49 protein-coding genes are annotated in these 57,671 nt (G+C 70.0%); 22 read left to right on the forward strand and 27 right to left on the reverse strand.

Annotated features, from left to right (window positions below):
* Window positions 1–458: 458 nt before the first annotated feature.
* From AB0K08_RS15240 to rpsI, 3 genes are all read left to right on the forward strand, one after another.
* Window positions 459–2,228, forward strand: a complete 1,770-nt coding sequence (locus AB0K08_RS15240) for an S-layer homology domain-containing protein (RefSeq protein ID WP_363355882.1) — start codon at window positions 459–461, stop codon at window positions 2,226–2,228.
* Between the two features lie 378 nt (window positions 2,229–2,606).
* Window positions 2,607–3,050: a 50S ribosomal protein L13 gene (gene rplM, locus AB0K08_RS15245; RefSeq protein WP_363355884.1), complete on the forward strand. Its 444-nt coding sequence runs from the start codon at window positions 2,607–2,609 to the stop codon at window positions 3,048–3,050.
* 34 nt (window positions 3,051–3,084) lie between these two features.
* Window positions 3,085–3,582: a 30S ribosomal protein S9 gene (rpsI, locus tag AB0K08_RS15250; protein ID WP_363355886.1), complete on the forward strand. Its 498-nt coding sequence runs from the start codon at window positions 3,085–3,087 to the stop codon at window positions 3,580–3,582.
* 184 nt (window positions 3,583–3,766) lie between these two features.
* Here rpsI and AB0K08_RS15255 read toward each other — a convergent pair whose 3' ends face one another.
* Complete coding sequence (locus AB0K08_RS15255; RefSeq protein WP_363355888.1) at window positions 3,767–4,975, reverse strand: N-acetylmuramoyl-L-alanine amidase; 1,209 nt, start codon at window positions 4,973–4,975, stop codon at window positions 3,767–3,769.
* Window positions 4,976–5,291: 316 nt separating this feature from the next.
* Between AB0K08_RS15255 and AB0K08_RS15260 the strand changes: the two genes are divergently transcribed.
* The gene (locus AB0K08_RS15260) at window positions 5,292–7,148 is read left to right on the forward strand and encodes an ABC transporter ATP-binding protein (RefSeq protein WP_363355890.1); all 1,857 of its coding nucleotides are present in this window, start codon (window positions 5,292–5,294) and stop codon (window positions 7,146–7,148) included.
* A complete protein-coding gene (locus AB0K08_RS15265) occupies window positions 7,145–8,968 on the forward strand; it encodes an ABC transporter ATP-binding protein (RefSeq protein WP_363355892.1) in 1,824 nt (607 codons plus the stop codon). The genes AB0K08_RS15260 and AB0K08_RS15265 overlap by 4 nt, the downstream gene beginning before the upstream one ends.
* Before the next feature lie 173 nt (window positions 8,969–9,141).
* Here the strand turns inward: AB0K08_RS15265 and AB0K08_RS15270 are convergent, their stop codons facing one another.
* The 6 genes from AB0K08_RS15270 to AB0K08_RS15295 form a co-directional block, all read right to left on the reverse strand.
* Window positions 9,142–10,143 (reverse strand): DUF559 domain-containing protein, encoded by a 1,002-nt coding sequence (locus tag AB0K08_RS15270; protein ID WP_363355894.1) that lies wholly within the window; start codon window positions 10,141–10,143, stop codon window positions 9,142–9,144.
* 258 nt (window positions 10,144–10,401) lie between these two features.
* Window positions 10,402–11,388: a siderophore-interacting protein gene (locus AB0K08_RS15275; protein WP_363355895.1), complete on the reverse strand. Its 987-nt coding sequence runs from the start codon at window positions 11,386–11,388 to the stop codon at window positions 10,402–10,404.
* Window positions 11,389–11,532: 144 nt separating this feature from the next.
* Window positions 11,533–12,972 (reverse strand): glycoside hydrolase family 15 protein, encoded by a 1,440-nt coding sequence (locus AB0K08_RS15280; protein WP_363355897.1) that lies wholly within the window; start codon window positions 12,970–12,972, stop codon window positions 11,533–11,535.
* Between the two features lie 30 nt (window positions 12,973–13,002).
* Complete coding sequence (locus tag AB0K08_RS15285) at window positions 13,003–14,172, reverse strand: acyltransferase family protein (RefSeq protein ID WP_363355899.1); 1,170 nt, start codon at window positions 14,170–14,172, stop codon at window positions 13,003–13,005.
* Between the two features lie 292 nt (window positions 14,173–14,464).
* Window positions 14,465–15,202 carry an amino acid ABC transporter ATP-binding protein gene (locus AB0K08_RS15290; RefSeq protein WP_363356012.1) on the reverse strand — a complete coding sequence of 246 codons (738 nt, stop codon included), beginning with the start codon at window positions 15,200–15,202 and terminating at the stop codon, window positions 14,465–14,467.
* Between the two features lie 101 nt (window positions 15,203–15,303).
* On the reverse strand, window positions 15,304–16,752 hold the full coding sequence (locus tag AB0K08_RS15295; RefSeq protein ID WP_363355901.1) for an ABC transporter substrate-binding protein/permease: 1,449 nt from the start codon (window positions 16,750–16,752) through the stop codon (window positions 15,304–15,306).
* A gap of 246 nt (window positions 16,753–16,998) precedes the next feature.
* On the opposite strand from AB0K08_RS15295, the gene AB0K08_RS15300 reads away from it, so the two are divergent.
* From AB0K08_RS15300 to AB0K08_RS15325, 6 genes are all read left to right on the forward strand, one after another.
* On the forward strand, window positions 16,999–18,321 hold the full coding sequence (locus AB0K08_RS15300) for a type III polyketide synthase (RefSeq protein WP_363355903.1): 1,323 nt from the start codon (window positions 16,999–17,001) through the stop codon (window positions 18,319–18,321).
* Between the two features lie 73 nt (window positions 18,322–18,394).
* Window positions 18,395–19,213, forward strand: a complete 819-nt coding sequence (locus AB0K08_RS15305) for a class I SAM-dependent methyltransferase (RefSeq protein WP_363355905.1) — start codon at window positions 18,395–18,397, stop codon at window positions 19,211–19,213.
* Window positions 19,203–20,567, forward strand: a complete 1,365-nt coding sequence (locus AB0K08_RS15310; protein WP_363355908.1) for an NAD(P)/FAD-dependent oxidoreductase — start codon at window positions 19,203–19,205, stop codon at window positions 20,565–20,567. Before AB0K08_RS15305 ends, AB0K08_RS15310 begins: the two co-directional genes overlap by 11 nt.
* Window positions 20,564–21,313: a sulfite exporter TauE/SafE family protein gene (locus AB0K08_RS15315; RefSeq protein ID WP_363355910.1), complete on the forward strand. Its 750-nt coding sequence runs from the start codon at window positions 20,564–20,566 to the stop codon at window positions 21,311–21,313. The genes AB0K08_RS15310 and AB0K08_RS15315 overlap by 4 nt, the downstream gene beginning before the upstream one ends.
* 87 nt (window positions 21,314–21,400) lie before the next feature.
* The gene (gene glmM / locus AB0K08_RS15320) at window positions 21,401–22,759 is read left to right on the forward strand and encodes a phosphoglucosamine mutase (protein WP_363355912.1); all 1,359 of its coding nucleotides are present in this window, start codon (window positions 21,401–21,403) and stop codon (window positions 22,757–22,759) included.
* A gap of 7 nt (window positions 22,760–22,766) precedes the next feature.
* Window positions 22,767–22,994: a hypothetical protein gene (locus tag AB0K08_RS15325; RefSeq protein WP_363355914.1), complete on the forward strand. Its 228-nt coding sequence runs from the start codon at window positions 22,767–22,769 to the stop codon at window positions 22,992–22,994.
* Between the two features lie 86 nt (window positions 22,995–23,080).
* Here AB0K08_RS15325 and AB0K08_RS15330 read toward each other — a convergent pair whose 3' ends face one another.
* Entirely contained in the window at window positions 23,081–24,007 is a 927-nt protein-coding gene (locus AB0K08_RS15330; RefSeq protein ID WP_363355916.1) for a transporter substrate-binding domain-containing protein, read from the reverse strand.
* Between the two features lie 145 nt (window positions 24,008–24,152).
* Here AB0K08_RS15330 and AB0K08_RS15335 point away from each other — a divergent pair, with 145 nt between their 5' ends.
* Both AB0K08_RS15335 and AB0K08_RS15340 read left to right on the forward strand, forming a co-directional pair.
* On the forward strand, window positions 24,153–25,382 hold the full coding sequence (locus AB0K08_RS15335) for an MFS transporter (RefSeq protein WP_363355917.1): 1,230 nt from the start codon (window positions 24,153–24,155) through the stop codon (window positions 25,380–25,382).
* Window positions 25,383–25,496: 114 nt separating this feature from the next.
* A complete protein-coding gene (locus AB0K08_RS15340) occupies window positions 25,497–26,270 on the forward strand; it encodes an IclR family transcriptional regulator (RefSeq protein WP_363355919.1) in 774 nt (257 codons plus the stop codon).
* A 113-nt stretch (window positions 26,271–26,383) separates the two neighbouring features.
* On the opposite strand, the gene AB0K08_RS15345 is transcribed toward AB0K08_RS15340, so the two are convergent.
* The 10 genes from AB0K08_RS15345 to AB0K08_RS15390 form a co-directional block, all read right to left on the reverse strand.
* Window positions 26,384–27,181, reverse strand: a complete 798-nt coding sequence (locus tag AB0K08_RS15345; protein ID WP_363355921.1) for an enoyl-CoA hydratase-related protein — start codon at window positions 27,179–27,181, stop codon at window positions 26,384–26,386.
* Window positions 27,178–28,482: a CaiB/BaiF CoA-transferase family protein gene (locus tag AB0K08_RS15350; protein WP_363355923.1), complete on the reverse strand. Its 1,305-nt coding sequence runs from the start codon at window positions 28,480–28,482 to the stop codon at window positions 27,178–27,180. The genes AB0K08_RS15345 and AB0K08_RS15350 overlap by 4 nt, the downstream gene beginning before the upstream one ends.
* Window positions 28,469–29,653: a citramalate synthase gene (locus tag AB0K08_RS15355; protein WP_363355925.1), complete on the reverse strand. Its 1,185-nt coding sequence runs from the start codon at window positions 29,651–29,653 to the stop codon at window positions 28,469–28,471. Before AB0K08_RS15355 ends, AB0K08_RS15350 begins: the two co-directional genes overlap by 14 nt.
* Window positions 29,653–31,086 (reverse strand): MmgE/PrpD family protein, encoded by a 1,434-nt coding sequence (locus AB0K08_RS15360; RefSeq protein WP_363355927.1) that lies wholly within the window; start codon window positions 31,084–31,086, stop codon window positions 29,653–29,655. Before AB0K08_RS15360 ends, AB0K08_RS15355 begins: the two co-directional genes overlap by 1 nt.
* A gap of 2 nt (window positions 31,087–31,088) precedes the next feature.
* Complete coding sequence (locus AB0K08_RS15365; RefSeq protein WP_363355929.1) at window positions 31,089–32,276, reverse strand: acyl-CoA dehydrogenase family protein; 1,188 nt, start codon at window positions 32,274–32,276, stop codon at window positions 31,089–31,091.
* Window positions 32,277–32,481: 205 nt separating this feature from the next.
* Window positions 32,482–33,387 (reverse strand): transporter substrate-binding domain-containing protein, encoded by a 906-nt coding sequence (locus AB0K08_RS15370; RefSeq protein WP_363355931.1) that lies wholly within the window; start codon window positions 33,385–33,387, stop codon window positions 32,482–32,484.
* A 54-nt stretch (window positions 33,388–33,441) separates the two neighbouring features.
* The gene (locus AB0K08_RS15375; RefSeq protein WP_363355933.1) at window positions 33,442–34,320 is read right to left on the reverse strand and encodes an amino acid ABC transporter permease; all 879 of its coding nucleotides are present in this window, start codon (window positions 34,318–34,320) and stop codon (window positions 33,442–33,444) included.
* 10 nt (window positions 34,321–34,330) lie between these two features.
* Window positions 34,331–35,125 (reverse strand): amino acid ABC transporter ATP-binding protein, encoded by a 795-nt coding sequence (locus AB0K08_RS15380; RefSeq protein ID WP_363355935.1) that lies wholly within the window; start codon window positions 35,123–35,125, stop codon window positions 34,331–34,333.
* Window positions 35,126–35,136: 11 nt separating this feature from the next.
* Complete coding sequence (locus tag AB0K08_RS15385) at window positions 35,137–36,609, reverse strand: aldehyde dehydrogenase family protein (protein WP_363355937.1); 1,473 nt, start codon at window positions 36,607–36,609, stop codon at window positions 35,137–35,139.
* A complete protein-coding gene (locus AB0K08_RS15390; RefSeq protein ID WP_363355938.1) occupies window positions 36,609–37,364 on the reverse strand; it encodes an SDR family oxidoreductase in 756 nt (251 codons plus the stop codon). Before AB0K08_RS15390 ends, AB0K08_RS15385 begins: the two co-directional genes overlap by 1 nt.
* A gap of 347 nt (window positions 37,365–37,711) precedes the next feature.
* Here AB0K08_RS15390 and AB0K08_RS15395 point away from each other — a divergent pair, with 347 nt between their 5' ends.
* The 3 genes from AB0K08_RS15395 to AB0K08_RS15405 all read left to right on the forward strand — a co-directional run bounded on the left by AB0K08_RS15395 (window position 37,712) and on the right by AB0K08_RS15405 (window position 41,435).
* Entirely contained in the window at window positions 37,712–39,334 is a 1,623-nt protein-coding gene (locus tag AB0K08_RS15395; RefSeq protein WP_363355940.1) for an arylsulfatase, read from the forward strand.
* An 8-nt stretch (window positions 39,335–39,342) separates the two neighbouring features.
* Window positions 39,343–40,344: a formylglycine-generating enzyme family protein gene (locus AB0K08_RS15400; protein WP_363355942.1), complete on the forward strand. Its 1,002-nt coding sequence runs from the start codon at window positions 39,343–39,345 to the stop codon at window positions 40,342–40,344.
* Between the two features lie 140 nt (window positions 40,345–40,484).
* On the forward strand, window positions 40,485–41,435 hold the full coding sequence (locus AB0K08_RS15405) for a hypothetical protein (protein ID WP_363355944.1): 951 nt from the start codon (window positions 40,485–40,487) through the stop codon (window positions 41,433–41,435).
* An 87-nt stretch (window positions 41,436–41,522) separates the two neighbouring features.
* Here the strand turns inward: AB0K08_RS15405 and mdlC are convergent, their stop codons facing one another.
* A complete protein-coding gene (mdlC, locus tag AB0K08_RS15410; RefSeq protein WP_363355947.1) occupies window positions 41,523–43,124 on the reverse strand; it encodes a benzoylformate decarboxylase in 1,602 nt (533 codons plus the stop codon).
* Window positions 43,125–43,223: 99 nt separating this feature from the next.
* Window positions 43,224–44,678 (reverse strand): benzaldehyde dehydrogenase, encoded by a 1,455-nt coding sequence (locus AB0K08_RS15415; protein ID WP_363355949.1) that lies wholly within the window; start codon window positions 44,676–44,678, stop codon window positions 43,224–43,226.
* 241 nt (window positions 44,679–44,919) lie between these two features.
* Here AB0K08_RS15415 and AB0K08_RS15420 point away from each other — a divergent pair, with 241 nt between their 5' ends.
* A complete protein-coding gene (locus tag AB0K08_RS15420; RefSeq protein ID WP_363355951.1) occupies window positions 44,920–45,858 on the forward strand; it encodes a transporter substrate-binding domain-containing protein in 939 nt (312 codons plus the stop codon).
* A 175-nt stretch (window positions 45,859–46,033) separates the two neighbouring features.
* Here the strand turns inward: AB0K08_RS15420 and mscL are convergent, their stop codons facing one another.
* The 5 genes from mscL to AB0K08_RS15445 all read right to left on the reverse strand — a co-directional run bounded on the left by mscL (window position 46,034) and on the right by AB0K08_RS15445 (window position 49,379).
* Window positions 46,034–46,459: a large conductance mechanosensitive channel protein MscL gene (gene mscL / locus AB0K08_RS15425; protein WP_363355953.1), complete on the reverse strand. Its 426-nt coding sequence runs from the start codon at window positions 46,457–46,459 to the stop codon at window positions 46,034–46,036.
* A 111-nt stretch (window positions 46,460–46,570) separates the two neighbouring features.
* On the reverse strand, window positions 46,571–47,128 hold the full coding sequence (locus tag AB0K08_RS15430) for a hypothetical protein (protein ID WP_363355955.1): 558 nt from the start codon (window positions 47,126–47,128) through the stop codon (window positions 46,571–46,573).
* A gap of 216 nt (window positions 47,129–47,344) precedes the next feature.
* Window positions 47,345–47,899 carry a hypothetical protein gene (locus tag AB0K08_RS15435; protein WP_363355957.1) on the reverse strand — a complete coding sequence of 185 codons (555 nt, stop codon included), beginning with the start codon at window positions 47,897–47,899 and terminating at the stop codon, window positions 47,345–47,347.
* A 237-nt stretch (window positions 47,900–48,136) separates the two neighbouring features.
* A complete protein-coding gene (locus AB0K08_RS15440; RefSeq protein WP_363355959.1) occupies window positions 48,137–48,460 on the reverse strand; it encodes a hypothetical protein in 324 nt (107 codons plus the stop codon).
* Window positions 48,461–48,701: 241 nt separating this feature from the next.
* Window positions 48,702–49,379 carry a GntR family transcriptional regulator gene (locus AB0K08_RS15445; RefSeq protein ID WP_363355961.1) on the reverse strand — a complete coding sequence of 226 codons (678 nt, stop codon included), beginning with the start codon at window positions 49,377–49,379 and terminating at the stop codon, window positions 48,702–48,704.
* Between the two features lie 177 nt (window positions 49,380–49,556).
* On the opposite strand from AB0K08_RS15445, the gene AB0K08_RS15450 reads away from it, so the two are divergent.
* From AB0K08_RS15450 to AB0K08_RS15470, 5 genes are all read left to right on the forward strand, one after another.
* Window positions 49,557–50,378 (forward strand): aldolase/citrate lyase family protein, encoded by an 822-nt coding sequence (locus tag AB0K08_RS15450; RefSeq protein ID WP_363355963.1) that lies wholly within the window; start codon window positions 49,557–49,559, stop codon window positions 50,376–50,378.
* Between the two features lie 3 nt (window positions 50,379–50,381).
* Entirely contained in the window at window positions 50,382–51,281 is a 900-nt protein-coding gene (locus AB0K08_RS15455; protein ID WP_363355965.1) for an oxaloacetate decarboxylase, read from the forward strand.
* 68 nt (window positions 51,282–51,349) lie between these two features.
* Window positions 51,350–52,732, forward strand: a complete 1,383-nt coding sequence (locus AB0K08_RS15460) for a hypothetical protein (RefSeq protein ID WP_363355967.1) — start codon at window positions 51,350–51,352, stop codon at window positions 52,730–52,732.
* 86 nt (window positions 52,733–52,818) lie between these two features.
* Window positions 52,819–54,291, forward strand: coding sequence for an MmgE/PrpD family protein (locus AB0K08_RS15465; protein WP_363355969.1), 1,473 nt, complete (start codon window positions 52,819–52,821; stop codon window positions 54,289–54,291).
* Window positions 54,291–55,631: a sodium/glutamate symporter gene (locus AB0K08_RS15470; protein ID WP_363355971.1), complete on the forward strand. Its 1,341-nt coding sequence runs from the start codon at window positions 54,291–54,293 to the stop codon at window positions 55,629–55,631. The genes AB0K08_RS15465 and AB0K08_RS15470 overlap by 1 nt, the downstream gene beginning before the upstream one ends.
* Before the next feature lie 46 nt (window positions 55,632–55,677).
* Here the strand turns inward: AB0K08_RS15470 and AB0K08_RS15475 are convergent, their stop codons facing one another.
* Window positions 55,678–56,439 carry a M15 family metallopeptidase gene (locus AB0K08_RS15475; RefSeq protein ID WP_363355973.1) on the reverse strand — a complete coding sequence of 254 codons (762 nt, stop codon included), beginning with the start codon at window positions 56,437–56,439 and terminating at the stop codon, window positions 55,678–55,680.
* Window positions 56,440–56,533: 94 nt separating this feature from the next.
* Window positions 56,534–57,511 (reverse strand): type I pantothenate kinase, encoded by a 978-nt coding sequence (gene coaA / locus AB0K08_RS15480; protein WP_363356014.1) that lies wholly within the window; start codon window positions 57,509–57,511, stop codon window positions 56,534–56,536.
* Window positions 57,512–57,671 lie beyond the last annotated feature (160 nt).

Genomic DNA, 57,671 nt, shown 5'->3' on the forward strand with positions numbered 1-57,671 from the left:
CCTCTATTCGATCATGGTCATCAGCCCGAGGGAAGGGCCTACAGGGATCTGTGGATGACACGCCAGGGATGGGTCACCTGTGGAGGAATGGACCCCCCGGTTCAGGGCCCGGGGGCGGGTCCCGGGCGGCCCGCCCACAGCCGCCGCGATCCGTTCACTACCGTTATGATCCCGTGTCCCCGCGGTCCCCGGGTGTGGGCTAGATTCAGCGATCATCACCGCACACCGGGCTCCACCGCCGGCCCCTCCCCGGGGCCCGGCCGCGACCCTGCGCGATTCCTTCGCACCGGAACAGGTGCCCGTTCAGAGGTCTCCCCATGAACCCTGCGTCGTCTCCCACGGATCTTCCCCCACCGCCTGCGCGCGGTCCCTCGTCCGATGCGGCGGGCACCTCGAAACGGCCCTGCGCGACGCCGGACGCCTCCAGAGTGCCCACGCGCCGGCTCCGCTCGGTACGGGTGACGGCTGCCGCGGTGCTGGCGGGCGCCGTCGTCGTCGGCTCGGGTGCATTCCTGCCTGCAGCCGCTGCCCCGGTCAGTGGCCCCACCGCACCCGCCGCCCCAGGGGAACTCACCAGCGTGGAGCACGGCTACCCGGGCTACTTCAGCTCCCTCACCGTGGTGGAGGACGAACTCAGTGCTGAGGCGAACCACCTCACCGTGAGGGCCGATTTCTGCCTGCACCCCGAGGCCACGGCGGATGACGGCGTGGGGTTCGACATCATGTGGGACGCCCCGATCAGCAACTGGGAGGTGCTGGTCGGGCTGGATGAGCGGTACACGTCCTCCGCCCCGGTCACCGGTGACTCCGGCGAGACCGTCATGACCGCCGACATGGTCTTCTCCGTCACCGAGCTGCCGGACGGCTGGGGGCAGGAGCTCAAGACGAGCGTCGACCTCAACCTGGCCGCCGCGGACGCCGGCGCCGGCGCCGGCGCCACCGCGGACTCCGGGGCCGCCGCGGCCGGTGCCGGCTCCTGCGGCACGCTGGAACTGCCGATCGCCGCCCCGCTGGCGCTGGCCGACGTCGTGGAATCGCAGGAGTCCGAGGGCTTCGACGAATACGAGGAGTTCGACCCGTACGCCTACACCGTGGCCTTCGTGGACCAGGACGGCCGCCACAGTTCGGACTCGGTGCGCCTGAACCCCACGGAACTGCCCGTGCGCGAGGCCTGGGTCAACGGTGAGCTGGACTTCACCGGATCCACCCACTGGGTGCTGCTGACGAAGTCGGGCCCGTCGGCCGCGTTGGAGACCTCGGTGGTCCTGCAGGACGGCACGCTCTGCCTGGAGCCCTACGACGCCCTGATCATCGACTCCAGCACCCTGATGCCCACCAACCAGGAGCCTGACCTGGACGTCAGCTGCGAGGCGGGAACCAAGACCTTCACCCTGGAGAACCGGTTGCGGGCCGACCGCCAGCTGGTCATCTCCCAGTTCGACCCCCGTCCGGGGGCCGCCGCGGTCACCCATGAGCTCACGGTGGACCTCACCACGGACGGGGTGACGGAGCGCCGGAGCGCACAGGTCGTCTCGGCTGCGCCCGCCGGCCGGCTGACCGGGGCCTGGACCGCGCCCCGGGCCTGCCCGGCTCCCTTCGCGGACAATGCAGCCGGATCTGCCGGCACCTCGAACTCCGGCTACCACCGTGACATCCGCTGGATGCAGTGCTGGTCCATCACGCAGGGCTACGCGGACGGCACGTACCGCGCGGGCCGGTCCATCAGCCGCGGCGAATCGGTCGCGTTCCTCCACCGGTACAACCAGCAGGTGGGCCCGGCCTTCCCGCTGATGGCCCCCGGCGAACGTGACTACTGGGACGAGGTTGTGGAGAGCCCGTTCTGGGACATCGGCGAGGACCACACCTTCTTCGAGCCCGTCGTCTGGGCGGTGGGCCAGGGACTGACCACCGGCTATGCGGACGGCACCTTCCGCTCGACGCGGCCGGTCACGCGCGGTGAGCTCGTGGCCTTCACCTACCGCCTGGTGGACGGGGGCTACAGCGAGGTCTTCGAAGAGTTCGAAGACGGCGAGGAACCCGGCGAGGAGTCCGGCCCGTTCGTCGACGTGCCGGCTGATCACGGGTTCGCCCGCGAGATCGCCTGGCTCGTCGAGCAGGGGGTCATCAGGGGCTACCAGGATGGCACCTTCCGTCCGGCTCAGCGGATCACCCGGGGCGAGGTCGCCCGCGTGCTGACCCAGGTCCACGAACGGCTGGTCCAGCGGTAGCCGGCCGTTCCCTGCGGGGGCACCAGAACGTCCTTGAGGTCCGACGGCGGCCGGTCACCTTCCCTGCGGAAGGCGGCCGGCCGCCGTCGTGCCCGGGTTGAATCCGGCGCTCCGCGCCACGCTTTGCCCCGACCGCACCGACACGGTAGTATTGACCTTCGTTGTGCGTGTCCATTCCCGGATTCGCTGCGCCCACGGGTGGCCTGGTTGCATGGTCGCTACAGCCCGGGGTGACGTCGGGAAGCTTTCGGACCCGGCCTCACGTCAGTCCTCACCTGGCGTACCGGCTGCGCACCGATGAACTCAGTGACCGGCCTCGCGATTTCACGACCGCGGGCCGGAGAGCTGTAACCGACACCGAACACGAAGGCAAACAACGTGCGTACGTACACCCCGAAGCCCGGCGACGCCGATCGCCAGTGGCACGTCATTGACGCCACTGATGTCGTACTGGGTCGTCTTGCCAGCCAGACCGCAACACTGCTGCGCGGAAAGCACAAGCCGACCTACGCCCCCCACATGGACATGGGCGATTTCGTCATCATCATCAACGCTGAGAAGGTCGCCCTCACCGGCGCCAAGCTCGAGAAGAAGCGTGCCTACCGTCACTCCGGTTTCCCGGGTGGCCTCTCCTCCATGTCCTACGCGGAACTGCTGGAGAAGAACCCGGTGCGCGCCGTGGAGAAGGCCGTGCGCGGCATGCTCCCGAAGAACTCCCTGGCTGCTGACCAGATGCACAAGCTGAAGGTGTTCCGCGGTGCCGAGCACCCGCACGCCGCCCAGCAGCCCAAGACATTCGAAATCGGCCAGGTCGCCCAGTAACGGGTCAGCCACCACACATCTTTCAAGGAGAACCATGACTCTCAACGAGAATGAGTCGACCGAGGAAGTGGAGCTGACCAGCTACACCTCCGAGTCCACGAATGCCCCCGAGACGGTTGCCGTCGCCGAGCGCCCGGCCCTGACCGTCGGCGGCGGAGCCGTGGGACGCCGTAAGCGCGCCATCGCCCGCGTGCGCCTGATCCCGGGCACCGGTGCCTGGACCATCAACGGCCGCACCCTCGAGGACTACTTCCCGAACAAGCTGCACCAGCAGGAGGTCAACGACCCCTTCAAGCTCCTGGAGCTCGAAGGCGCCTACGACGTCGTCGTCCGCATCACCGGCGGCGGCCCCTCCGGCCAGTCCGGTGCCGTGCGCCTCGGCGTGGCCCGTTCCCTGAACGAGATCGACCGCGAGAACAACCGCGCCGCTCTCAAGAAGGCAGGCTTCCTGACCCGCGACGCCCGTGCGGTGGAGCGCAAGAAGGCCGGCCTCAAGAAGGCCCGCAAGGCCTCGCAGTTCTCGAAGCGCTGATCCTCAGCCCTTCACCTGCACCATCTCGCACTGTGCGGGCGTCATCCCTTCCGGGGGGTGGCGCCCGCACGGGCGTTTAAGCGTGTTTCAAGAGCGGGCGCCCGGGGCACGACGGCGGCCCGGTCACCCGGGTGCCCCCGTCACCTTGGCCATGGGGCCGGGCGGCGAGGCTCGGCCCCCACCGCTACCGGCCTGACTTGAGGGCGCCCCAGGTGTTCGGGCCGGCGATCCCGTCGGCGGCCAGGCCGCGCGAGGACTGATAGGCGCGCACGGCGGACTCGGTCTGGGCGCCGAGCACCCCGTCGTCGGCCAGCCCGGTGCCGGAGGCGGCGTTGAGGCCGCGCTGCAGGTAGCGCACCTCGGTGCCGCTGGCCCCGGAGCCCACCGAGGCCCCGGCGGCATGGTGGGTGGCCAGGGCCCCCCACGTCCGCGCACCGACCACACCGTCCACCCCGGTGCCGATCGAGGACTGGTACTCGCGCACAGCCTGCTCCGTGGCCGCCCCGAAGACACCGTCGGCCGCGCCGGGCCGGTGCCCGATCCCGGCGAGGGTCACCTGGACGCGGCGGACGGCGTCGCCCTCGTCTCCACGGCGCACCGTGGGGTAGTCGCGGGAGGCTCCCGGGCCGGCGTCGAGCCCCCCGGCCAATGCCGCCTTGACCTCGCGGCGCAGGGCGGGAAGCTTCGCGTAGAAGGCATCCCCGCAGCACAGGGTCTGGGCCCCGGGCACGTCGCGGTGGGCGATGATGTCCTCCACGGCGATCCCGTACCGCTCGCAGATGAAGGCGCTGAGATGCACCAGGGAGGCCCACTGGGCGTCGGTCGGCAGGCTGCGCATGTACAGGCCGTCCACCTCGATCCCCACCGACTGGTCGTTGAACCCGTAGGCGTGGGCGCCCTCGATGAACCGGGTCCCGTCCACCACGGCCGCGAGCGAGCCCTGCCGTCCCTCGAGCATCTGGCCGCCGCGGGCGATGGTGAACTGCTGCCCCGTGTCCGCCCAGCCGTTGGTCATGTGGTTGCGCTGGATCAGCCGGGCCACCTCCTGCGCGGCCTCGTCCGAGTAGTCGGCGGAGTTCACGTGCGTGGTGTGGTGGATGACCAGGTGACCGGGGCGGCGGTCGATGGTGGGCATCGGGCGCTTCGGCGCGGACGCGCCCCAGCCCTTGGCGGAGATCACGGTCGGGCGGCTGATGGTGGCGGCGAAGGCCGGTGCCGTGGACGCGGTGACGGCGCTGCCGAACGCGAAGAGGCCGCCCAAAGCGGCGGTGCCCTGCAGCAACCGGCGGCGGGACAGGGCGGGCTGTGACTGTGCGGGCCGGGACCGTCGCGGCTGGTCCGAGCCGGCAGAAGCGGGGTGCGCGGAGTGCGGTGCGGTGAGGTGATCGTTCACGTCAGGCTCCATTCAGGACGATCCGGAACCTCGCGGGGACTGCCGGGGAAGCAGGCGAGAGTCCGGTCGCTGGTGGTGGTCGACTTGAGACGGTGCCCTCAACCTACGCGGGTGATCTGCCTCATGCACGGCAGAAACGCCGAATGGTCCACCGGGGGAGCCAAGTCAGGACCTTTGGACAGGGCCGAGGGCGGGGGAGGCGGGCGGGGAAGACAGCGCACAACCCGGGGCCCGCGCGGTCCTGTGGAACAGTGGAGTCCGCCGACATCTGCCACCCGGCAGCTGTCACCCGTCACCCGTCACGAGGAGCCCGAGCATGCCGACATCGCCTGTTCCGCCGGTCTCCCCGCCGGCCACCGGCACTCCGCCGGCAACCAGTGCCCCGCCGCCCACCGCCGGGGCACTGCTGTGGCGGTCCCTGCGCCGCCGGAAGGGCCGCGTGGCCGCGAGCCTGACGCTGATGACGCTGTGGCAGGTGTGCGAGGCCTTCGTGCCGATCGCCATCGGGATCATCGTGGACGTGGCGATCGTCCCCCTGGACGGCACCGCCATGATCCTGAGCCTCGTGGGGATCGGGCTGCTCTTCGCCGTGCTGTCCCTGGGCTACCGCTTCGGCTCCCGGTTGGCCAACACCGCCCTGCAGCAGGAGGCCCACGCCCTGCGCGTGGAGGTCGCCGAGGTGCCGCTGACCTCCGGGGCCGTGGCTGCCCGGTCGAACGCCGGCGAGGTGCTCTCGCTGTCCTCCGCCGACGCCGACGTCACCGCCCTGGTGTTCCGGCAGATCGCCGCCGGCGGTTCTGCGGTCATCGGCCTGGTGGCGGTCTCGGTGTACCTGCTGGTCACGGACGTGGCGGTCGGGCTCGTGGTGCTCGTGGGGGTGCCGCTCAGCCTGTTGCTCGTGGCCCTGCCCTCACGGTCCATCTCCCGGCACTCCACCGTGCAGCAGGAGGCGATCGGCCTGGCCAGCCGCCGGGCCGGCGACATCCTGGCGGGGCTGCGGGTGCTCAGCGCGGGAGGCGGTGAACGCTGGGCGAGCGCGCACTACCGCGAGGCCTCGCAGCGAGCCGGGCGGGCCGGCGTCGTGATGGCCGAACGCAGCGGCCGGCTCGAGGCGATCGGTGCCCTCGGCACCGCCGTGGTGCTCGCGCTGGTCCTGCTGGTGGCCGGGCAGCGGGTGCTCTCCGGGGAGCTGAGCCTCGGTGCGCTGGTCTCGGTGGTCGGCGTGGCCGTGTTCTTCCAGGAGCCGGTGCGCACCATCACCGCGATGGTCGGGACCTTCGCCCGTTCGCACGGGGCGGCCCGGCGGATCGCGGCCTTCCTCAACGCGGTCCCCGCGGAGCAGACGGGTGACCAGGTGCCGGAGTCGGCGGCCCTGCGCATCACCGGGCTGACGCTGGGTGCGTCGCCGGGTGCGCAGTCGGAGTACACGGAGTCGGAGTACACAGACGAGGAGCACGACGGCGGCGCTCGGCCCAAGCGCGACGCCCACCTCGACCTGGACGTGCCGCCGGGCCGGTTCGTGGCCCTCGTGGTGGAGGACCCAGCACACGCCGCGACCATGCTCGAGGCCGTGGACGGGCTGGGCGAGCAGGCCGGGGCGGTGCTGATCGGCGGTCATCCACGCAGCCGGCTGGTGCCCCGGCTGGCCACACACCTGGTCGTGGCGCCCCACCGGGTGGACCTGTTCTCCGGCACGGTGCGGTCGAACATCCTCCTGCACCACGGGGACCCGGAGCTGGATCGCGAGGTCGATCCGCAGGTGCTCGCGGCTGCCGGGGTCGCCGAGATCATCGGGCACTTCACGGACGGGCTGGACCACCGGGTGGACGAGGGCGGGCGCAACCTCTCCGGCGGCCAACGCCAGCGGATCGCCCTGGCCCGTGCCCTGCACGCCGATCCGGCGGTGCTCGTCCTGCACGAACCGACCAGCGCCGTGGACGCCGTCACCGAGTACCAGATCGCCCAGGGCGTGAAGTCGCTGCGGTCGTCCCAGCCCGGGGGCGGCGCCCGGGGCAACACCGTCCGCACCACCGTGGTGGTCACCTCCTCGCCGGCCTTCCTGGCCGTGGCGGACACCGTGGTGCACGTACGCCGGGACGGCACGAGCACCGCGGGAACCCATCAGTCGTTGAGTGAGGGCTCCGAGGCCTACCGGACGGCGGTGGACCGATGAGCCAATACGTCGCCGCGGAGCCCGGCCACGAACCGGGGGGTGACCCGGACGGGGAGACCGGCCACGAGGCCGGCGTCCTGCCCCTGGCCCGCCCGGCCGACTCCTTCCGGATGCTCTGGCGGCACACGAGCGGCCAGCGCGGATCCGTGACGCTCGTCGGGATCACGGGGCTGGTGGCGGCCCTCGCCGGTCTGGTGGCCCCGGTGGTGATCGGCTGGCTGGTGGACGTGCTGCTGGCCGCAGAAGTCCCCGAAGCCGGCCCCCTCGATCCGGCGGGCGCCCTCTGGTGGGCCGCGGCCGCCGTCGCCGGTGCCGGTCTGGTGGCCGCCGCCTGCGCCTGGGCCGGCCAGGCGTGGTTGGCCCGCGCCGCCGAACCCACGGTGGCCGGACTGCGGGAGGCCGTGATGGACCGCGCCCTGCGGATCGGCTCGGCGCGACTGGACGGCACTGAGACCGGTGATCTGGTGTCCCGGGTGGCCGAGGATGCGCGCGAGGTCAGCCAGGCGGCCAGCACGGTGATCCCGCTGGTGGTGCAGTCGCTGTTCACGGTGGTGGTCTCCGGGGCCGGGCTGGCCGTGGTGGACTGGCGGCTCGGTCTCGTCGGACTGCTGGCCGTCCCGATGTACTGGACCACCCTGCGCTGGTACCTGCCGCGATCCGGGCCCGTCTACCGCCAGGAACGCGCCGCCTTCGGCACCCGCGCCTCCCGGCTGCTCGGCGGCGTCACCGGGGCCCGGACGCTGCGCGCCTACGACGCCCAGGGACCCGAACTCGAGCGTATCCACGCCGCCTCCGCGCAGGCCCGCGACCTGTCCATCGGGGTGTTCGGCTTCCTCACCCGGGCATTCAGCCGGAACAACCGGGCCGAGGCCGTGGTGCTCGCGGCCCTGCTCGGCGTCGGGTACCTGCTGGTGTCCGGCGGCTACGTCACGGCAGGCGCCGTGACCACGGCCGCCCTGCTGTTCCACCGGCTGTTCAACCCGATCGGCGCCCTCGTCGGCATGTTCGACCAGGTCCAGTCCGCCGGAGCCTCACTGGCCCGGATGGCCGGGGTCATCGACCTGCCCGTGCCCGAGCGTACTGCCCGCCTGCGCGGCGGGGCGCTGGAACTGGCCGGGATCTCCCATACCTACGACGACGGCACCCCCGCCCTGCACGACGTCCACCTGACGATCGGGCCGGGAGAGGTGGTGGCCGTCGTCGGGACCACCGGGGCCGGCAAGTCCACGCTGGCGCAGATCGCGGCGGGCATGGTGGCGCCCACCGCGGGGACGGCACGGCTCGGCGGCACGGAGCTGACCGCCGCGGACCCGGTGAGCCTGCGCGAGCACGTCACCATGGTCTCCCAGGAGGTGCACGGCTTCGCGACCACCGTGGCGGAGAACCTGCGGGTGGCCCGGCCGGGGGCTACTGCTGGGGAACTGCAGGCGGCGCTGGCCGCGGTCGGGGCGGACTGGGTGGCGCAGCTGCCGCACGGCCTGGACACCGAGGTGGGGGAGGACGGACACCGGCTGGACCCCATGCAGCTGCAGATGCTGGCGCTGGCCCGGGTGGCGCTCGCCGACCCGCAGCTGGTGGTGCTGGATGAGGCGACGGCAGAGGCCAGCTCAGCCGGCGCCCGGCGACTGGACGTCGCCGCGGCCAAGGTGCTCACCGGGCGCAGCGCCCTGGTGGTGGCCCACCGCCTCAGCCAGGCCGCCGGCGCGGACCGGATCCTGGTGATGGAGGGCGGGCGGATCGTCGAGTCCGGGACCCATGAGCAGTTGCGCGCGGCCGGCGGCCGCTACGCAGAGCTCTCCCGTGCCTGGTTCGGCGCCTGAGGTGCCTGAGGTGCCGAGCCGTCAATCCGCCGAGCCGCCCGAGCCGTCAACCGTCTCGCCTCTTACACTTTCAGTCGACTTGGCGTGGGTGTTTGGATCAATCACCCACCCCAAGTCGACTGAAAGCGGGGGTAGCGGGGAAGTGGACGAAGCGGGGCCGGCGGCCCGTCGGCTCACGCGGTGGGACCGAACAGGCGGGCACGGTTCCTCACCAGGGCGATGACGCGGCGGAACCCGTCCTGGAGGTCCTCGGCGGTGGCCCGGATGACCATCCATCCGTGGGCCTGGAACCAGGCATCCCGGCGGGCATCGCGCGCCTGCTGTTCCTTGGTGCGGTGGTGCGCCCCGTCGAACTGGAGGGCGATCTTCCACTGCCGGTAGCCCAGGTCAGTCAACGGCGCCTGCCGGTCACGTGGGTCCGCGGATACCTGGAGCTGTGGTTCCGGGAGGCCGTCTTCCACCAGCGCGAGTCTGAGGAACGTCTCCGGGGGAGAATCCGATCCGGCCCGGAGAAGAGGCAAGGCGGCACGGGCCAGGCGAACTCCCTTGAATCGTCCGACCTCGGTGAGTGTCTGGCGCAGGGCCGTCACCGTCGATGTCGGCTCGTCCCGTCCGTGCGGAGTCCAGGGTGGTGTCAGGAGGAAGTCGCCCGCAGCGATCAGGTGCTGCTCCTGTCCTGGCCGGAGGAGCGAGGCCAGGTCGCACCAGGTGCGTTCGGCCGAGGTCATGCGAAGGCCGCGGATGGTGACGATGTGCGCCTCGGGCAAGGGGCGGCGGTGCGCCGTGAAGCCGGACCGGATGGAGGTGTGGACTCGGCTCGGCAGGGTCACCTCCAGTTCCACGACGCCGTCGAGCCAGTTGGGGAGGGGGATGCCATGGCAGAGTGCAGCGGACCGGTGGGACAGGACGCCGCCGACCTTCCGGAGCAGCACTGCATCCCGCACGGCTTGCCTGAACGGGTCATGCTTCTTGGGCGGCGCAGTGGCGTGGGGTTCTGCTGATGCCCCCGTGACGGATGGCTCGTCCAGGTCGTCGCCAGATCGGTAGACACCTCGGGCCACGGCCACGACGTCCGCCGCTTTGAGCCGGTTGCGGTTCACCCGATGTGAGGCGGCATCCTGTGCGGTGAAGACGGTGTCCTGGAGAGCTGACGGCAATGGCTTGGCGCGGGTCACGTCTTCGAGTATTCCCACGCGCCGACAGCATGTGGCGTTCGCGGGTCGGCATGGTGGACGGCTCGCCGCCACTGGGACGGCTGTGGAGGAGTGGCGAAGGCCCGCAGGAGCGGAGACCCACCCCCCCCCGACACCCGACCAAGCTGTGCTTTCAGTCGACTTGGGGTGGGTGATTGGGCCAAAAACCCACCCCAAGTCGACTGAAAACGGGGGAGGGGAGGGGGAGGGGGCAGAGAGGGCCGAGGAAGGAGAAGGAGGTCAGGAGCCTTCCGCGCGGCCCTGCTTCCAGTAGCCCATGAAGGACACGCACTTCTTGTCGATGCCCAGGTCCTTCACCAGGTGCCGGCGCAGCCCGGTGATCGTCCCGGCCTCGCCGGCCAGCCAGGCATACCAGTGCCCGTGCGGGCTCGTCGGCGGGACCTCCCACAGCGTCGCGTCCGGATCCTCGGCGGGGTCCGCCTCGGCACCGCTCACTCCGCGAGCACCAGCACCTCCGCCAGCACCAGCGCCGCCACCGGCCACCTCGGCCCCGAACTCGCGGCCCCAGGCCCGTACGGCCTCGCTCAGCACCTCGCCGTGCGGACGGTCGCCGCGGGGGAGCCAGTTCAGTTGCACCTTGGCCCGGGTGTCCACGGGCAGGATGTCCGAGGCGCCGGGCACCTCGAGGAACACGTGCCCCGTGAACTCCTCGGGGAGCGTCTCGAGCACGGAGCAGATGGCGGGCGCGGCGGTCTCGTCGCCCACCAGCAGCACGGTCCGAGCCGTGCCGGGATCCCATTCGATACCGCCGCTGCGGCCGCGGCCCCCGGTCTCGGAGCGCTCGTCCGGTCCCAGGATCACCAGTTCATCCCCGACGCCGGCCCCCAGGGCCCACGCGGACGCCGGCCCCTGGATGCCGTGCAGCACGAAGTCGACGTCGATCTCCCGGGCCTCCGGGCGGACGTCCCGCACGGTGTAGGTGCGCAGCGCGTTCCGCTCCTCGTCCGGAAGCTGACGCCACCGGGAGTACCACTCCATCATCGCGGGGGCGGGATCATCGAACAGCCCCACCTCGGGCAGGGTGCCGTCCGCGCGGGGCAGCATGAGCTTGATGCGCTGATCGAGGCCGCCGGTGCCGAAGTGCTGCAGGTCGTCATCGGCGAAGGTGAACCGCACGAAGTGCTCACTGAGCCGGCTGATCCGCGCCACCCTGGTGCGGTAGGCACGGGTCGTCGGATAGGTCGTGGTGGTGAGGGTCTCGGTCATGGCTGCTTTCCGTAGGGGTCGAGGCCGCCGGCCTCCGCGTGCCCTTCGATGCAAGGTAAGGCACACCTAATTAATCTACGGAGTGATGCCGTATTCCGCAACGTGTCAGCCACATCGATCGTTCGCCCTCAGGGCCGTTCACCCTCATTGACCGTTCAACGTCAGCGCCGCCACGCACCAGAAGCCGCACGCCGTGAAGGCGCCCTCTTCCGCCGGCATCCCGCTGTACCGGTACAGCAGCGGCCCGCGGCCCAGCTCCTCGCGCAGCGCGTCGATGGTGGCGGACATCCGCGGGCCGGTGTCGAAGCCGCTGATCGTGTGCAGCAGCACGGAGGCGTCCAGCTGGTCGCCCCCGCGGTACATGATGTAGGCGCCGCGTTCCTCGGACCAACCGTGTTCGTCGATCCAGGCCCGGACGCGGTCCCGTTCGTCCCGCCACCGGTCGTCCGTGCCCGGAAGGTGCCCGCCGTCAGCCAGGGTGATGGCCCGGTCCAGGGCGTCGTTGCCCGAGACCACCGGGCCGATCCCGCGCCAGCCGGGCACGTCCAGTTCCGCGGTGCCGGTCTCGGGGAGTTCACCGTTGAGCCGGTTGAGGACGTGGAGCCGGGGCGACTGCTCGCGGGCCAGCCGCAGCAGCCACGAGACGGCGGCGTGCACATCCTCCTGCTCCCCCAGCCGGAGCAGGGCATGCAGGGCATAGGTGGCGTCACGGATCCAGGCGAAACGGTAGTCGTAGTTCTTGGTGCCCTCGCGGTTCTCGGGCAGGGAGGTGGTGGCGGCCGCGGCGATGGACCCGGACGGACTGTGGCCGAGCATCTTCAGCACCAGGGCACTGCGACGCACCTCCTCGGGGTACGGTCCGTCGTACTCCAGCAGATCGGTCCACCGCCGCCACAGGTCCACGCTCAGCCCCACGTTCCGCCGGATCGCCTTCGGTTCCGGCAGCCGCAGCGGCTCCGCCGCGGTCCCGACGACGGCCAGCAGGTGCGCTGTACCCTCGCCGGTGGTGAACCGGCCCGAGATCGTCTGCGGGCCGGCGTCGTGCGCCCCGGCCTGTTCGCTGCGGACGGCGAGGGATACCCCGCCCACCCGGACCACCGGCCCCTGGCCGGTGTGCTGCACCCACGGGGAGGCGCCGTTGAGCATGGTGCCCGGCCGCACGCGCCAGGCCATGGGCACCTGCCCCTCGACGCCGTCCACGCACCGGGCCAGTTCCGTCCACGGCAGCGCCCCGGTGGAGCCCATGTTGAGCGAATCGGTGACGCGCACGGTGCCCACCGGGGTCGTGCACGTGGTGCGCAGCACGTTCGTCCCGGCCACGTACTCCCGGTGGACCTGCAGGTCGGCGGCCACGTCCACGCCCGCCGCGGCCAGGGCCTGGGGGTCCGGCTGCAACTCGATGCAGCCGCCGTGGCCGGCGTCCAGCAGGCGCGCGAACACGGGGGCGGAGTCCAGGTCCGGGACGGGGAACCAGTCCACGGAACCGTCCCGGGCGATCAGCGCCACGGTGCGCCCGTTGCCGATCGCGGCATAGGAGCGCAGGTCCACGTAGCCGTCACGGCGGTCGGACAGCTGGGCGCTCACAGGACCCCCTTCGTGGGCTGATTGCGTGGGCTACGTGCGGCCCACTGTAGGGGAGGGCGCCGGGGCGGTCCATGCTCCTGGGCCCGGCCCCGACGGCGGCGTGGAGGCCGATCCCGGGGGCAGCCAGGCCGGGGCGTCGAGCAACCAGGTGCCCCGGGCGGCGCGGCCGATGAGCAGCCCCACGCCGATCGCCAGTGCGGCCACGCCCCAGACGGTCCAGCCGGACCAGGGGCCGGTCAGCAGCGGCGAGCCCGTCAGGTAGAGCGCGCAGCACGCGGCCACCACCACCGTGGTGTGGGAGACGTACACCTCCAGGGTGTGCCGGCCCAGGTGCGCCAGGCCGCGCGCCAGCGCCGGGGCCCACTGCAGGGTCACGGCCAGGGCCACCCCGCCAATCACGCCGCAGACCTGGCCGAGGAACTCCACCCCGATCGTCTCGCGATACCCGTACAGCACGTCCAGCCAGACGAAGGCCACGAACCAGCCGACCGCCACGGCAGCCCACACGGTGCGGGGAAGGCGCGTGACGCCGTCGCGCACCAGGGAGCTGCCCCGCGCCGCGGCGAGGAAGAAGATGAAGTAGGCCGGGGCCTTGTGGAATCCGGTGCCCAGCAGGTGGCGGATCTCGCCGGGCTCCCAGCCGGCGACGCCCTGCCAGAGGAGCCCGGACCAGAGCACGGAGAGGGCGGCGGCCCCCACCAGCAGCACCGCCGTGGGGACGCGCCGCAGCAGGCGGCCGGCCAGGAAGAAGACCACCAGCGCCCAGAGGAACCACAGCTCGGCATTGGCGCGCAGCGGGGACCACGCCCACGTCTCGAGCTGTTGCGGCAGGTGCGTCTGGACCATGCCCGGCAGCAGCTGGCCGCCGATGATCCGGTAGGCGATGATCGGGATCTGCCAGAGCAGGAAGACCCAGGCCAGCAGGGCGATCTTGCCGCGCATCAGCTCCCGCCAGCCCGCGCGCAGCCACTTGGCGGCGAACAGGCCGGACATGGCGAAGAACAGCGGCATGCGCAGGTCCTCGAACGCGAGGTTCAGGGTGCTGAACGCCTCGATCCGCTCCATGTCCGCCTGGCGCAGCCACAGGCTCGTGTGCAGTAGGACCACCAGGACGATGGACAGGCCCTTGGCGGTGTCCACCCACTGCGCGCGGGCGCCGGCCAGGGCGCCGGGCAGGGTGGGGCGGGCGGTGTGGGACATGGAGACATTTCGGCTGGGGGCAGGCGGGGTCAGGCTGGGCAGGCGGGGCAGCGAGGGCAGCGAAGGCAGTCGGGTCATGATCACGGCGGCAGACGCCGGTGACACGAGCGACACCCCACCGTACCCCGGGGCTTACGTCCCGTGGTTCCGCCCCACCGGGACCACCATCGGCCGGCCGGACACCGGGTGACTACGGAAAACCGGCGCGATCGGCCCCTACCTCCCACCACGCTTTGAGGGCAATCCCTACCGGTGGGGATTGCCCTCAAAGCGTGGTGTTCAGCGGCTGCCGTCAGAGCACCTTGGAGAGGAACTCCTGCAGGCGCGGCTGCTGGGGGTTGTCGAAGATCTCGGACGGTGTCCCCGCCTCCACGATCTTCCCGCCGTCCATGAACAGCACCCGGTCCGCCACCTCGCGGGCGAAGCCCATCTCATGGGTCACGAGCACCATGGTCATGCCCTCCTCGGCGAGGTCGCGGATGACCTGCAGCACCTCGCCCACCATCTCGGGGTCCAGGGCGGAGGTGGCTTCGTCGAACAGCATGATCTGCGGGCTCATGGCCAGCGCCCGGGCAATCGCCACGCGCTGCTTCTGACCGCCGGACAACGACGCCGGCCGCGCGTCCGCCTTGTCCGCCAGACCCACGCGGTCCAACAGTTCCTCGGCACGCTGACGCGCCTCCGCCTTGGACAGGTTCCCGAGCTCGACGGGGGCCAGCATGATGTTCTCCGCCACCGTCATGTGCGGGAACAGGTTGAACTGCTGGAACACCATGCCGATGTGCCGGCGGACCTTGTTGATGTCCACCTTCGGGTCGGTCAGGTCGTAGTCGCCGATCCGCACGGTGCCGCCGGAGATCTCCTCCAGCCGGTTCAGGCAGCGCAGGAAGGTGGACTTGCCGGAGCCGGAGGGCCCGATCACGCACACCACCTGGCGTTCGCGGATCTGGCCGGTGATGCCGGTCAGGACGTGGTTGTCCCCGAATGACTTCTTCAGGTCCTGGACGTCCACCACCACGGTCTCGCCGATGGTGCGGCCGGTGCCGGGGGAGGTGCCGGGCGTGCCGGAGGTGACGGGGCCGCCGTCGTTGCCGGGGCCCGGGGTCTCCGGGGTTTCAGGGGCGGAGGCGCTCACTTGTTGACCTTCCTGTCCACGTAGTTGGCGAGCTGGGTGAGGGCGGTGATCGCGATGAAGTACAGCAGTGCGGCGATCAGCAGCACCTCGGTGACGCGGAAGTTCGCCGCGTAGATCTGCTGGGCCTGGTAGAGCAGCTCGGCGAAGCCGATGGCCAGCAGCAGAGAGGAGTCCTTGAGCATGATGACCAGCTGGTTGATCAGCGAGGGGGTCATCATCTTGAACGCCTGCGGCAGCACCACGCGCTGCATGGTCTTGCCGTGGCCCAGGCCCAGGGACCGGGAGGCCTCGGCCTGGCCCGGGTCCACGGACTGCACGGCGCCACGCACGATCTCCGCGATGTACGCCGCGCCGTTGAAGGTCAGGGTCATCACGCCGGCCACCCAGATGTTGACCGGGGTGCCGATCAGCTGGGGCAGGCCGAAGTAGAAGAAGAACGCCCAGACCAGGATCGGGGTGCCGCGGAAGATGCTGATGAAGGTGACCGCGATGCCCCGCAGCACGGGGTTGGACGCGATCTTCATGAAACCGAACGCCAGGCCCAGGATCATGGCCAGGGCGAAGGAGATGCCGGTGACGAGCAGGGTGTTGCCCAGGCCGGACAGCAGGGCCGGCAGCGCGGTGACGATCAGGCCCCAGAAGGAGCTCTTGTCCACGCCGTCGTCCTCACCGCCGAGGTAGGTGCCCACGATCTCGTCGTATTCCCCGGACTCCTGCAATTCGGCCAGGCCGGCGTCGAACTTCTGGAGCAGCTCGGCGTTCTGGCCCTTGTTGACGGCGAAGCCGTAGTCGCCGGTGGGGATCTCCTCGCCGATCGTGACCAGCCCGGAGCCCTGCTCCACGCCGTAGGCGATGATCGGGTAGTCGTCCATCAGGGCATCGGCGCTGCCGGACTTCACGGACTCCACCATGGTGGTGGTCTGGTCCAGCGAGGTGATCTCGAAGCCGTATTCCTCCTGCTGCGCCTTCGCCTCCTCCTCGGACAGCGAGCCGGTCTTGACGGCCAGGGTCTTGCCCCCGAGGTCCTCCCAGCCGGCGATCTCCTCCGCGTTGGCCTCGGTGGTGGCCAGCGTCAGCGTGCCCGTGAAGTAGGGCTCGGAGAAGTCGAAGATCTCCGCGCGTTCGTCCGTGATGCCCATGCCGGCGATCACGCCGTCGGCCTGGCCCGACTGGACGGCCTGCAGGGCGGCGTTGAAGCCGAGCGACTGCCACTCGACCTCGAACCCCTGGTCCTCGGCGATGGCCTCCATGATGTCGATGTCGATACCGGTCAGGTTGCCCGAGCTGTCCCGGAACTCGAACGGGGCGAAGGTGGTGTCCGTGGCGATCGTGTAGGTTTCGCCGGATCCGGACTCGCCCTCGGCGAGGGTGGCGGCGCTGGCCGCGGGGGCGATCCCGAGCAGCAGCACCCCCAATGCGGCCATCGCCGCGAGGAGAGTCCTCACGGCGGTTCTGAAGCGGGTCTCTCTCACGAGGGTGTCCCTTCGGATGGTGGAGTGTTGACGTGCTCGGTAGCCTACTCCGGCGGTGAGGCCGATCACCCGGTGACACAGGCCCCGGCCAACTTGGATCACGAGCGCAATAGATGTCGACTCCACCGGCGTGTTTCGACATCGACTGCGCTCGTGATGAGGGGGGATGAGGGGGTTGGGGGGTTGTCCCCGGCGGCGGCGCGCCGACACTATGGGTGGATGCCCGCTCTGCTGAGGTCACTGCACACCGCCGTCCCACCCACCGTGTTGCACCAGGAGCGGGTGCGTGATGCGCTCGCGGCCCAGCCCGGGCTCAGCCGGCTCGGCTCGCGGCTGGTGACCGCCGCCTTCAACGCCTCCGGGATCGAGCGCCGCCACACGGTGGTGCGGGAGTGGGAGGAGGGAGCGCAGGGGGAGAAGGAAGAGCAGGAACAACCAGCGCACGACGCCGGCCGGCCGGCTCCCAGCGACTGCGCCGGTGACAGCGGCGACAGTGGTGACAGCGGTGACCAGCCGGGCCTGTTCTTCGAGCCCGACACCGGCCACATCCTCAACCCGAGCACCGGGGCCCGCAACGCCGTCTACGCCGAGCACGCGGGCGACCTGTACGAACGGGCGGCCGCCGGGGCGCTGGCCGACTGCCCGGACCTGGGCACCGCGGACGTCACCCACGTCATCACGGTCTCCTGCACGGGTTTCTTCTCCCCGGGACCCGACTACCAGCTGGTCCGGCGGCTCGGCCTGCCGGACACCACGAAACGCATCCACCTCGGGTTCATGGGCTGTTACGCCGCCCTGCCGGCCCTGCGCGATGCCGCGGCGATCTGCGCGGCGGAACCGGCCGCCGTCGTGCTGGTGGTGTCCGCCGAGCTGTGCACGGTGCACGTGCGCGTGGCGAACGACCAGGACACCATCGTCGGGGCCTCCCTGTTCTCGGACGGGGCGGGGGCCGCGGTGGTGACGGGGGCCGACCGGCCGGTGCCGGCGGGCGGCAGGCCCGCGCTGCGGCTGGACGGCTTCGCCACGGTGTTGACCCCGGTGGGGGAGGACGCGATGGCGTGGAACATCGGTGACCACGGCTTCGAGATGATCCTGGGCACCTATGTCCCGCACATCATCGACGAGCACATCACCGGCGCCCTCGAGCCCCTGTTCGCCGCCGACCGCGCCGCTGACCCGGCCGGCGGGCCGCCCCTGGCCGAACGCCCCTACACCGAGCTGGAGCACTGGGCCATCCACCCCGGCGGGCGCAGCATCCTGGACAAGGTGCAGGCCCGGCTCGAGCTGAGCGACGCCCAGCTCGTGCCCGCCCGGGACACCCTGCGGGACTACGGCAACATGTCCAGCGCCACCGTGCTGTTCGTGCTGCAGCATATCCTCGCCGGTGCCGGGGGCGGTGCTGCTGACGCAGGGGGCGCGGGTGCCGGGGGAGCTGGCACCGGGGGAGCGTCCAGCGCCGACGGCGAGCGCGTCTGCGCCATGGCCTTCGGCCCCGGGCTGACGGTGGAGTCCGCCCTGATGACGGTGGTCGCCCCGGCATGACCCCCGCCTCGATCCCACTGTGGGGGCGATCCTCACCGGTAAGGATTGCCCTCAAAGCGCAGGGGCGGGTGGCATGAGGTCGCCGCTGCTGCCTCCCGACCTCTCCGTGCGCCGGCCCCAGACGCCCGAGCAGATGGACCGCCCCGACTGCGACCTGGACGCCCTGCACCGCACCTACCGCGGCTTCGCGGTGGTGAACCCGGTGGTCGCCGGCTGGCAGCTGACGTATCGCACGCTGATCCGGCCGCTTCTGTCGGAGCACGCCGGAGGCAAGGGACGCGGTAACGAGCGGGGCAGCGGGCGCGGGAGCACGCGGCCCGTCACCGTCCTGGACATCGGCTCGGGCGGCGGGGACGTGGCCCGGGCCCTGCTGCGCCGCGCCACCGCGGACGGCTTCACCGTGCACGTCACCGCCCTGGAGCCCGACGCGCGGGCCCACGCCTGGGTGGCCGGCCGCCAACGGGTGCCGGGGCTGGAGAGCCGGCGGGGCACCAGCGGTGACCTGGTCCGCGAGGGCCGGCGCTTCGACGTCGTGCTCTCCAACCACCTGCTGCACCACCTGGATCCCGACGAGCTGGAGGCCGTGCTGGCCGACTCCGAGGCGCTCGCGATGCGGCGGGCGATCCACTCGGACATCCGCCGCAGCCCGGTGGCCTACGCCCTGTTCTCCGCCGGCGCCGGCCTGGGGGCCCCGCTGTTCCCGGGCTCCTTCATCCGCGTGGACGGGCTCGCCTCGATCCGGCGCAGCTACACCCCGGACGAGCTCGCCGCCGTGGTGCGGCCCGGTTGGCGGGTGCGGGCGCAGGCCCCGTGGCGGAACCTCGCGGTGTGGGATGCGGGAGGGGATGCGGTGTCGGATGCCGCACACGGTGCGGTGCCCGATGCACGCTGACGTCCTGATCGTCGGGGGCGGGCCGGTCGGGCTGTTCCTGGCCGGACTCCTCGTGGACCGCGGCGTGGACGTGGCGGTGCTGGAACGCCGCGAGCAGCCGGCGGAGCAGTCGCGTGCCATCGGCCTGCACCCACCCGCACTGGATGCGCTCGCCGCCCTGGGACTGGACGGGACCGCCGTGGCCGAGGGCACCGTGGTGCGCCGTGGCCTCGGCTTCGGGGACGGCCGGCGGCTCGGCGAGATCACCTTCGAGCGCGCCCACCCCCGCTATCCCTTCGTCCTGACGCTGCCGCAGTCCCGGACCGAGCAGCTGCTGGCTGAACACCTCGAGCTGGTGGCCCCCGGTGCCCTGCGCCGCGGCGTCGAGGTGGTGGGGATGGAACACCCCGGGCCCGACGACGGCCGGCCCGTCCGCGTGACCGTGCGGTCCGCGGGGGCGGGGGAGGACACGGGGGAGACCAGAGCATGGACGGCCCGGGTGGTGGTGGCCGCCGACGGCGCCCACAGCACGGTGCGCCGGCTGGCCGGGATCGGCGTCGACCGGCGCGAGTGGGGCGACAGCTACCTCATGGGGGACTTTGCGGGTGGAGATTCCGCGTGCGCCCGGACCGCAGTGATCCACCTGCACCGGGACGGGGCGGTCGAGTCCTTCCCGTTGCCGGGTGGGCGACGCCGCTGGGTGGTGCACACCGGCCGGCGCCGCCGGCCCGAGAACGCCGAGGAGCTGCTGGCGGTCCTATGCGAGCGCTGGCCACCCGGCGGCAGAGGACAGGGCAGAGGACCGGACGGGGCGCAGGACGAGGCACCGGACGTGCCTGTTCCCCTTGAGGTACCGGCGCTGCCGGATCCCACCACCGCCACCATGGTCAGTGCCTTCACCGTGTACCGGCAACTGGCCCGGAGGATGGTGTCCGGCCGGACGGTGGTCATCGGCGACGCCGCGCATGCGATCAGCCCGATCGGTGGCCAGGGCATGACCGTGGGGTGGTTGGACGCCCTCGCCCTCGCGCCCCTGTTGAGCGGTCTGTTCGACGAGACCCGGGGAGAGGCGCCCGGCACAGCGCCAGGTGAGGCGCCGTCGTCGGGCTCCTGGCCGCCGTCGGGACCGTTGGGCGACCGCCCGGAATTCCTGTCCTTCGAGCGGGACCGGCTCCGCGCCGCGCGCCGTGCCGCCCGGCTCGCGGAGGCGAACATGATGCTGGGGCGCCCGTTGTGGGCGGCGGTCCGCCGCGGGCGTGACACGCTGGCGCGGGTGGCGCTGGCCGCGGGGGCCCAGCACCGGCTGGCGCGGCTCTATTCGATGGGCGGGGCGTCGACGCGCGGGGTGCCCACGGGAAGGGCGGACGGGCATTGACCACGGGCATCGTCATCGCGGCCGTGGCCGCCATCCTGGTCGGCTCCACGCTGCAACGGCTCTCCGGGACCGGGGTGGGGCTGGTGGTGGCACCCGTGCTGGCCCTGCTGATGGGACCGGCGCTCGGGGTGTTCGTGACCAACTCGACGACGGTGGTCTCCGGTCTCCTCATCATGCTGGCCGTGGTCCGGGACGTGGACTGGAAGCGGTACCTGATCTTCCTGCCCGCGGCCCTGGCGGGAGCCGTTCCGGCGGCGTTCCTGGTGCGCGAGCTGGACCCGGCGTGGCTGAACATCGTCATCGGCGCGGTGGTGCTGGTGGCCCTGGCCCTGACCTTCGGGACGCCGCGGGTGCCCCATGTCCGATCCCGCGCCCTGACCGCCGCCACCGGCATGGTGGGCGGATTCCTCAACACCAGTGCGGGCGTGGCCGCCCCGGCCATGGTGATGTACTCGAAGCTGGCTCGGTGGGACCAGCGGTCCTTCGCCGCCACCATGCAGCCCACCTTCATGACCATGGGGATCTTCTCGGTGGCCACGAAGCTGGCGGTGGGAGCCACCACGTTCGACCAGCTGCCGCCGTGGTGGTTGTTCCCGATCATCGTGGTCACGGTGGTGGTCGGCATCCGGGTGGGCGGCTGGCTCGCCGGGAAGGTCTCGCTCGGGGCGGCCCGCACGGTCGCCATCACCCTGGCCGGCCTCGGCGGGGCGGTCGCCGTGGTCCGGGGCGTGCTGATGCTGGGTTGATGTCAGCCCACGTCATCCCCAGAATGCTCGGTTCCGCACCGCGCCGTGACGCGGCAAACCGGGAATCACCGCATAGAATCCACCGTGATGAGCAGATTATTCGGAACTGACGGCGTCCGTGGCCTGGCCAATGGGATCCTGACCGTCGAACTGTCGATCCAGCTGGCCCAGTCCGCCGCCGTGGTGCTGGGGCACCAGGAGACCGCCGGGCGCCGCCCCGTGGCCGTGGTGGCCCGTGACCCCCGCATCAGCGGTGAGTTCATCATCGCCGCCGTCTCGGCGGGGCTCGCCAGTGCGGGCGTGGACGTCTACGACGCCGGCGTGCTGCCCACCCCGGCCGCCGCCTTCCTCGTGGGCGACCTGGACGCGGACTTCGGCGTGATGATCTCCGCCTCCCACAACCCGGCCCCGGACAACGGCATCAAGTTCCTGGCCCGCGGCGGCGAGAAGCTCACGGACGAGCAGGAGGACGCCATCCAGCGGCAGATGGGCATCGAGCCGCACCGCCCCACCGGCCCGGACGTGGGCCGCGTCCAGCGCTTCGCGGACGCCGAGGACCGCTACGTCCTGCACCTGCTCCAGACCCTGCCGCACCGCCTCGACGGACTGAAGGTCGTCCTCGACTGCGCCCACGGCGCCGCCGCCGGATGCTCTCCGGAGGTCTTCAAGGCCGCCGGGGCCGACGTCGTGGTCATCGGCGCGGACCCGGACGGGATCAACATCAACGACGGCTACGGCTCCACCCACCTGGAGAACCTCCAGGCCACGGTGCTGGAGACCGGCGCGGACTTCGGAATCGCCCATGACGGGGACGCGGACCGCTGCCTGGCCGTGGACGCCGCCGGCACCGTGGTGGACGGCGACCAGATCATGGGCATCCTGGCCGTGGCCCTGAAGGACTCCGGCCGGCTCAAGGATGACACGCTGGTGGTCACCGTGATGAGCAACCTGGGCCTGAAGCTGGCCATGCAGCGCGAGGGCGTGCGCCTGGTGGAGACCAAGGTCGGCGACCGTTACGTGCTGGCCGGCATGAAGCACGGCGGCTACTCCCTCGGCGGCGAGCAGTCCGGCCACGTCATCTTCTCCGAGCACGCCACCACCGGCGACGGCGTGCTCACCGGGCTGCAGCTCGGCGCCCGGATGGCCGCCAGCGGGCAGTCCCTGGCCGAGCTGGCCGCCGTGATGGACCGCCTGCCGCAGGTGCTGATCAACGTCAAGGACGTGGACCGGGACCGAGCCGGCGAGGATGCTGAGGTCCAGGCCGCGGTCGCGGACGCGGAGGCACGGCTGGGCAAGACCGGCCGCGTGCTGCTGCGCCCCTCCGGCACCGAACCCGTGGTCCGGGTGATGGTGGAGGCCGCGGACGAGGACCAGGCCCGCCGCGAGGCCGAGGACCTGGCCGCCGTGGTCCAGCGCGAGCTCGCCCTGGCCGGCGAGCCGGCCTGATCCAGCCGTGACGGAGCCGGAGAGGCCGGAGCCGGGAAGGTCTGAGCCGGACGCGGAGCCGGCGGATCCGGCGGCGGCGGACTACCTCCAGGGCACGACGTCGGCCCGCCGATGGGCCGTCTTCCTCACCACGGTGCTGCTCACCGGAGTGCTGATCCTCGTGGTCCTCTTCGCGATCCAGCTCCCCACCTGTGAGCACCCGCCCAACTCCTGGGCCCCCTGCATCGGACCCTGACCGCCACAGACGATCACGGCCGCGCCAACTGTCGATTCGCTCGGCGATTCTCGACATGTAGCGCGGCCGTGATGTGACGGTGAGGGTCAGGAGGTGGGCATGCCCTCCTGGTTGACGTAGACCTGATCCAGCGAGAGGTCTTCCTGGCCCCATTCGGCCATGACGTCCTCGTACACGCCGTCGTCCATCAAGGACTGCATGGAGTCACGCAGCAGGTCCACCTTCTCCTGCTCGCCCTTCTTCACGCCGAAGGCAATGGGTGCCAGCAGCTCCTGCTCGCCCACGAGCCGGAACTGGTCTGACTGGTGGCTGGCGGCGTAGAGCATGTAGGAGACGGAATCGTAGGCGACGTCGATCCGGTCGGCCTCGAGCGGGACGGTGATCAGCGTGTTGGAGAAGCCCACGGACTCGGTGCCGGAGATGCCCTTCGCCTCGCATTCAGCGACCACGTCTTCCGCACGCAGCTCCTGGTCGGTGCCCTTGATGGAGCCGATGGTGTGGCCGCAGATGTCGTCCTTGGTCTGGATGTCCGAGTCCTGGGTGGTCAGCCAGGCCACACCGGCGTTGATGTAGTCCACCATATCCATGACGTCGCGCCGCTGCTCGTGGTCTCCCGTGGAGGCGGTGAAGGCGTACTTGCCGGCCATGACGCCGGGCACATGACCGTCGAAGGCCACGGGTTCCATGGTGACTGGGACGCCCCACTTGGCGCCGAGCGCCCGCACGAAGTCGGGCTGCAGGCCCACGGTCTCGCCGTCGTCATCCACGAAGGCATTGGGCTGCAGGACCTTCACGGGGACCGTGATGCCGGCCTTCCACTCCTCGGGCACGCGCTCGGCGAGGGCGTCATCCTGGGTGATGGTGTGGCCGTAGAGCTCCAGGTCCTCGCCGCTGGCTGCAGCATCCGAGCCACAGGCGGCCAGGCCCAGGCCGAGAGCCAGGATGCCGGCTCCGGCAGCGCAGCGCTGTGCGGTCCGGCGGAGGCGACGGGCGGTGCGGTGGGATGTGCTCATGGTGCTTCCAATCATCTGACGTACTGCTCTGTGGACCCCTCCACGATGCCTGCCCGTGACTCAGGTCACGGGTGACTCTCTCACCTATCAGAATTTGATGGCACAGGAACGATGGAGCCGCCGAGAGTTCACTAGTATCCGGACAATGAGTCCACAGAACGGGTCCGAGGGCCCCCCGTCCGCAGCAGCGGGTGGTGGCGAGCCGGAACCCCTGTGGACGAGGGCTTATGTCATGGCCATGGTGGTCCAGCTGGGTGCCTCGATCGTCTTCGTGACGCTGATGACGTACATGGCCGTGTACGCCATGACGATGTTCGGGGCGCGGGACTCGGCGGCCGGCTTCGCCGCCAGCGCCTTCATCCTGGGGTCGGCCCTGACCCGCATCTTCGTGGGCAAGTATGTCGACTTCATCGGCCGCAAGCGGCTCATCACCATCGCCCTGGTGCTCTTCCTGCTCTGTTCCGCGCTCTACCCATTGATCACGGAGTACCCGGCCCTGATCGCGCTGCGCATCGTCCACGGGGGCGCCTTCGGAGCGATCTCCACCGGCATCACCGTGTCCGTGGTGAGTATGGTGCCCCCCTCCCGCCGCGGGGAGGGGATGGGCTATTTTTTGGCCGCCTCGACCTTCGCCATGGGGATCGGCCCGCTGCTGGCCGTGCAGCTCTCCGAGAACGTCAGCCCCGGGGCCGTCTTCCTGATGACCGCCCTCTCCTCGGCAGTGGCCCTGATCGCTGCCCTGATGGCCCGGCTCCCCGAGCGGACGCCCAGCCCGGATGAACACGAGCAGCGGTTCCGGATCCGGCTGCGGGACATCCTGGACCCGGACGCGCTGCCCGTGGCCGTCGTGGTGATGCTGTGCGCCTTCGGCTACTCGGGGATCGTCACCTACCTCAACCCCTTCCTGCTGGACCGGAACATGCCCGCAGCGGCCTCCCTCTACTTCGTGGTCTTCGCCGCCGGCATGCTGGTGATCCGCCTGCTCTCCGGCCGGCAGCAGGACCTGCGCGGGGACAACGCGGTGATCATTCCGTTGACCCTGCTGTTCGCCGTCTCCCTGGCCGTGCTGGCCCTGTCCACGGCGCTCTGGGCGGTGGTGATCGCCGGGGCCCTCGGGGGGATGGGCTACGGTGCCCTGCTGCCCAGCCTGCAGGCCGTGGCCGTCACCCGGGCCCACCCCGAGCGCATCGGGATCGCCGTGTCCACCCACTACCTACTCCTGGACACGGGGGTGGCCCTGGGGCCCGTCCTGTTCGGCACCCTGATCCCCCTGGGCGGCTATCCCACGCTGTACGGCGCGCTGGCCGGGACGGTGGTGGCGGCGGTGGTGCTGTATTGGTTCGTGCACGGACGCCGCTCGGCGGGAGCCAGCTGATCCCCCCGCCGACCGGTCATGCACGCCACAACTGGTCGGCAACCGCCCCGACCGTGGGACACTGGTATTCCCCATTCACCGCCCGCCTGCGGGGTCTGATTGAAGGATGGAAATTTGTCTGAAACCACTGGCGAACCGGATCCGCGCCGCTCCGTGCTGGGCCGGGCGTTCCTCGTGCTGGATTGCTTCGCCGGCGGCGTGGAGATGAGCGTCTCCCGCATCGGCCAGCGCACGGGCCTGCCCCCGGCCACGGTGCACCGCATCCTGGGATCCCTGGTGGAATGGGGCGGCGTGGAGCACGTCTCCCATGGTCGGTACCGGCTGGGCTCACGGATCTGGCGGCTGGGTGTGGGCGCCCCGCAGGTGCGGGTGCTGCGCGAGCTGGCACAGCCCTACCTGGTGGACCTGCACATCCACACCGCCGGGACGGTTTACCTGGCGGTCCGGGACGGCTCGGACACGGTCTTCTCGGACCGCATCACCCGGGTCCGGCGCTCCACGGACACCCGCCGGGTGGCCCGCCGGGCGCCTCTGGAGCAGTCGGGTGCCGGGCGGGTGCTGCTGGCCTACTCGGAGGAGGCCTGGGCGCTGCTGAAAGCCTCCACCGAGGCGTCGGCGGAGGGTCCCGCCGAGGCCGCGGCCCGGCTGAAACGACTCCAGGGGGAGATGGCCCAGATCCGCGCGGACGGCGTGGCCATCACCAGCAACGACGGCCTGCAGGGCCGGTTCTCCGTGGCCTGCCCGGTGTTCGGCTTCGACGGCGTGGTGGTCGCCTCGATCGCCGTGGCCTTCCCGGACACTCGCATCGCCGAGCCCGCCACCGTGGCGCCCCGGGTGATGTCCACGGCGCAGGCCATCAGCAAGGACCTCGTGGACCTCGGATACTGAACCGCCCCGGGCCGCAGGCCCTCAAACCATGAGAATCCAGGGCTCGACGGCGGCCGGCCCGGAACCGCGGAAGCCGGCCGTCTGCAGACGGCCGGCTTCCGATGTCACCGGGGTCAGCGGTTGGACCAGACCGGGTCCCGCTTCTCGATGAAGGCGCGCACGCCTTCCACCCGGTCCTCGGAGAGGTACGGGTTCGGCCCCACGTTCAGGCGTAGCGCCGTGGTGACGGGCAACCCCCAGGACTTGGTGGCCATCTCCTTGTAGCGGCGCTGGGTCACCGGGGAGTTGCGGACGATGCGCTGCACCATCTCCTCCACGGCGTCCTCGTACTCGTCCTCGGCGTAGACGTGGTTGACCAGCCCGAGCTCCTGGGCCCGCTCCACCGGGATGGTGTCCGCGGTGTACAGCAGCTCGAAGGCCAGCCCGCGCGGGATCAGCCGGGGCAGCAGGATGGAGCCCAGGTTGGCGCCCATGCCGCGGCGGGCCTCGGTCAGCCCGAACTGGGAACCCGCGCGGGCGAGCCGGATGTCCGAGGACAGGGCCAGCTCGCAGCCGCCGGCGATGGCGTGGCCGTTGAGGGCCGCGATCACGGGTTTGTAGGTCTCCAGCATGACCTCGAACAGGTTCCGCAGCTGGCCGGTCATCGGCACCGGGATCTGGCGGCCCGACTTGGCGGTGTCATCCATCTCCTTGAGGTCGCCGCCGGCGCAGAACGCCTTGTCCCCGGCGCCGGTCAGCACCACGCACCACACGTCCGGATCCGCCCCGGCCTCCACGAAGGCCTCCACGAGGGCGGCCGTGGTCCGGGTGTCCATGGCGTTGCGCCGTTCCGGGCGGTTGATGGTGATCCGGGCGACGTTGTCCTGCACGGAGTAGAGGACGCGGCCCTCCTCCAGTTCGACGGTGCTCATGCGCGCTGCTCCTGCTTCTGCTCGGTCTGCTGGGTCTGCTCGGTGGGTGCCGGGGCGGATCCGGAGCCGGTGGTGGCCTCGCCGATGACGCCGGCACTGACGAGCTCGTCGATGCGGTGGGCGTCGAGGCCCAGGTTCTCCAGCACGGATCGGCTGTCCGCCCCGAGCTCGGGTGGCGCGGTGGGGCGGTCCAGCGGGTACTGCCCGTCGAAGGTCATGGGCAGGTTCACCACGGAGAAGTCGCTGATGCCCGGGTGGTCCATCGGCACGATCTGCTCGAGGGACTGCACCTGCTCGTCCGCCAGCACCTGCGGGATGTCGTTGACGGGGGAGTGGGGGACCCCGGCGGCCCGCAGCCGGGCCTCCATGTCCTTGACCGTGAAACGTCCCGTGATCGCCGAGAGCAGGTCGTTGACCTGATGGCGTGCACCCACGCGCTCCGCGTTGTCCGCAAACGCGCGGATCGCATCCTCCTCGGAGACCTCGAGTGCGGCCAGCAGCCGGCCCCAGGTGGCGTTGTTGCCGGCCGAGATGAAGATGAACCCCTCATCTGAGGACGGGAACGCACCGTAGGGCACCACGCCGCCGAAGCCCGAGCCGAGCCGCTGCGGCTTGGCGTTGCCGGCCTGCACCGCCTGCAACTGCGGGGACATCCACATCAGGGCGGTCTGCAGCAGGGACAGCTCGATGTGGCCGCCCTCGCCGGAGACATCACGCCGGCGCAGTGCCTCGAGCACGGACAGTGCCGTCCACATGCCGGTCCCCATGTCCAGGACCGAAACCGGCACGCGGGCCGGTGCGCCGCCGTCGTCCCCGGTGACGGAGACGATCCCACCGTAGGCCTGGACCAACGGGTCATAGGCGGGACGGTCCGCCATGGGGCCGGTGCCGCCGAAGCCGGTCATCTCGCAATAGATCAGGCTCGGGTTCGCCGCGTGGAGGGCCTCCGCGGAGAAGCCGGCCTTGGCCAGGGCCCCGGGCCGCAGGTTCTGCACCAGCACGTCCGCGGAGCGCACCAGGTCCCAGAGCACCTCGGCGCCTTCGGGCTTCTTGTAGTCCAGCACCACGGAGTTCTTGCCGCGGTTCAGGGACAGGAACGTCACGGAGAGCCCGTCCCAGGAGGGCGGGGCCCAGTTCCGGCTGTCATCGCCGGTGCCGAAGCGCTCCACCTTGATCACGGTGGCGCCGAGATCGGCCATGATCTGGGTGGCGAAGGGCGCCGCCACACTCGTGCCGATCTCGATCACGGTCACGCCGTTCAGGGAACCCAGGGCCGGGTTCAGTTGCTCAGTTGCCTGCATGGTGTCCTTCGTGTCCTTCCCCGCGCGGGACGGCTGTGCGTCCTGCGACGGTGCGTTCGTAGTTCTCTCGTTGGGCCGAGGTGATCGGGGCCTTCCAGGGCGAGGGCGCCCCGGCGTAGACCTCCGGACCGAGTCGGAAGTGCTGGGCCTGGGAAAAGGTCTCGATGAAGGGCATGTCCATCGGGTAGACCGCGTCCCCCTCGGGGCGGGGCCCGGCCTTGGAGACGCGTCCCCAGAGGTCGTGGCCCACCATGTCCGTGGCGAGCGCGGCCGCCTCGATGAGCACGTCCAGGCTGATGCCGGTCTCGATGCCCTCGGACTCGAGCAGGTGCACGAAGTCCTCGGTGGGGATCATCCCGGTGAGCCGGCCGTTGCCGCAGTAGGGGCAGCCGCCCATCCCGCCCAGGCCGGTGTCCACCACCAGGTGGTCCTGCGCGTCCAGCTGGTACATGGCCTCGTAGGCGGAGAGCATGGCCATGCCGCGGGCGTCGTGCAGGTGCAGCTGGAAGCGGCGGATCTGCGGCCAGGTCCGTTTGATGAGCGCGATCTGCTCGCGCACGTCCTTTGGGGTGTTCCAGCTCATCGGATCGCCCAGCTGGACCCGGGTGACCGGGATGCCGGCCTGCTCCCAGGCCTCGATCTGGGTGGTCAGCGCCTCCATCCGCTGCTCCTGAGTGGCGGGACCGGTCCAGTTGGAGCCCCAGGCCGCGTTCACGCAGACCTCGGCCTCGGTGACGCCGGCCGCCTTCGCCTCCGCGACGACGGCTGGCAGGGACTCGCGTTCCTGGGCGGTGGTGCGGGCGTTGTTGCGCTGGACGAACACATCACACAGGTGCAGGCGGGATACCCCGACGCCGGGCTCGCCAGCGGTGAACTTGTGCGCGTACTGGGCGATCCGCTCGCGGCCCCGGGCGTTGAGGGCCAGGGCCGTGTAGGTCACCCCTTCCGCGGGCTCGAAGCGCTCGGCCAGGTCGTCGATCTGGGCCATCTGCGGTACCCACTTGGGGCTGACGAAGGAGCCGACCACGATGTTCTGCAACCCCGAGGTGGACAGCAGGTCCAGCAGCTCGAGCTTGCGCTCCACCGGGATGTCGGCGCTCTCGATCTGCATCCCCTCCCGCAGGGCCTCCTCCACGAGGGAGACCTGCGGCAGTGATTCATTCCGGGCCATCACGGGGCACCTCCAGTCCATCCGGTGATCAGTTCCTTGACGTCCGCGTCCGCGGCCAGGCCGTCCACGGCGGCGGCGAGTCGGCCGGCACCGGCACCGTCGGCCGGGAGCCCGGCGTAGGCGAAGCAGGACGCCACCTTGTCCTTCAGATCGGCGGCGGTCAGCGGGTTGCTGCTGTCCCCGCGTGCGGCGTAGACGGTGGCGTCGGGACGGGAACCGCCGGCCATGGACATGGACACCGTGGCGTACTCGCGCCCGGCGCCCTCCTCGCCCAGGGTGACTCTGCGGGCCAGCTCGCGGGCCGCGCCGGCCGCCTCGAAGCCGGACGGGGTGAAGTCGTCCAGCACGATCGTGCCGTTGACCAGGGCCAGCGCCACGCAGTGCTCGAGGCTGAACTTGGCCTCACCGCCCGTCCGCGGCGGCTCGGTGCGCAGTGGCGCCGTCCCCGTCTCGTGGACGAGCACGTCGATCGACTCGATGTCCTCCAGCGAGCCGTCGCCGCGGAAGTCCAGCCGCATGTCCAGCACGGCATCCACGGCGCGGTGGGTGCCGTAGCAGGAGGGATACCGCTTCAGCCCCCAGTCGAAGGACCAGTCGGTGAGCCAATACCCGAAGCGGTCCTCCACGTCCTCGGAGAACGTGGCCAGGGACGCGCCGCCCGCCTCCCCGAACCGGGCGAAGTAGCCGGAGGGGGCCTCGAGCTCGTCCACGTTGGCGGTGATGCCGGCCCGCGCCCAGCGCACCGCGAGCAGGGCGTCCTGGGCGGACATCCCGGCGTGCATGGGCTTGGTCATGGTCCCGAAGTTGGCCCGGGACCCCGAGGCCAGGCTGGAGGCCATCGCCAACGCCGTCTGCGTGGTGGTCAGGTCGAGACCCTGCAGCCGGGCCAGGGCGGCCACGGCGGCCAGGCGCCCGACCGTGGAGGTGGAGTGCCAGCCCCGGGCGTAGTGCTCGTGGCTCGGCAGGGCCTGGGCGATCGTGCGGAACATGGCCTGGCCCACGTTGAAGGCCTCCGCGAACCTCGAGAAGGTGAGCGGGCCGGCGTCGGCCGCCAGCAGAGCCGGGACCAGCACGGCGCTGGGGTGCAGCGGCATGGTGGGGGAGACGTCGTCGAAGTCCAGGAAGTGGGCGGCGGTGCCGTTCAGGAAGGCCGACGACGGCGCCCCGCCTGCCGCGTCCGGCGCCCAGTGGGCGCTGGGGTGAGGTGCCGCCACGGAACCGGCCGGGTCCACTGACTCGGTCACGGACCGCAACCGGCGGAGGCCGTCCTCTCCCGCGGCGGCGGTGGACACCGCGAGGGTGTCCACCAGGGCGTGGCGGATGGTCTGCTCGTGCAGGGATGCCGGGATGTCCGTGGTCAGGACGGCCTCGGCCAGCCGCTCGGTCAGCCCCGCCCGGGTGGTGGTGCTGGTGCTCGCAGGGATCGTGGCCATGGTCAGAAGGACTTCGGCAGACCCAGCGTGCCGTGGGCGATGCCCGCCAGGACCACGTTGTTGCTGATGGGGGCGATCGAGGGCAGGCGGGCCTCCCGGAAGTGGCGCTCGATGCCGTACTCCTCGGCCACGGCGTAGCCGCCGAAGGTGTCGAAGGCGGCGTTGGCGGCCTTCCACAGGGCCTGGCTGGCCAGCAGCTTGGCGCCGTTGACCTCGAAGCGCGGGTTGTCCCCGGCCTCGTACATGGCGGCGGCGCGCCAGCGCATCAGCGAGGCGGCCTCCAAGTCCGAGTAGGCCTGGGCGATCGGGAACTGGATGCCCTGGTTCTGGCCGATCGAGCGGCCGAAGACCTCGCGCTCCCGGGCGTAGGTGACGGCCCGGTCGATCATGTACATGCCGGCGCCGACGTACTCGGAGGTGGCCAGGATGCGCTCGGCGTTCATGCCGGACAGGATCACCTTGAAGCCCTTGCCCTCCTCGCCGATCCGGTTGGCCACCGGCACCTCGAGGTCCCGGATGGTCAGCTCGTTGGTCTCGTGGTTGACCATGGTGCGGATCGGGTTGGCCACGATCTGGCCCTTGGCCTGGGCCTCGTTGAGGTCCACCAGCATGGCGGTCAGCCCGTCGGTGGGCTTGGCGGCGTCCTCACGCTTGGTGGTGCGGGTCAGCAGCAGGATCAGGTCCGAGTGCTGGATGCGGGAGATGAAGATCTTGTTGCCGTTGACGATGTACTTGTCGCCCTCGCGCACCGCGAAGGTGCGGATCCGCGTGGTGTCCGAGCCGGCGTCCGGCTCGGTGACGCCGAAGGACTGCAGGCGCAGCTCGCCGTCGGCGATCTTCGGCAGGAACTCGTTCTTCTGCTCCTCGCTGCCGTGGCGCAGGATGCTGCCCATGGTGTACATGCCGGCGCGGACGGCGCCGGCGTGGCAGCCGTTGCGCTCCAGCTGCTCCAACACCACCGCGGCGTCCGAGATGCGGGCGCCGCCGCCGCCGTACTGGTCCGGAATCAGCATGCCCATCCAGCCCTCGGCGTACAGGGCGTCCACCATCTCCTCCGGATAGGAGCGCTCGCGGTCGCTCTTGAGCCAGTACTCATTGTCGAAGGGCTTGCACAGCTCGTCGATGGCCTCGCGGACGGACAGCTGTTCCTCGGTCAGCCCGTAGGAGGAGGATGCGATCTTGTGGGACATGGGTGTCACCTCTCTGGAGATAGCGCTCAGTGGCTCGTTGGTGCGTTTTCCTCAGTCAAGCCCGGCCTGAGCCCACCGGGAATGAGTCCTAGCGCACAGTGGAATTCTGTTGTGGAACACGGGGTAACGCCCCGTTAAAGCTGATGGCCGGGCCGCCGAACCCTCGGGTTCGGCGGCCCGGCCATCGGGCCAGCACGGAGGCGGACTAGTTCAGGGTCAGGCCCTCGGAGTTGATGTAGATGTCGTCCAGCATCAGGGTGGGCAGTCCCCACTCGTTGAAGACGGACTCGTAGACGCCTTCCTCCTTGAGCTCCTTGAGGGTGTCCCGCAGCAGCTCGGCCTTCTCCTGCTCGCCGGCCACCACGCCGAAGGCGATCGGGGCGTCGTTGAGCTGGTCGCCGACCATCTTGAACCGGTCCGACTCCTTCTCGGCGAAGTGCAGCACCGAGGAGATGGAGTCGTAGGTGACGTCGATGCGGTCGGCCTCGAGCGGGACGGTCATCAGGGTGTTGGAGAATCCCACGGCCTGGGTACCTTCCACGCCTTTGGCCTCGCAGTCGGCGATGAACTCCTCGACCTTGACCTCCTGGTTGGTGCCCTTGGCCACGCCGATGGTCGTGCCGCAGATGTCGTCCACGGTCTCGATGTCCGAATCCGCCTTCGTCAGCCAGCCGAGGCCGGCGATGGTGTAGTCCACCATGGTCAGGACCTCCTGGCGCTCGGGGAAGTCACCGGTGGCCGTGGTGAAGGCGTACTGGCCGGCTTGGACGCCGGGGACCTGGGCATCGAAGGGGGCGACCTCCATGGAGATGTCGATGCCAAGCTTGGTGGACATCGCCTCCAGCAGGTCCGGCTGGACGCCCACGGAGTTGCCGTCCTCGTCCACGAAGGCGTTGGGGCGCAGTACCTGGAGGGGCACGGTGATGCCGCCCTCCCAGTCCGCCGGCACCCGGTCCGCGAGCTCCTGGTTGAACTCGACCGTGTGGCCGTACAGCTCCATGGACTCGGCGGTCTCCGAGCCGCTGCCGCCGCAGGCGGTCAGTCCGCCGGCCAGGACGGCGAGGGTGGCGCCGGCACCGAGGGCGCGCTTGGTCAGGGGTGTCAGCTTCATGGGATGGTCCTTTTCAACTCAGGGGAGAAGGGAGTGGCGCGGGTGCCGGTCGGCTCAGTAACCGCGGCCGAAGCGCTTCTCGAGACGGGACTGGCCGATCATGGCCAGGATGGTCAGCAGCAGGTACCAGATACAGGCCACCGTGAGCAGGGGCAGCGTCTCGTAGGTGCGGCCGTAGATGTTCTGGGCGACGGTCAGCAACTCGGCATAACCGATCACGGACACCAGCGAGGTGTTCTTGAACAGCGTGATGAGCTCGGTGGCGAACGCCGGGATGGTCACGCGGATCGCCTGGGGCAGCACGATCCGGCCGAAGGCCTGGCCGCGAGGAATAGACAGGGCCCGGGCGGCCTCCGTCTGGCCCTTGGCCACGGACATGATGCCGCCACGGATGATCTCGGCGGTGTGACCGGCCACGATCATGGCCAGGCCGAGCATGGCCGCGCCGAACTGGCTGAGGATCGTGTTGGTGGGCACGGAGATCAGCGGGTCCATCAGCGGTAGCCCGAACCCGATGACCGGGAACAGCGCGGAGAGGAAGTACAGCACCAGGATCAGCACGAGGGCCGGGATGGCACGGATGAATCCGATGTAGGCCAGTGCGATGACCCGGAGGGCCGGGGACTTGGACATGTTCATCAGCCCGACCACGAGGCCGGCCACCAGGCCGGCGGCACCGGCCGCGAAGGTCAGCAGGATGGTCCGGCCCAGGCCGCCGAAGATCTGCTCGTCGAAGAGGTAGGTGAAGACAACGTCCCAGTTCCAGCGGGGGTTGGTGAAGACGTTGGCTACCGCGGAGATGCCGATCAGGATCAGCACGACCCAGGCGACGATGTTGACCCAGTTGGTGGGCTTGACGGCTCCGGCGACGTCATAGTTGGGCAGCTTGGCGGCTCCCGCGGTCTCCGGGGCCTTGGTGGTGGTGGTGTTCATGGGGATGCTCCTAGTGCTCGACGTGAGCGAGGAAGTTGCGAAGCCGGCTGCTCTGGGGGCGGTCCAGCAGGTCGTTGGGGTGGCCGATCTCCACGATGTGGCCGCCTTCCATGAAGGCGATCCGGTCGCAGACGTTGCGGGCGAACTCCATCTCGTGGGTCACCACGACCATGGTCATGCCCGTCTCGGCCAGATGCTGCATGACGCTGAGGACCTCCCCGACTAGCTCCGGGTCCAGGGCGGAGGTGGGCTCGTCGAAGAGCATCACCTTGGGGTTCATGGCCAGGGCACGGGCGATCGCCACGCGCTGCTGCTGACCGCCGGAGAGTCGCTGCGGGTAGGCGTCCTTGAACTCAAGCATTCCCACCCGCTCCAGCAGGTACATGGCGCGGTCCCGGATCTCGGCCTTGGACTGGATCCGGTTGAGCTTCGGGGACAGGGTGATGTTCTCGAACACCGAGAGGTGCGGGAACAGGTTGAACTGCTGGAAGACCATCCCGGTGGGCAGGCGCTGTTGGGCAACCTCATTCTCGCGAAGCTGGTAGAGCTTCTCGTTCTTCTCCACGTAGCCCAGGCGTGAACCGAACAGGTGGATGGCGCCACCGTTGATCTCCTCGAGCTGGTTCATGCAACGCAGCAGGGTGGACTTGCCGGAGCCCGAAGGACCGATCAGGGCGAGGACCTCACCCTCCTTGACCTCGAGGTTGATGTCCTTGAGGACCTCCTTGGGTCCAAAGGATTTGGCTAGGTGCCGGATGGAGATGGCGGCCTTCAGGTCAGGCAGCAACTGGGTGTCGGTTGACATAGGGGTGTCCTTCAATGTCCGCTGACGGCGCCGGCCGAGAACTCGACGGCGATCGCCTTGGTGTGGGTGTAATGCATGAGGGTCTCGAAGCCCTTCTCACGGCCGTAGCCGCTCATCTTGTGCCCCCCGAAGGGCAGTTCGATGGTGGGTCCCAGGTAGGTGTTGATGTACACCTGACCGGACTCGATCTCCCGGGCCACGCGGTGGGCGCGGTCCAGATCACGGGTCCAGACGGCACCGGCCAGCCCGTAGTCCGAGTCGTTGGCGATCTCGATCGCCTCCGACTCTTCCTCGAAGGGGATGACCACGCCGACCGGCCCGAAGACCTCGTCGCGGGCGATCGGCATCGAGTTGTCCACCCCGGTGAACACGGTGGGGGAGACGAACAGCCCGCCGGTGCCCTCGGCGGCCAGCGGCGCCACGTGGGCCGTGGCCCCCTGCTGCCCGGCCTCGGCCAGGATGTCCCGGACCTTACGGTACTGGGCGCGGGTGGTCAGCGGGCCCATGTCCTGATCGGCCGCGAACTTCTCGACGGCGGCCATGAGCAGTCCCACGAATTCGTCATGTGCCGTTCGCTGGACGAGGATCCGGGTGCCCGCGCTGCACGCCTGGCCGGAGTTGCCGAGGAAACCGCGGGCGGCGACGGTGGCCGCCTTCTGCAGATCGGCGTCCGCGAACACGATGTTGGCCGATTTGCCGCCGAGTTCCAGGCTCAGCGGCAGGACCCGCTGGGCGGCGAGGGCGCCGATGGCCTGGCCCGTGCGGACCGAGCCGGTGAAAGCCACCTTGGACACCTTGCGGTGCGTCACGATCGCCTCACCCACGGTGGGGCCGGCGCCGGAGACGATGTTGATGAGCCCGTCCGGCAGGCCTGCCTGCTGTGCGAGCACGCCCAACTGGAAGGTCGTCGTCGGCGTGAACTCCGAGGGCTTGATGACCACGGCGTTGCCGACCGCCAGGGCCGGTGCGGCCGCGCGGGCGGCCTGGTTCAGCGGGGCATTCCACGGAGTGATGACGCCGACCACACCGTAGGCCTCACGCAGGGTGTAGGAGTGGTATCCGCCGCCCATGTCGATGGTCTCGCCGGTCAGGGCCGGGATCATGCCGCCGTAGTAGGAGAAGTACTGCGCGGCGGCCTCGACCTCCGCCAGGGCGCCGGCGGCCGGGTGGCCGGTTTCCTCGGCCTCGGCGGCCGCAAGCTCCTCGGCGTTGTCCAGGATGAGCCGTGCCAGCCGCGTCAAGGCCTCTGAGCGAGTCAGCGCGGATTGCCGGGACCAGGACTTCTGGGCGGCTGTCGCTGCGGCCACCGCGGCGTCGACCTGCTCGGCGGTGCCGGACACCGAGTGTCCGACGACCACGTCGGTGCGCGGGTTGATGATCTCCAGTGCATCGGCGCCGGCCGATTCACCGGGGGCCACCACCGCACCGTCGATCCAGTGCGGCACCGTCCGCAGCTGGCCGGAGGGGAAGGGGTGGAGGGCCATCAGATGCTTCGCCCGCCGTCGACGTCGAGGCAGACACCGGTCTGGAAGGAGGCCAGATCCGAGGCGAGGTAGACGATGGCGTTGGCGACGTCCTGGGTGTCCGCGGTGCGGCCCATCGGGATGCCGGCGACCATCGAGGCGCGCACGTCGTCCGGGATCTTGTCAGAGCCCATGGCGTTCTTGACGAAGCCGGTCTCAGCGATCACGGGGCTCACGGAGTTCACGCGGATCTCCGGGGCCAGCTCCACGGCGGTGGCTCGGGTGAGGGCCTCCACGCCCGCCTTGAGCGAGCAGTACACGGCGTGGCCCGGGCGGGGGCGCTTGGCCGAGATGGAGGCCACGTTGACCACGTTGCCGATCTCCGAGGCCCGCAGGTGCGGCAGTGCGGCCTGGGTGGCGATGACGGTGGAGCGGTAGTTGATCTGGTAGAGCCAGTCCATGTCCTTCACGGAGGTCTCCTCGAGCGGGCCGCTGCGGTTCGGGGCGCCGGCGTTGTTCACCAGCACGTCCAGGCCACCGAAGGAGTCCACGGCAGACTGGATCCCGGCCTGGATGGACTCGGGATCGGTGACGTCCATCCTGATGGCCAGCGCGGACGGGATGTCTGCGGCGACCTCCTGGGCCTTCTCCAGGTTCAGGTCGGCGACCACCACGTTTGCACCACGATCGCCGAAGCTGCGGCAGGTGGCGGAACCGAAGCCGCCGGCCCCGCCCGTCACCAGGACGGTCCTGCCATCGAATCTGAGATCGGTCATGGAAGTCTCCTTGCGTCGTACGTCTGAAGGGTACGGAGGTTCGTCGCCCGTTCCTCTTTGGTGAAGGAGTGGCGGTGTCCTGCGTCCCGATGTCCGTGACCAGCATCACGCGTACCGGACGTGTCTCACGTCCGGATCTCTCACCCACCGGAATACAGTCGCAGAACGGCGTACCTGACCTGAGCCGCCCCCCTAGGCGGACCACGGCAGACAGATCACGGCCGCGCCAACTGTCGATGTACTCGGCGATTCTCGACGTCTAGTGCGGCCGTGATCTGGAGTGGGTGACAATGGTTTTGAAGTTCAAGGGTTTTCACCCTAGTAACGCACCAGACCGAGGAGGCCGCGTGCAGCCACGCCGACCCAACATCCTGTTCATCCTGGCGGACGACCTGGGGCAGGGAGACGTCTCCTGCTTCAACCCCGGCGCCGCCTGGACCACCCCGCACCTGGACCGGCTGGCGGCCGAGGGGATGCGGTTCACCGACTCCCACGCCACCAGCTCCCTGTGCACGCCGTCCCGCTATGCGGCCCTGACCGGCCGCTACAACTGGCGCTCCCGCCTCAAGCGCTCGGTGCTGCCGGGGGACTCCGAGGCACTCATCGAGAAGGGGCGGCTGACGCTGCCCGGCTTCCTCGGCGAGCACGGCTACCGGACCGCCGTGGTGGGCAAGTGGCACCTGGGCCTGGACTGGCAGCTGACCCCCGGGGACAACGCCCTGCGCCAGGCCGCCACGGACCTCGGGGAGCCCCCGTTGCCGCAGCAGCGCATGGGGCGGGGCGGGAACTTCGACGCCGAGTACCTGTACCGCGCGGAGGGACTGGACATCGACTACGCGAAGCCGGTGACCTTCGGCCCGCGGGAGGTCGGCTTCGACTACTCCTTCATCACCGCCGCCAGCCTGGACCAGCCGCCCTACGTCTACCTCGAGAACGGCCAGGCGCAGCAGGTCCCCTCGAAGATCGGGGGAGACTACTCCCCGCTGAACCGGCGCACCGCCGAGCACCAGCAGTCCATCCAGCGGGGGCCGATGGCGGAGGGCTACGACGTCCACCGCGTGGCCCCGGACTTCCAGGCCAAGGCCGTCGACGTGCTGGACGGCTTCCTGGCCGGGGAGGACCCCTGGTTCCTGTACGTGCCCAGCCACCTGGTGCACGGCCCGATCATCCCCAACGAGCCCTGGCAGGGCCGCAGCGGCCAGGGCCCCTACGGCGACTTCGTGCTGCAGTTCGACGAGTACGTGGGCCAGCTGGTCGAGCGCATCGACGCGGCCGGCGCCGGGGAGGACACCATCATCATCCTCACCTCGGACAACGGCGCCTCCGGGGTGGCGGACCTGCCCCGGCTCTCCGGAGTGGGCCACGACTCCTCCAACGGCTGGCGCGGCAAGAAGTCGGACATCTGGGAGGGCGGCCACCGGGAGCCGACCATCGTGCGCTGGCCCGGCACCATCGACGCTGGCGTCGTCAGCGCCGAGACGGTCTCGCACTCGGACCTGTTCGCCACGGTGGCCGAGGTGCTCGGCGCCCCGGTCCCGGACACCGCCGCCGAGGACTCGATCAGCAACCTGCCCCTGTGGACGGGCTCCCAGGAGCCGGTGCGCACGGACCTGGTGTCCAGCTCCGGCGGCGGCGGCTTCGCGATCCGCCGCGGCGACTGGAAGCTGGAGTTCGTGACCACCGGTGACGGCATGGACCAGCGCTTTGCCGAGACCCAGGGCGAGACGCCCACCGAGTACCGCGCCGCCCAGCTCTACCACCTGGGCCAGGACCCCGCGGAGCAGCACAACCGCTTCGAGGACGAGCCCGAGGTGGTGCGCGAGCTGACTGAGCTGCTCTCCAGCCACATCCGCCGCGGCCGGTCCACGCCCGGGCCGGACCAGCCGAACCACTCCAACGCGCCCTCGCGCCAGTGGCGGCAGATCGGATGGATGGCGGACGCCGAGACGGTGGTGGAGCGGTGCCTCTAAAGGCACCAGTGCCCGACGGCGGCCCCGGCACCTCCAGAGGCCCCGTCACCTCGGGCGCATCGGACGGGCTCACCGAGCTGGTGACCGTGCCGGGGGGCTCGTTCCGGATGGGCTCGGACCACGACTATCCGGAGGAAGCCCCGGCGCACCTGCGGCCCGTGCCCGCCTTCCGGCTGGAGCGGCATCCCGTGACGACCGCGCAGTTCGCCCGCTTCGTGCAGGCCACGGGCTACGTCACAGAGGCGGAGGAGGCCCCCGACCCGGCCGGGTTCCCCGGCGTGGACCCGGACCTGCTGGTGCCGGGTGGGCTGGTCTTCACCCCGACCACGGGGCCGGTGCCGTTGGATGACTGGCGGCAGTGGTGGAGCTTCATCCCCAGCGCCTGCTGGCGTCGTCCCACCGGGCCCGGCAGCACGGTGGAGGGGCTCGACGAGCACCCCGTGGTGCACGTGTCCTCACGGGACGCGAACGCCTACGCCCGCTGGGCCGGGCGGCGCCTGCCCACGGAGGCAGAGCTGGAGTACGCCATGGGCCGGGACCACCCGGGCGCTCAGTACGCCTGGGGGGATCAGGAACGCCCGGGGGGCCGGTTGATGGCCAACACCTGGCAGGGCGCCTTCCCCTATCGCAACGACGGCGCGGCCGGCTGGACGGGTACCTCGCCCGTGGGGACCTTCCCCGCCGACTCCCTGGGGCTGGTGGACCTGACCGGCAACGTGTGGGAGTGGACCTCCACGCCGTTCGCGCCGCACGGGCGGCCGGACGCAGCGGGTCCCGGCGGTCAGCGCGAGGCTGCGGAAGCGTCGGTCAGCTGCTGCGGCGGCGATGCCCGTACGGTCCCGGAGGATGCCCCGGCCGTAAGCGCGCCGGGAGCGCCGCCGCAGTACGTGGTCAAGGGCGGCTCCCACCTCTGCGCCCCGGAGTACTGCCACCGCTACCGGCCGTCCGCCCGTCAGGCGCAGGCCGCGGACACAGCCTCCGTCCACGTGGGCTTCCGCTGCGCCCAATAGAACCACGGCCTCAGCCATCAGAACCATGGCCTCAGTAACTGTCGATCTGTGCGGCGTGTTCAGACAGTTGCTGAGGCCGTGTTCAGAAGGGCTGTGGATAACTTCTGCAGGATGCGCCGGGGTCGTCGACGCTGGTCTGCATGGAGCACGAACAGCATCAGGAGATCTTCCAGGCCTCCATCTTCACCGTGGCGGAAGCCCGGGCCGCCGGGCTCACGGGGTACCGGTTGAGGCACGGCCGGCTGACCACGCCCACCCGTGGCATCCGGATCTGGGACGGCGTCACCCCGCCGTGGTTCGAGACCCTGCGGGCCTACTCGGGACTGGACGGCGAGCACTATCTGAGTCACACCACGGCCGCCCAGGTCTGGGGCATCTGGCTGCCGATCTGGCTGACGAGCGAGTCCCCGATCCACATCACTGGTCGCAAGGGCGCCACCGCGGCACGCCGCCGGCCGGACGTCGTCGGGCACCGGGCGGCACTGGATCCCCGGGACGTGGTGGAGGTGGACGGGATGCGGCTCACCACCCCGGCCCGGACCTGGCTGGACCTGGCCCCACTGCTGCGTGATCCCTTCGATCTGGTGGCCGCCGGTGACGCCCTACTGCAGCGGGCTGACGGGCCACCACGGCCCGAGGGCGTGCTCGGGACCAATCCGCTGTCCACCCTGCGGGAGATCGACGCGGTGCTGGGTCGCCGCCCCGCCGTGAAGGGGATCCGCACGGCGCGTGAGGCACGCGGAATGCTGCGGGCCGGCGTCGACTCCGCGCCGGAATCTCGCATGCGTTCGGTGATCCTGGCCGCAGGCCTGCCGGATCCCGTGGTCAACCAGGAGGTGCAACTGCCGGACGGTCGGGTCAAGCGGCCGGACCTGCACTATCTGCAGTGGCGGATCGCGCTGCAGTACGAGGGCGAGGGGCATGCCGACCGGGTGCAGCTCAATAAGGACATCCACCGAGACGATGCCTTCGCCGCCAACGACTGGATCACCGTCCGGGCCGGGCACTACCTCTACACAGCCGCCGGCGAGCGGGATTTCCTGGGGAGGCTGCGCCGGGCCATCGCCCAGCAGTCCCGCCGCTTCGGCTGAGCCACCGCCCCCAGATCACGGCCGCGCCAACTGTCTATCCGATCGGCGATTCTAGACAATTAGCGCGGCCGTGGTCCGAACAGGACGTCAGACGATGCGGGCGTCGATCAGGACCGGGCCCTCGGCGGCCAGAGCGCGCTGGTAGGCCGCCTCGAACTCCTCGCGGGTGTCCGTGCGGGAGGCCGGCACCCCGTAGCCGGCGGCCAAGGACACGAAGTCGATCTCACCCAGGGTGATGCCGGGGACGTCGGGCACGCCCATGCGCTCGGCGAAGCCGGCCAGGGCGCCGTAGCCGGAGTTGTTGACGATCACGAAGACCGTGCGGGTGCCCCGCTGCGCCGCCGTGTACAGGGCGCTGAGCCCGTAGTTCGCGGAGCCGTCCCCCACGGTGGCCACCACGGTGGCCTCCGGCAGCCCCAGGGACATCCCGACGGCGGCCGGCAGCCCGAATCCCAGCCCACCGGAGGCGGGGAAGTGGTACTTGCCCGGCTGGTCGATCGCGATCCGCTCGAGGTAGTCCAAATCCAGGGTGGTGGTCTCGTTGACGTAGACCACGTCCGGCGTCACGTGCTGGTTGAGCACCTCGAGGATCTCGGTGCCCGTCATCCCCTCCTCGGAGGTGCGCGCGGCGGGCAACTCCCGCGCGGGACGGCGGGTGCCACGGTCCTTCACGCCCGCGGCGAGGTCCGTGACGGCGGCCCCCACCTCGGCGACGACGGCCCGGCCGAAGGGCGCGCGGGTCGCCTCGGAGGGGTCCTGGGTCAGGTGCCACACCTGGGTGCCTGCGTCCAGGTAGTCGCCCGGCTCCCAGCGGTGGTAGCGGAACACCGGGGCGCCGAGCACGAACACGGTGTCATGGCCGGAGAGCTGGCGGCGCACGGAGTCGATGCCCGGGACCATCACGCCGCCGAAGTTCGGGTGGGTGGTGGGGAAGGGGCCCCGGGGCGGGGACGGCGCCACGTAGACGGTGGCGTCGGTCCGCTCGGCGAGGGCGATGACCGCCTCGTAGACGGCGCGGTCGCCCACGGAGGCCACGTCGACCTGGGGGCCCACCACGAGTGCGGGGTGCGCGGCGCCGTCCAGGGCGGCCACGAGCTCGTCCCGCAGCGCGGGGGTGAGGGCACCCGAGGTGGTCACGGAGCGGGAGGTGAGCAGGCCGTCGTCGGGCAGGGCCTCTTCCTCCCAGTCATCCATGGGGACGGAGACGTAGACCGGACCCTGGGGGTGGGTGGTGGCCTCGAGGATGGCCTCGGAGAGGGTGCGGGGCACGTCCGCGGCGGCCAGCGGCTCGTGGGAGTACTTGGTGAGCGGCCGGGTCAGGGTGGCGGCGTCCACGTTGGCGAGCATGGCCTGCTGGCCCACGGTGCGGCGGATCTGCTGGCCGGCGAGCAGCACCAGCGGCACGTGCGCGTAGCGGGCGTTGGTCAGGGCGCCCATGGCGTTGCCCGTGCCGGAGGCGGCGTGCAGGTTCACCAGGACGGGCTGGCCGGTGGCGCGGGAGTAGCCCTCGGCCATGCCCATCACCACCTGCTCGTGCAGGCCCAGCACGAAGTCGAAGTCCTCGCCGAGCCCGACCAGGAAGGGCAGCTCGTTGGATCCGGGGTTGCCGAAGATCCGCGTCATGCCGTGGGTGCGGAACACGTCCATGGAGGCCTGAAGGACCGTCCGATTCTCTGCTGTGTTGGCCAAGATGATCAATCCGTTTCGATTCACTGCCGCGAGAAGGGGTGGTTGCGTTTTGAGGGCAATCCCACGGGTGGGATTGCCCTCAAAACGCGGGGGTGGGGTTTAGAAGGGGTAGGGGGCGATCTCGGGGCGCATGGTGAGCCACTGGATCTCGGTGAAGGCCTCGATGTTCGCGGTGTAGCCGCCGAACCGGGAGCCGGTGCCGGAGGCCCCGACGCCGCCGAAGGGGGCGTTGGACTCATCCGAGACGGTCTGTTCGTTGATGTGGACCTTGCCGGAGTGGACCTTGTCAGCCAGCTTCATGGCCTGGCCTACGTCCCCGAGGATGCCCACGGAGAGCCCGTACTCGTTGGCGTTGATGATCTCGGCGGCCTCCTCGATGGTGGAGAAGGACATGACGGGGGCGACGGGTCCGAAGATCTCGTCGGCCCAGGCCGGGTTGTCCCGGTCCAGGTCCGAGATGACGGTGGGGGAGTAGAACAGGTTCTCGTAGGTGCCGCCGGCCTCGATGGTGGCCCCGGCGTCCTTGGCACCACGCACGATGCGGTCGATGTTGTCCCGCTGGCCGGCGTCGATGATCGGGCCGATGGCGACCTGCCCGGTCGGATCGCCCACCGGCAGGTTCTCGGCCTTGGCCTTCAGGGCGGCCACGTACTCGTCCTTGAGGGACTCGTGGACCAGGTGCCGGCCGGTGGTCATGCAGACCTGGCCCTGGTGCAGGAAGGACCCGAACGCCCCCGCACTGGCAGCGGCGGCGACATCGGCACCGGGCAGTACGACCATGGCGTTGTTGCCGCCCAACTCCAGGTGGGAGCGCTTGAGGTTACGCCCGCAGGCCTCGCCCACCTTGCGGCCGGCGGCGGTGGAGCCGGTGAAGGACACCACACGCACCTCGGGGGCCTCGGTCAGGGCGGCCCCGGTCTGAGCGCCGCCGGTGAGCAGCTGCAGCACGCCCGCGGGCAGGCCGGCCTGTTCGAAGGCGCGCATGATCATCACGCCGCCGCTGACGGGGGTGCGCGGATCCGGCTTGAGCAGCACGGCGTTGCCCAGTGCCAGGGCCGGGGCCACGGAGCGGATCGAGAGGATCAGCGGGAAGTTGAAGGGGGAGATCACCGCGACCACCCCGGCGGGCTGGCGGCGGGCGAAGGACCAGTGCTCCTCATCCGAGGTCAGCACATCCCCGGCGGAGTGGTGCGGCAGGGCGGAGGCATCGAAGCACTCGTTGGCGGCCACGTGGGTCTCCAGCCCGGCCTTCGGGGCGATCGCACCGGTCTCACGCTGCACCCACAGGTTCAGCTCCTCGACGTTGTCCTCGAAGAACTGGCCGGCACGGCGCATCACCGCCGCCCGCTCCTCGGGCTTCTTCGCCGCCCATTCCCGCTGGGCCACGGCGGCGCGCTTGGCCGCGGCGAACACGTCCTCCGCGGAGGCCATGCCCGCAGTGCCCAGCACCTCGCCGGTGGCCGGCTCCACGATGTCGATCGACTCCGCGGAACCCTGGGTCCACCCGTCGGTGTAGATCTTGCCGCCCCAGACAGACGATTCCAAAACGCTCATGACACTCCTTCGTGAGGTGGCCGTGCGGGGGCGCCGGCCGGTTGAGAACTGCTTGCTCCAGCATCACATGTGCTCAGCACCACAATGCACCAAACTCTCACTGGGCGAAAAATGCGGGGTCGCGGTCCGCAGCCCGGAGTCCTGTGGTGACTTTCCAGTAGTTGAGAGGATGACGTGTGGCATGGCTCACAGTGGGCTGTGGTGGAGGGATTCATCCGTCACCCCACAGAATGGTTCATCCATGCAACGGAAAACCCTCAAGCGTACCTCTGCCCTCCTCACGGCGCCGATCGCGGCGGCCGCACTGCTGTTCCTCACCGGATGTGGCGGGGCCGCGTCCGTGGACACCGCCGCAGAGCAGGACTTCTACGGCACCACCGTGAGTTTCCACCAGGACCTGGCGGACCGGGTCCCCGAGGAATGGAAGTCCGGGATCACCGTCCCGGCGAAGGTCCTGCAGCCGAACGCCTTCGTGGATGAGGACGGCGCGGTGGTGGGCATGCAGCCCGATCTGGTGGAGGCCTTCTCCGCGCTGTGGGGCATCCCGATCACGGTGGAGTCCGTGGCCTTCGACGGGCACGTTCCCGGGGTGATGGCGGAGAAGTACGCCTTCACCGTCTCCACGGGCGATCACGAGAAGCGCCGCGAGGTCATGGACATGGTGGACTACTCGGCGGCCGGCGTGGCCTGGCTGACGCAGGCGGACTCGGACCTGACGTCCAAGGATGACATCTGCGGCCATGTCATCGGGGTGATCAAGGGAACCGACCAGGAGGAGCGGGCCCATGAGAAGGCGGAGGCGTGCGCGGCGCAGGGGATCGAGGGCACTGAGGCCATCGGGTTCTCGAACACCCTGATCTCGGTCCCGCTCCAGGCCGAGCGCATCGACGTGGCCTATGACAGCCTGGCCCAGATGGTCTACTTCGCCGAGAACCAGTCGGACGAGTTCCGCCTGGTGGGGGACCCGGAGCCCGGGGTGACCCTGGCCCTCGGTGTCAAGGCGGGGGAGCAGGAGAAGGTGGACCTGCTCCAGGACTCCCTGCAGGAGCTCATGGACAGCGGGGCCTATGAGGCCATCTTCGCCGAGTGGGGGCTGAGCGACCTCATGCTGGACCGGGCCTACGTCAACGGGCAGGACTTCTCACCGGAGGTCCAGGAGCTGGTGCACATCCCCCAGTGATCCTGGCCCGCCCCATCACGGCCTCGCCAACTGTCCATCCGACCGGCGTGTCTAGTCATCACCTGAGGCCGTGATGTAACTGGTGTCAGCAGAAACAGAACGGTGCGGCTCCCCGGGTGGGGAGCCGCACCGTCGGTCGGTTGCGAGTGAAGGGTGGAAGTCGGAGAAGTGAGGGTCAGACCTCCGTGCGCGGGGGCACGGTGCCACCGCCACGCTGGGCGGACAGCAGATCGCGGATCTCGGTGAGCAGGGCGACATCGTCGGCGACGGCGGGCTCCTCCTCGATGATCCCGAGCTTGCGGTTGCGGCGTTCGATCATCTTGTTCATGGGCATGACGATGACGAAGTAGATGGCGGCGGCGATCAGCAGGAAGTTGACGACTGCGGTCAGCAGGACGCCGAACTGGATGAGGTTGCCATTGATGTCGATGACGGCGAAGTCATCGAAACTGGGGGCCCCGACCAAGGCCGATATCAGCGGCATCAGCACCGCGTCAACGAGTGCTGTGACGACGGCCCCGAAGGCACCGCCGATGACGACGGCAACGGCGAGGTCGACGACGTTGCCCTTCATGATGAAGTCTTTGAATCCCTGGAGCATGGCTAGAGACTAGGCCGGGCCAGTCGTTCAGGATTCATCAGCCGCCACGACACGCCGCATGGCCGATGAAATACTCCGAAACCCACCCCGGCCCCAGCACCCACCCGGCCCTCACCACCGGTGCGCCACGTCCACCACCAGCCGGGACCCGTTCCCGGGCCCATCGAGCACGAACACCCGGAACGGCAGCCGCGCCCGCACCCCCAGGCCGATCATCGTCTGGCCCTCGAAGCTGCCCGTGAACGCCACCTGCTCGAAGGTGCGGAAGCCATCCACCGCCACTGCCCGGTTCCAGTTCGGCGGGTCATAGCTGGGTTGATAGGTGTCTGTGTGGGCCGGCGCCCGGATGATCACCTGCAGGTCCGCCCCGCCGGCCAGCGGCACAGCCCGCCCGGACCCCTGCTGGTGGACCCGGGGGACGTAGCGGACGTCATACCCCGCCACGTCGCCCTCCAGGTCCACCACCATTCGGTCGAAACAGGCGTGACGACCGGCCCGCACGTCGGTGATCCGCCCGCTGCTGTAGGTGGAGCTCGATTCGGCCACGGAGCCCCACACGTTCCCGCAGTAGGGGGCCGCGGCGGCCGGTGGCGGGGCCACCACGCCCAGCCCGGCGGTCAGACCCAGCGCCAGGGTGAGGGTGGCGAGCGCGGCGTACGGCTTGTGCATGTGGGTGCCTTCCAGGAGACGGTGCCGGTCACGAGGAGTCCCGCGGGGAAATCGGGAATCCTCGTAGTGGCAGTCTGCGGAGGGCGCCACAGCGAAGTACAGAACGAACCGGTCGCCTTCCGGTCACGGTTGGCAGTCATTTCGGGCAGCCGGGCGGCATCCGGCCACGGTGAGGTCACTGCGCAGATGCCGCCATGCCCTCGAGAGCACCGGCCGTTACCAGGCGTGCGCCACGTCCACCACCAGTCGTGACCCGTTCCCGGGCCCGTCGAGCACGAACACCCGGAACGGCAGCCGTGCCCGCACCCCGAGCCCGAAGGTGGTCTGCCCTTCGAAGCTGCCGGCGTAGGCGACCTGCCGGAAGGTGCGGTAGCCGGTCACGTTCTTGGCGTTCTTCCAGCTGGCGGGCGCGTAGGTGGCCTGTCCGGAGGAGTTGTACGCGGGGGACTTCACGGTGATCCGGATGTCCCCGGCGCCCCAGAGTGGCACGTACTGGCCCGATCCCTCCCGGTGCACGGAGGTGTAGCGGACGTCGTAGCCCTTCACGTCTCCGCGCAGGTCCACCACCATCCGGTCGTAGCAGGTGTGGCGTCCGGTGCGGACCCCGGTCACCTGCGCGCTGGTCATGGTGGCGTTGGACTTGGCCAGGGAGCCCCAGTAGATGCCGCAGTAGGGGGCCGCGGCGGCCGGTGGTGGGGCGGCGGCGCTCAGCCCGGTGGCGAGCCCGACGGCCACGGCGAAGGTGGCTGCGGCGGCGAGTGGCTTTCTCATGGCGATGCCTTCCAGTACTGGCCCGGCACCCTGCCGGGACATGCCAGCAGTGTGCGCCCGCCCCTCGCGGACGGGGAGGCATCAGCGGCGGCGGAAGGGTTGCGTTTCGGCCCCCAACCGGCCCTCACTCGGGTGCGCCGGGCACGGTTCGGTGACGGCGGCGGGCCTCACCCCAGTCAGGCACGACGCCGGCCCTCGGGCTGGGTGCCCGGGGGCCGGCGCAATGGGTGGTGGTCTCTACGGAGCCTTGTTGGGCGGGGTCCAGGTGCGCTGGCCGTTGGCGGCGAGGGAGGGGCTGGTGACGTAGATCAGCAGGTCGGCGGTCCCGCGCAACGGCACGTTCCTCCCGTTGTTCCCGGCCACGGGCTGATAGCCGACGTGGTACCCGCAGACCTCACCGCGGAGGTCGATCACCAGCCGGTCGAAGCAGGCGTGCCGGCCGCTGCGTACGGCCTTGACGGCGTCGGGAGAGAAGGCCTCGCCCTTCCACATGTCCTTGTCCAGCGATCCCCAGTAGATCCCGCAGTAGGGGGCCGCCTGGGTGGGTGGCGGCGCCGCCACGCCGGTCCCGATCAGGGCGCCGAGCGCGATGGCGGCCGAGGCCGAGGCCGGGGCGGCAAGTGGTTACTTCATGGCCGTACTCTCTACCGGGGGCACCGCAGGAGCGGCACCGACTGGGAGATTTGTCCGCCCGCCGATCGCCGACGGACAGCGCGGGGGCTCGCCGACGCGATTGCGAATCGGCCGCTGTTCGGCCGGGCGGTTCCGCCTCGGGCCACGGTCCGGTGACGGCGCGGCGGGGCTAGAGCTCTTCGAGGCCGGGGACGACCTTTCCGCGGATTCCGTGGATGTCCTTCAGGGTCAGCCGTTCCGCGGCGTCCTCGTCGCCCGCCGCGATCGCCTCGGCGATCTGCTCATGGTCGCCCAGGATCTGCTCATGGTCGCGGTTGGGCACCGTGTTCCAGCGGAGGTGGACACCCACCACCTCCAGCATGGAGGCGAGGGTGGAGTTGTCGGCCATCCTGGTGATGGAGGTGTGGAAGTCCAGGTTCGCCGCGCTGAAGTCCTCCTCACGGCCCTCCTCCGAAGCCGCGCGGGCCTCGGCGATGTACCACCGGAGCCTCCGGATGTCACCGGGTTGGGCGCGTCGGGCGGCCAATCGGGCGGCCAGTCCCTCCAGGCGCTCGCGGATGTCGAAGAAGTCCTCGATGTCCTTGGTCTTCAGCTCCGTGACCACCACCCCGCCCCTGCGGGACATCGAGGTCAGCAGCCCCTCGCCCTCCAGCATGGCGATCGCCTCCCGGACCGGCACGCGGGAGATCCCCAGCTCCTCGGCGACATCTGACTCACGCACCCGGGACCCGGCCTCGAGTCGACCGGTGATGATCCAGGAGCGCAAGAGGGACCGGACCTGGTTGCGCAGTGACTGGCCGCCGGTCTGGGCGTCCAGATCGCTCAGGAGGGGTTCGGAAACGTTCATGGGGTCCTTTCGTGCGGGCGCCGGAAAGTTTCTCGGCCGCAACCCTTGTGATCCACGCCACTCGGTGTAAGTATACGGGTACTGCACGTATACACGTATATACGTATACGCCAGTGACGGTAGCCGTTCGCACCTGTTCCCCGGTGCGCCCCTGTTCACCCCTGAAAGAGGAACCCGATGTTTCCCCACAACCGGACCAAGCAACTCCTCCACGAGGACAAGCCCGCCCTGGGCATTGAATTCATGACCGAGAGCCACAAGCTCATCGAGATCTCCGGATGGGCGGGTTTCGACTTCATCCAGTTCGACATGGAGCACACCGCGTACTCCTTCTCCGAGATCGAGGGCTTCGTCCGGACCGCAGAGGGGGTGGGGCTGACCCCGATCGTCCGAGTCGCCGAACTCGGGAGCAGCAACATCCGCCGTGTCTTGGAGACCGGAGCGCAGGGTCTCATCGTGCCCCAGGTCCGGACCGCCCAGGACGTGGAAGAGGCATTGCAGGCCATGCGCTACGCGCCGGGGGGGACCCGGGGCATGTGCACCATCACCCGGGCCGCCCGGTACAACGAGCAGACCTGGGACGAGTACCTGCGGTGGATCGATGAGCAGCTGATGTTCATTCCGATCATCGAGAACGAGGAGGCGCTCCGGAACGTCCACGAGATCCTGGCCGTGCCGGGCATCGACGCCGTGAGCTTTGGCGCCGGGGACATGGGCCAGGCGCTGGGCGCCGGTGCCGACGGCCTGGCGGACGAGCGGGTCCGGGAAGCACTGTTCATCGTGCGTGAGGCCGCGCGGGCCAACAACGTCCCTCTCAAGGCCATGCCCGTGATCGGCGAAGGCACCGAGGAATCGATTCGTGACCACATCGACCACGGGGTGCGCCTGCTGACCTACGACGCCGACGCCCTCATGTTCGCCCGACTGGCCCAGCAGGCCGTTGCCTCCAGCCGGCAGGTCTTCGACCAGGCCGCGTCCCTCACTCTCGGAAAGGCCTGAACGGTGCACCACCCCACGAACCACCCCGGGGCCCGGCTCAAGGAACTCATCCACGATCCGGAGATCCTGGTGATGCCGGGCGCCTATGATGCGCTGTCCGCCCGGATCATCGAGACCTCAGGCTACGGCGCCATCCAAATCAGCGGCTATGGGCTCAGCGTCTCCCAACTCGGCCTGACCGATGCCAGCTTCACGAACCTCACCGACGTCGCCGACGTCACACGGCGCATCTGCCAGGTCGTCAAGGTCCCCGTCATGACGGACGCCGACACCGGCTACGGCAACGCGGTCAACACCGCGTGGTCCATCGAGAACCTGGGGCAGGCCGGAGCCGCGGGGGCGAACCTCGAGGACCAGGCCTTCCCGAAGATCTGTGGGCTCGAGGGCGGCAAGACGCTGATCACGATGGGCGAGATGGTGGGCAAGGTGAAGGCCGCCGCAGACCACCGGGTGCACCCGGACTTCGTCATCAACGCCAGGACCGACGCCTTGGGCGTCACGGGCGAGCAGGATGCCATCGACCGGGCCAACGCGTACCGCCAGGCCGGGGCGGACATGATCTACGTGTCCTCCCCGCCGTCAGATCCCGACCTGATCGCCCGGCTCGTCCATCGCATCGACGCCCCCCTGGCACTGAACCTCCCGGAGGGCGAGGCGGGACCCGATCTCACGATCCAAGACCTGCAGGACCTGGGAGTGGCCCGGGTCAGTGTCCCCCTGACCCCCATGTTCGCCGCCGCCCGGGCCATGCAGAACGCGCTCGCCCACCTGCGCGAACACGGGACCTCCCAGACCATGCCGGGGACCGAGATCATGAGCTTCGCCGAACTGGGAGAGCTGTCCGGCTCCTCCACCATCCAGGCCATGGAGCAGCGCTACTCCGCCCTGCCGATGACCATCTGACCCGCCACCACCCACCCCCGACATCCACCCCGACACCCGGTGTCGACCGACCAGGGAAGCCCTGAGCCATGACCCTTGAATCCATCCTGAGCGATCTGACCATCTTCGGCGTGTTCCTGCTGATCGGGTTCGTCCTGAGGGAACTCATCAAGCCGTTCCAACGCCTCTTCCTGCCCGCCTCGCTCATCGGCGGACTGCTCCTGCTGATCCTCGGACCACAGGTGCTGGGGCTGGTATCCGTCCCCGACTCCTTCGGCGACTTCGCCGGCGTCGTCATCGGTGTCATCATGACGGGCCTGATCCTCGGGATCACGGTCAACGTCAGCCGCGTGAGGTCCTTCGCGGACTACACCTTCATCTCCCTCGGCCTCTACGGGCTGCAGGCCGGTGTCGGCCTGGCCCTGGGCATGGTCCTGATGGGGATGTGGCCCGGCCTGCCCGAGGGCTGGGGCGTGATGAGCGTGTTCTCCTTCTGGGGAGGGCACGGAACGTCCGGCGCCGCCGGCGCGGCCTTCTCGGAGCAGGGCGTTCCCGAGAACCTCGGCATCGGCATGATCCTGGCCACCATCGGCCTGATCTCCGGCGTCCTGATCGGGCTGCTGATCATCAACATCGGGGTCCGCAAGGGCTGGGCGCGGTACCTGGGTGACGTCTCGACGCGGCCCTCGTGGTTCTTCGGCGGCACCTTGCCCAAGGACCAGCAGGCCGCGATCGGCCATGAGAAGGTCTCCAGTCTCAGCGTGAGTAACCTGGCGCTGCAGATCTCCTTCATCTTCGTGGCCCTGGTCATCGGCCAGTCGATCATCCAGGGAATCGGCCATCTCGTGCCGTTCTTCAACGAACTGCCCGCCCTGATCTACGGCATGGTCGGAGCCATCATCGTCGTCCCGCTGATGACGGCGACCAAGACGGACCGCTACCTGGACCGGAAGACCATCGGGACCGTCAATGGGTTCCTGTTGGAGATCATCATCCTCACGGCGGTGGCCACGATTCCGCTGGACCTGGCCACCCAGTACCTCGTGCCCGTCCTGATCATGTCGGTGGTGATGGTGGTGATGACCACCATCGTGACCCTGGGGATGTGCCGGCTGTTCTGCAAGGACGACTGGTTCGAGAAGGCCGTCATGATGTTCGGCGCGGGCCTCGGCCACACCGGCGTCGGCCTGATGCTGCTGCGCACCGTCGACCCGGAGACCAAGAGCGATGCTGCCGAGGCCATCGGAGTCGCATCCGGCATCACGTCCTGGCTCAAGGTGTTCCCCGTGCTCTTCCCCATGCTCATCATCCAGGGGGCGAGTTGGATCGTCATCGTCGTCAGCCTGGGCATGGCGGTCGCCTGCTTCGTCCTGTGCTTCGTGTTCCTGGGACGGGGACGCAACCGGAGTGGCGGTGCGGGACCACAGATCGGCGCCGCGGCCCGGGGCCTCGCCGGGGCGAAACCTTCCTAGCGCCGGGCGCCGGGCCGCGAGGCCGAACACCAGAACCACCACGAGAGAGAACAGCTGTGTCTTCATCAACCATGCCTTCACCCACCGTGTCATCCACGGCTCCACCCACCCAGCACGCCGGGCACGCCACCCGGCAGCTGGCCGAGTTCCTGGCCACCACCCGCTATGACCAGTTGCCCCCCGCCATCGTCGACCGGGCCACCCTGACCATCGCCGACACGATCGGCGTCGGCCTGGCCGGCTCGCAGGATGCGACGGTGCAGGGCCTGGGCGGCCGGCTCCGACCGGGGAACACCGCCACCGTCCTGGCGACTGGTCTGCCCCGCGGGGCAGACCCGGTGGCCACGGCGGTCGCGAATTCCGTGCAGATCTGTTCCGTCGAACTGGACGAGGGGGTCCCGGGCGGCGGGCACCCCGCCCTCCATGTCCTGCCAGCGGTGTTGGCCATGGCGGAAGCCCACGGCCACAGCGGACGGGAGCTGATCGAGGCCTTTGTCCTCGGCTACGAGGCCCACTGCCGGGTCCAGGCAGCCAGCCGACTCCACGGTGAGGTCTATCCCCATGGGAACACCGGCACCCTCGGCACGGTGGTGGGCCTGGGCCGGCTGCGGGGTTGGGACGGTCACGCCATGGCCCGCGGTCTGCGCCTGGCCGCAGCTTTCCCGGTGGCCACCTCCTACGCCCCCTGCCTCTCCGGAGCCAGCGTCGCCTCGGCGCTGGCCGCCGTGAGCCTTCCCATCGCGACCATGGTCGTGGACATGGTCGAGTCCGGCCTCGACGGCGACGAGCGGGCCCTGGAGGACTCCTTCGGCGCGATCCTCGGGCATGGCTTCGACAGCGGCGTGCTCGTCGACCAGCTGGGGGAGGACTTCGCCCTGGCTCGGAACCACCTCAAGTTCCACGCGGCCTGCGGTGTGATCCACCCCGTCCTGGAGGCCGCCGCGGCCGCGCTGGACGGTGGGCCGGAACCGGGCCGCTACCCGCCCTTCCGCGGCGGGCCGCCTCAGGACCCGGACACCATCGATCAGGTGTGCGTGGTGGCGGACCCGCGGGCTGCCCGGCTGGACTACATCGCCGCCGACAGCCCGGTGGCGGGCAAGTTCTCGGTGCAGTTCTCCCTGGCGACCTTCCTCGTCCGAGGGGAGCTGACGCCGGCTTCCTATGCCACGGGGATCCTGCGTGATGCCGGAATTCGGGCCCTGGAACAGCGGATCGATGTCGCCACCGATCCCGATCTCGGACCGGGGGGCACCTCGGGCGACCTTGCCCGGGTGGAGGTGCGGTACCGGGACGGGCGCACGGCGACCGGCACCTGCCGGGGCATCTTCGGGCGGGCGGGGAACCCCTCGTCCCCGGAAGACGCCCGGGCGAAGTTCATGGCCCTGTCCTCGCCCGTGCTGGGAGAGGACGCCGCCCAGAGCCTGTTCCTCAGGATCCGGGACCTGGCCGCCTGGTCCACGGTTGGTTCACTCCTCCGTCCGGACGGTGACCAGGCCGCCACCCACACTCCACCGCCGGTGGAGTCGAACCAAGGAAAGGACCTGTCGTGGAAGATCTGATGAGTGACCTCGTGCTTTTGGGGGTGTTCCTGCTGGTCGGCTTCGCCATCAGGGAGATCTGCAAACCGCTCCAGAAGCTGTTCATCCCCGCCTCGATCATCGGCGGAGTCATCGCGTTGCTCGTGGGGCAGCAGGTGTTCGGCTGGGTGACCATTCCGGACTCCTTCGGGGAGGTCCCCGGCGTGCTGATCGGCCTGGTCATGACGGGCCTGTTGTTCGGCGTGAGTATGAACGTGCGCAAGGTACGGTCCTACCTCGATTATTCGGCGGTGTCACTGGCCGTCATCGGCATCCAGATCGCCCTGGGCCTGGGGCTGGGCATCCTGCTGTCCAAGGTGTGGAGCGGTCTGCCCGAGGGCTGGGGCCTGATGGGCGTCTTTGCCTTCTTCGGAGGGCATGGGACGGCAGGGGCGGCCGGCGCGGTCTTTGAGGACCTGGGTGTGCCCGGGAACCTCCAGATCGGGATGATTCTCGCGACCATCGGCATGGTCATCGGGATCGTCGGCGGAATGATCATCGTGAACCTGGGCGTGCGGAAGAACTGGACGGCCTTCGTCTCCCATGCCAAGTCGAGGCCGTCGTGGACCTACGGCGGACGCATTCCCGAGGGTGAACACCAGGTCATGGGACATGAGAAAGTCACGGCCAGCAGCATGAACGGACTGGCCCTGCAGCTGTGCTGGCTGCTGTTGGCCATGTTCATCGGGGGATTGCTCTTCGACGCGGCTGCACTGATGTTCCCGGTGGCCGAGCAGTTCCCCGCCATGATCCACGGCATGATCGGGGCTCTGATCCTGTGGCCGCTGATGAGACTGGTCAAGGTGGACCATTTCGTGGACAAGCGCACCATCAACAACATCAGCGGCTTCGCCCTGGAACTGATCATCGTAGCGGCCATCGCCACCCTCAGCCTGGAACTCGCGGCGACCTACTTCCTGCCGCTCATGATCTTCTCCGTGGTCATGGTCGCCGTGACCACGGTGATGGTTCTGTTCTTCTTCCGCCGTTTCTCCAAGGACCAGTGGTTCGAGAAATCGATGATGTGCTGGGGCAGTGACACCGGGAACACCAGCGTCGGTCTCGCACTGCTGCGGGCCGTTGACCCGGATACCCGGAGCAACGCCGCCGAGGCCCACGGAGTGTTCTCCGGGGTGACGTTCTGGGTGAACTTCTTCCCGGCCCTCCTGCCGATCCTGCTGGTGCAGTCGGTTGGGATCCCCCTGACCATCGGCCTGGCCCTCGGGATTATTCCCCTCGTGTTGGGGTGGATGTTCCTCACCGGCCGGGGCGGCAAACGCGGCAAGGGAAGCATGGCGCCCGAGGTGTCCCTGAAGGTCTGACGGGGGATCCGCCTCGGCCCAGGTTCGGTGACGGTGGGCCCGACGGTCAGTACCCCGGCGCCGCCTCGAAGCCCCAGGCGGTCTCCAGCACCCCACCAGAATGAACGACGTCGGCCGCCTCCCGGGTGCCCAGGTACCGCAGGTGCCAGGGCTCGGGGGAGTACCCCGTGGTGTCCTCGGCACCCTCCGGGTAGCGCACGATCCAGCCGTGCTCGGCGGCGTGCTCCGCCACCCAGGCGCCTTCCGGGGTGTCCCCGAAGCACTGCTGCAGGGCGCAGGCCCCGTCCGCGGCGCCCACGTCCATGGCCAGGCCCGTCTGGTGTTCCGAGAACCCCGGGCGCGCGGAGATGCGGTCCGCCTCGGCCCGGCCGTACTTCTGAACCCAGCCGCCATAGGTGCCCTGCTGGTAGCCGTAGGAGCGGTAGGCGCTGAGCAGGTTCAGGTCCACCCCCTCCGCGGCGGCCGCGGAGAACAGGTCCTCGGCCGCGCCGGCGGCCTCCTGGCGCAGTTCCAATCCCGTGCGCGACGGCGGCACGTCCGGAACGCTCAGATCCTCCGGCGCGTAGTCGGCCGGGTTCAAGGGGCGCCGCTTGTTGACCAGCACGTGGATCGATGCGGGGGAGGAGTGGTCCAGCTCCGGCTCTGGCTCCGGTTCCGCGGAGGGTGAGGCGGGGCTGGACATGCCCGGCGGGGAGTACGTCGGAGTGGAAGAGACCGAGGGGTCAGCGGTGGCGCGGTCCGTGCTGGAGCCGACCGGCGGCTCGGCCGTGGAGCAGCCGGTGAGCGCCATGGTCAGCAGGCCGACCATCGCGCCGGCCCGTAGGCACAAAGTGACGAGACCACGTCCCAATGGTGGGGGTGGCGTCACTTTGCGCCTCGGGATGGCGGACATGGGTGGGTCTTCAGACCTTGCGGAGGAGGACGCGGGTGACGGAGTGGCCGGCGTCCTTGGTCATCACGAGCTTGGCGCGGCCGCGGGTGGGCAGCACGTTCTGGATGAGGTTGGGGCCGTTGATGCGGTCCCAGATGTCCTCGGAGGTGGCGGTGGCCTCGGCGTCGGAGAGGCTGGAGTAGCGGTGGAAGTAGCTCTTGGGGTCGGCGAAGGCCCCGGAGCGCAGACGCATGAACCGCTCGGTGTACCACTGCTTGATGGCGGCCGTCTTGGCGTCCACGTAGATGGAGTAGTCGAAGAAGTCGGAGACGGAAAGCCCCGCGGTGCCGTCCGCGCGGACCCGGGGCGGGGCGAGCACGTTCAGGCCCTCCACGATCAGCACGTCCGGGCGGTGCACCACCACCTCCTCGTGCGGGAGGATGTCATAGGTGAGGTGGGAGTACATGGGGGCCCGGACCTCCGGGGCACCCGACTTGACGTCCGCGACGAACCGCATCAGCCGCCGTCGGTCATAGGACTCCGGGAATCCCTTACGCTGCATCAGGCCGCGGCGCTCCAGCTCCGCGTTGGGGTAGAGGAAGCCGTCCGTGGTGATGAGCTCGACCCGCGGGGTGTTGGGCCAGCGGCGCAGCATCTCCTGGAGCACGCGGGCCGTGGTGGACTTGCCCACGGCCACGGAGCCGGCCACGCCGATCACGAAGGGCGTGCGCCGCGTGGACTCGCCGAGGAACTCGTTGGAGGCCCGGCGCAGGTGGGCGGCGGCGTCCACGTTGATGCTCAGCAGCCGGGAGAGCGGCAGGTAGACCTCGGCGACCTCCCGCAGGGAGAGGTTCTCGCCGATGCCCCGCAGCCGGTCCAGGTCGTCCTGGTCGAAGGGCTGCTCCATCTCATTGGCCAGCCGCGCCCAGGTGTCCCGCTCGAGCTCCACGAAGGGGGAGTAGTGGTTCTCGCCGGAGTCCGGCTCGGGCGGGGAACCGGCCCAGGTGATGGGCCCGGCGGCGGTGACAGGCGAGGCCTGGGGGAGTCCGGTGCCGGGTGCGGCGGATCGAGTCACCCGTCCATTATCCATGCTGAGGGGGCTGTGACTTCGTCGTCGGGATGTCGTCGGGATCTGGACACCGGCTGGGGCGGGGCGTTGGATGGAGTCA

It is taken from the genome of Citricoccus sp. NPDC055426 (assembly GCF_040677445.1).
Lineage (GTDB): Bacteria > Actinomycetota > Actinomycetes > Actinomycetales > Micrococcaceae > Citricoccus.

Excerpts from the sequence above, each read along its gene's own strand:
- rpsI (WP_363355886.1), top strand. The coding sequence starts at position 3,085 with ATGACTCTCAACGAGAATGAGTCGACCGAGGAAGTGGAGCTGACCAGC.
- AB0K08_RS15385 (WP_363355937.1), bottom strand. The coding sequence starts at position 36,609 with ATGGCCCTCCACCCCTTCCCCTCCGGCCAGCTGCGGACGGTGCCGCAC.
- AB0K08_RS15415 (WP_363355949.1), bottom strand. The coding sequence starts at position 44,678 with ATGAGCGTTTTGGAATCGTCTGTCTGGGGCGGCAAGATCTACACCGAC.
- AB0K08_RS15435 (WP_363355957.1), bottom strand. The coding sequence starts at position 47,899 with ATGAGAAAGCCACTCGCCGCCGCAGCCACCTTCGCCGTGGCCGTCGGG.
- AB0K08_RS15475 (WP_363355973.1), bottom strand. The coding sequence starts at position 56,439 with ATGGTCGGCCTGCTGACCATGGCGCTCACCGGCTGCTCCACGGCCGAG.
- AB0K08_RS15355 (WP_363355925.1), bottom strand. The coding sequence starts at position 29,653 with ATGGCCCGGAATGAATCACTGCCGCAGGTCTCCCTCGTGGAGGAGGCC.
- AB0K08_RS15380 (WP_363355935.1), bottom strand. The coding sequence starts at position 35,125 with ATGTCAACCGACACCCAGTTGCTGCCTGACCTGAAGGCCGCCATCTCC.
- AB0K08_RS15365 (WP_363355929.1), bottom strand. The coding sequence starts at position 32,276 with ATGTCCCACAAGATCGCATCCTCCTCCTACGGGCTGACCGAGGAACAG.
- AB0K08_RS15420 (WP_363355951.1), top strand. The coding sequence starts at position 44,920 with ATGCAACGGAAAACCCTCAAGCGTACCTCTGCCCTCCTCACGGCGCCG.
- AB0K08_RS15445 (WP_363355961.1), bottom strand. The coding sequence starts at position 49,379 with ATGAACGTTTCCGAACCCCTCCTGAGCGATCTGGACGCCCAGACCGGC.
- AB0K08_RS15460 (WP_363355967.1), top strand. The coding sequence starts at position 51,350 with ATGACCCTTGAATCCATCCTGAGCGATCTGACCATCTTCGGCGTGTTC.
- AB0K08_RS15390 (WP_363355938.1), bottom strand. The coding sequence starts at position 37,364 with ATGACCGATCTCAGATTCGATGGCAGGACCGTCCTGGTGACGGGCGGG.
- AB0K08_RS15430 (WP_363355955.1), bottom strand. The coding sequence starts at position 47,128 with ATGCACAAGCCGTACGCCGCGCTCGCCACCCTCACCCTGGCGCTGGGT.
- AB0K08_RS15450 (WP_363355963.1), top strand. The coding sequence starts at position 49,557 with ATGTTTCCCCACAACCGGACCAAGCAACTCCTCCACGAGGACAAGCCC.
- AB0K08_RS15470 (WP_363355971.1), top strand. The coding sequence starts at position 54,291 with ATGAGTGACCTCGTGCTTTTGGGGGTGTTCCTGCTGGTCGGCTTCGCC.
- AB0K08_RS15265 (WP_363355892.1), top strand. The coding sequence starts at position 7,145 with ATGAGCCAATACGTCGCCGCGGAGCCCGGCCACGAACCGGGGGGTGAC.
- AB0K08_RS15300 (WP_363355903.1), top strand. The coding sequence starts at position 16,999 with ATGCCCGCTCTGCTGAGGTCACTGCACACCGCCGTCCCACCCACCGTG.
- AB0K08_RS15310 (WP_363355908.1), top strand. The coding sequence starts at position 19,203 with ATGCACGCTGACGTCCTGATCGTCGGGGGCGGGCCGGTCGGGCTGTTC.
- AB0K08_RS15305 (WP_363355905.1), top strand. The coding sequence starts at position 18,395 with ATGAGGTCGCCGCTGCTGCCTCCCGACCTCTCCGTGCGCCGGCCCCAG.
- AB0K08_RS15375 (WP_363355933.1), bottom strand. The coding sequence starts at position 34,320 with ATGAACACCACCACCACCAAGGCCCCGGAGACCGCGGGAGCCGCCAAG.
- AB0K08_RS15335 (WP_363355917.1), top strand. The coding sequence starts at position 24,153 with ATGAGTCCACAGAACGGGTCCGAGGGCCCCCCGTCCGCAGCAGCGGGT.
- glmM (WP_363355912.1), top strand. The coding sequence starts at position 21,401 with ATGAGCAGATTATTCGGAACTGACGGCGTCCGTGGCCTGGCCAATGGG.
- AB0K08_RS15350 (WP_363355923.1), bottom strand. The coding sequence starts at position 28,482 with ATGCAGGCAACTGAGCAACTGAACCCGGCCCTGGGTTCCCTGAACGGC.
- AB0K08_RS15330 (WP_363355916.1), bottom strand. The coding sequence starts at position 24,007 with ATGAGCACATCCCACCGCACCGCCCGTCGCCTCCGCCGGACCGCACAG.
- AB0K08_RS15275 (WP_363355895.1), bottom strand. The coding sequence starts at position 11,388 with ATGACCGAGACCCTCACCACCACGACCTATCCGACGACCCGTGCCTAC.
- AB0K08_RS15370 (WP_363355931.1), bottom strand. The coding sequence starts at position 33,387 with ATGAAGCTGACACCCCTGACCAAGCGCGCCCTCGGTGCCGGCGCCACC.
- AB0K08_RS15405 (WP_363355944.1), top strand. The coding sequence starts at position 40,485 with ATGGAGCACGAACAGCATCAGGAGATCTTCCAGGCCTCCATCTTCACC.
- AB0K08_RS15285 (WP_363355899.1), bottom strand. The coding sequence starts at position 14,172 with ATGTCCCACACCGCCCGCCCCACCCTGCCCGGCGCCCTGGCCGGCGCC.
- AB0K08_RS15360 (WP_363355927.1), bottom strand. The coding sequence starts at position 31,086 with ATGGCCACGATCCCTGCGAGCACCAGCACCACCACCCGGGCGGGGCTG.
- AB0K08_RS15260 (WP_363355890.1), top strand. The coding sequence starts at position 5,292 with ATGCCGACATCGCCTGTTCCGCCGGTCTCCCCGCCGGCCACCGGCACT.
- mscL (WP_363355953.1), bottom strand. The coding sequence starts at position 46,459 with ATGCTCCAGGGATTCAAAGACTTCATCATGAAGGGCAACGTCGTCGAC.
- AB0K08_RS15345 (WP_363355921.1), bottom strand. The coding sequence starts at position 27,181 with ATGAGCACCGTCGAACTGGAGGAGGGCCGCGTCCTCTACTCCGTGCAG.